Source organism: Pseudomonas sp. P4_B4 (genome assembly GCF_056402255.1).
Genome location: NZ_JBFUHS010000025.1, coordinates 1 through 57404, shown reverse-complemented (window position 1 = coordinate 57404; position 57404 = coordinate 1). Strand labels below are relative to the sequence as shown.

55 protein-coding genes (1 of these 55 running past the window's edge) are annotated in these 57404 nt (G+C 60.0%); 15 read left to right on the top strand and 40 right to left on the bottom strand.

All coding sequences use genetic code 11. The features are described 5' to 3' along the window. Together AC1DVE_RS23280 and AC1DVE_RS23275 are read right to left on the bottom strand one after the other, a co-directional pair. A protein-coding gene (locus AC1DVE_RS23280) for a TonB-dependent receptor (RefSeq protein WP_477784248.1) crosses the window boundary here: on the bottom strand, positions 1–894 show its beginning. 1230 nt of this gene lie to the left of the window's left edge; the window shows 894 of its 2124 coding nt (coding positions 1–894); its start codon is at positions 892–894; its stop codon lies beyond the left edge, outside the window. A 210-nt stretch (positions 895–1104) separates the two neighbouring features. Continuing rightward, entirely contained in the window at positions 1105–2061 is a 957-nt protein-coding gene (locus tag AC1DVE_RS23275) for an AraC family transcriptional regulator (protein WP_223533198.1), read from the bottom strand. A gap of 188 nt (positions 2062–2249) precedes the next feature. On the opposite strand from AC1DVE_RS23275, the gene AC1DVE_RS23270 reads away from it, so the two are divergent. Further along, positions 2250–3203 carry a diiron oxygenase gene (locus AC1DVE_RS23270; protein WP_477784247.1) on the top strand — a complete coding sequence of 318 codons (954 nt, stop codon included), beginning with the start codon at positions 2250–2252 and terminating at the stop codon, positions 3201–3203. A gap of 81 nt (positions 3204–3284) precedes the next feature. Further along, positions 3285–3707: an MAPEG family protein gene (locus AC1DVE_RS23265; protein WP_477784246.1), complete on the top strand. Its 423-nt coding sequence runs from the start codon at positions 3285–3287 to the stop codon at positions 3705–3707. 11 nt (positions 3708–3718) lie between these two features. Here the strand turns inward: AC1DVE_RS23265 and AC1DVE_RS23260 are convergent, their stop codons facing one another. After that, positions 3719–4111, bottom strand: a complete 393-nt coding sequence (locus tag AC1DVE_RS23260; protein ID WP_223455849.1) for a GFA family protein — start codon at positions 4109–4111, stop codon at positions 3719–3721. Positions 4112–4145: 34 nt separating this feature from the next. Next, a complete protein-coding gene (locus AC1DVE_RS23255; protein ID WP_223455850.1) occupies positions 4146–4967 on the bottom strand; it encodes a transporter in 822 nt (273 codons plus the stop codon). Between the two features lie 286 nt (positions 4968–5253). Between AC1DVE_RS23255 and AC1DVE_RS23250 the strand changes: the two genes are divergently transcribed. The 10 genes from AC1DVE_RS23250 to AC1DVE_RS23205 all read left to right on the top strand — a co-directional run bounded on the left by AC1DVE_RS23250 (position 5254) and on the right by AC1DVE_RS23205 (position 13502). Beyond that, complete coding sequence (locus AC1DVE_RS23250) at positions 5254–5934, top strand: DUF3313 domain-containing protein (RefSeq protein ID WP_046037042.1); 681 nt, start codon at positions 5254–5256, stop codon at positions 5932–5934. 115 nt (positions 5935–6049) lie between these two features. Then, on the top strand, positions 6050–6547 hold the full coding sequence (locus AC1DVE_RS23245) for a hypothetical protein (RefSeq protein WP_477784252.1): 498 nt from the start codon (positions 6050–6052) through the stop codon (positions 6545–6547). A gap of 84 nt (positions 6548–6631) precedes the next feature. Further along, positions 6632–6973, top strand: a complete 342-nt coding sequence (locus AC1DVE_RS23240) for a hypothetical protein (RefSeq protein ID WP_223455851.1) — start codon at positions 6632–6634, stop codon at positions 6971–6973. A gap of 663 nt (positions 6974–7636) precedes the next feature. After that, positions 7637–8458 carry a winged helix-turn-helix domain-containing protein gene (locus tag AC1DVE_RS23235; RefSeq protein WP_477784245.1) on the top strand — a complete coding sequence of 274 codons (822 nt, stop codon included), beginning with the start codon at positions 7637–7639 and terminating at the stop codon, positions 8456–8458. Then, complete coding sequence (locus AC1DVE_RS23230) at positions 8455–8937, top strand: hypothetical protein (protein ID WP_223455853.1); 483 nt, start codon at positions 8455–8457, stop codon at positions 8935–8937. The genes AC1DVE_RS23235 and AC1DVE_RS23230 overlap by 4 nt, the downstream gene beginning before the upstream one ends. 193 nt (positions 8938–9130) lie before the next feature. Then, positions 9131–9421, top strand: a complete 291-nt coding sequence (locus tag AC1DVE_RS23225) for a hypothetical protein (RefSeq protein WP_223455866.1) — start codon at positions 9131–9133, stop codon at positions 9419–9421. Between the two features lie 177 nt (positions 9422–9598). Beyond that, positions 9599–9931 (top strand): hypothetical protein, encoded by a 333-nt coding sequence (locus AC1DVE_RS23220; protein WP_223455854.1) that lies wholly within the window; start codon positions 9599–9601, stop codon positions 9929–9931. A 127-nt stretch (positions 9932–10058) separates the two neighbouring features. Beyond that, positions 10059–11072, top strand: a complete 1014-nt coding sequence (locus AC1DVE_RS23215; RefSeq protein ID WP_223533202.1) for a helix-turn-helix domain-containing protein — start codon at positions 10059–10061, stop codon at positions 11070–11072. Between the two features lie 263 nt (positions 11073–11335). Beyond that, a complete protein-coding gene (locus AC1DVE_RS23210; protein WP_223455856.1) occupies positions 11336–12931 on the top strand; it encodes an EAL domain-containing protein in 1596 nt (531 codons plus the stop codon). A gap of 70 nt (positions 12932–13001) precedes the next feature. After that, positions 13002–13502 (top strand): outer membrane beta-barrel protein, encoded by a 501-nt coding sequence (locus AC1DVE_RS23205; RefSeq protein ID WP_223455857.1) that lies wholly within the window; start codon positions 13002–13004, stop codon positions 13500–13502. Between the two features lie 71 nt (positions 13503–13573). On the opposite strand, the gene AC1DVE_RS23200 is transcribed toward AC1DVE_RS23205, so the two are convergent. From AC1DVE_RS23200 to AC1DVE_RS23030, 35 genes are all read right to left on the bottom strand, one after another. Further along, entirely contained in the window at positions 13574–15184 is a 1611-nt protein-coding gene (locus tag AC1DVE_RS23200; RefSeq protein WP_477784244.1) for a mechanosensitive ion channel family protein, read from the bottom strand. Positions 15185–15448: 264 nt separating this feature from the next. Further along, positions 15449–15904 carry a hypothetical protein gene (locus AC1DVE_RS23195; protein WP_477784243.1) on the bottom strand — a complete coding sequence of 152 codons (456 nt, stop codon included), beginning with the start codon at positions 15902–15904 and terminating at the stop codon, positions 15449–15451. Positions 15905–15971: 67 nt separating this feature from the next. Beyond that, positions 15972–16325 carry a Rieske (2Fe-2S) protein gene (locus tag AC1DVE_RS23190; protein ID WP_223461248.1) on the bottom strand — a complete coding sequence of 118 codons (354 nt, stop codon included), beginning with the start codon at positions 16323–16325 and terminating at the stop codon, positions 15972–15974. Beyond that, on the bottom strand, positions 16322–16639 hold the full coding sequence (locus AC1DVE_RS23185; RefSeq protein ID WP_223461247.1) for a YciI family protein: 318 nt from the start codon (positions 16637–16639) through the stop codon (positions 16322–16324). Before AC1DVE_RS23185 ends, AC1DVE_RS23190 begins: the two co-directional genes overlap by 4 nt. A gap of 3 nt (positions 16640–16642) precedes the next feature. Further along, positions 16643–17515, bottom strand: coding sequence for a dioxygenase family protein (locus tag AC1DVE_RS23180; RefSeq protein WP_223461245.1), 873 nt, complete (start codon positions 17513–17515; stop codon positions 16643–16645). Between the two features lie 37 nt (positions 17516–17552). Next, a complete protein-coding gene (locus AC1DVE_RS23175; RefSeq protein WP_477784242.1) occupies positions 17553–18620 on the bottom strand; it encodes a maleylacetate reductase in 1068 nt (355 codons plus the stop codon). Positions 18621–18628: 8 nt separating this feature from the next. Beyond that, positions 18629–20092: an aldehyde dehydrogenase family protein gene (locus AC1DVE_RS23170; RefSeq protein WP_223461242.1), complete on the bottom strand. Its 1464-nt coding sequence runs from the start codon at positions 20090–20092 to the stop codon at positions 18629–18631. 93 nt (positions 20093–20185) lie between these two features. After that, positions 20186–21205, bottom strand: a complete 1020-nt coding sequence (locus AC1DVE_RS23165) for a hydroxyquinol 1,2-dioxygenase (RefSeq protein ID WP_223461240.1) — start codon at positions 21203–21205, stop codon at positions 20186–20188. A gap of 48 nt (positions 21206–21253) precedes the next feature. Next, positions 21254–21748: a cupin domain-containing protein gene (locus AC1DVE_RS23160; protein ID WP_223461239.1), complete on the bottom strand. Its 495-nt coding sequence runs from the start codon at positions 21746–21748 to the stop codon at positions 21254–21256. Between the two features lie 198 nt (positions 21749–21946). Further along, a complete protein-coding gene (locus AC1DVE_RS23155) occupies positions 21947–22876 on the bottom strand; it encodes a LysR family transcriptional regulator (protein ID WP_223461236.1) in 930 nt (309 codons plus the stop codon). Between the two features lie 120 nt (positions 22877–22996). Next, complete coding sequence (locus AC1DVE_RS23150; RefSeq protein ID WP_223461235.1) at positions 22997–23458, bottom strand: nuclear transport factor 2 family protein; 462 nt, start codon at positions 23456–23458, stop codon at positions 22997–22999. A 44-nt stretch (positions 23459–23502) separates the two neighbouring features. Further along, entirely contained in the window at positions 23503–23892 is a 390-nt protein-coding gene (locus tag AC1DVE_RS23145) for a c-type cytochrome (RefSeq protein ID WP_223461233.1), read from the bottom strand. A 69-nt stretch (positions 23893–23961) separates the two neighbouring features. Beyond that, the gene (locus AC1DVE_RS23140; protein ID WP_223533674.1) at positions 23962–25689 is read right to left on the bottom strand and encodes an FAD-dependent oxidoreductase; all 1728 of its coding nucleotides are present in this window, start codon (positions 25687–25689) and stop codon (positions 23962–23964) included. 76 nt (positions 25690–25765) lie between these two features. After that, complete coding sequence (locus tag AC1DVE_RS23135; RefSeq protein ID WP_477784241.1) at positions 25766–26683, bottom strand: transporter; 918 nt, start codon at positions 26681–26683, stop codon at positions 25766–25768. A 219-nt stretch (positions 26684–26902) separates the two neighbouring features. Then, positions 26903–27937, bottom strand: a complete 1035-nt coding sequence (locus AC1DVE_RS23130) for a branched-chain amino acid ABC transporter permease (protein ID WP_223533673.1) — start codon at positions 27935–27937, stop codon at positions 26903–26905. Then, positions 27937–28800 (bottom strand): branched-chain amino acid ABC transporter permease, encoded by an 864-nt coding sequence (locus AC1DVE_RS23125; RefSeq protein ID WP_223533672.1) that lies wholly within the window; start codon positions 28798–28800, stop codon positions 27937–27939. Before AC1DVE_RS23125 ends, AC1DVE_RS23130 begins: the two co-directional genes overlap by 1 nt. A gap of 2 nt (positions 28801–28802) precedes the next feature. Continuing rightward, positions 28803–29495 carry an ABC transporter ATP-binding protein gene (locus AC1DVE_RS23120; protein ID WP_223533671.1) on the bottom strand — a complete coding sequence of 231 codons (693 nt, stop codon included), beginning with the start codon at positions 29493–29495 and terminating at the stop codon, positions 28803–28805. A 3-nt stretch (positions 29496–29498) separates the two neighbouring features. Next, positions 29499–30224 carry an ABC transporter ATP-binding protein gene (locus AC1DVE_RS23115; protein WP_223533670.1) on the bottom strand — a complete coding sequence of 242 codons (726 nt, stop codon included), beginning with the start codon at positions 30222–30224 and terminating at the stop codon, positions 29499–29501. Positions 30225–30249: 25 nt separating this feature from the next. Then, a complete protein-coding gene (locus AC1DVE_RS23110) occupies positions 30250–31560 on the bottom strand; it encodes an ABC transporter substrate-binding protein (RefSeq protein WP_223533669.1) in 1311 nt (436 codons plus the stop codon). An 87-nt stretch (positions 31561–31647) separates the two neighbouring features. Further along, positions 31648–32994, bottom strand: a complete 1347-nt coding sequence (locus AC1DVE_RS23105) for an outer membrane beta-barrel protein (protein WP_223543155.1) — start codon at positions 32992–32994, stop codon at positions 31648–31650. A gap of 332 nt (positions 32995–33326) precedes the next feature. Beyond that, a complete protein-coding gene (locus tag AC1DVE_RS23100; protein WP_223461217.1) occupies positions 33327–33689 on the bottom strand; it encodes a DUF6124 family protein in 363 nt (120 codons plus the stop codon). Positions 33690–34174: 485 nt separating this feature from the next. Further along, positions 34175–34885, bottom strand: a complete 711-nt coding sequence (locus AC1DVE_RS23095) for an NAD(P)H-dependent oxidoreductase (RefSeq protein WP_477784240.1) — start codon at positions 34883–34885, stop codon at positions 34175–34177. An 87-nt stretch (positions 34886–34972) separates the two neighbouring features. After that, positions 34973–36379 carry an aldehyde dehydrogenase family protein gene (locus AC1DVE_RS23090; RefSeq protein ID WP_223461214.1) on the bottom strand — a complete coding sequence of 469 codons (1407 nt, stop codon included), beginning with the start codon at positions 36377–36379 and terminating at the stop codon, positions 34973–34975. Next, positions 36372–37562 carry a pyridoxal phosphate-dependent aminotransferase gene (locus AC1DVE_RS23085; RefSeq protein WP_223461213.1) on the bottom strand — a complete coding sequence of 397 codons (1191 nt, stop codon included), beginning with the start codon at positions 37560–37562 and terminating at the stop codon, positions 36372–36374. Before AC1DVE_RS23085 ends, AC1DVE_RS23090 begins: the two co-directional genes overlap by 8 nt. Positions 37563–37586: 24 nt before the next feature. Beyond that, complete coding sequence (locus tag AC1DVE_RS23080; protein ID WP_223461262.1) at positions 37587–39194, bottom strand: 5-guanidino-2-oxopentanoate decarboxylase; 1608 nt, start codon at positions 39192–39194, stop codon at positions 37587–37589. A gap of 10 nt (positions 39195–39204) precedes the next feature. Then, on the bottom strand, positions 39205–41304 hold the full coding sequence (locus AC1DVE_RS23075) for an acetate--CoA ligase family protein (RefSeq protein ID WP_223461211.1): 2100 nt from the start codon (positions 41302–41304) through the stop codon (positions 39205–39207). Between the two features lie 18 nt (positions 41305–41322). Continuing rightward, positions 41323–42483 (bottom strand): acyl-CoA dehydrogenase family protein, encoded by a 1161-nt coding sequence (locus AC1DVE_RS23070; RefSeq protein WP_056725048.1) that lies wholly within the window; start codon positions 42481–42483, stop codon positions 41323–41325. Positions 42484–42523: 40 nt separating this feature from the next. After that, entirely contained in the window at positions 42524–43315 is a 792-nt protein-coding gene (locus AC1DVE_RS23065) for an enoyl-CoA hydratase/isomerase family protein (protein WP_223461209.1), read from the bottom strand. Between the two features lie 357 nt (positions 43316–43672). After that, on the bottom strand, positions 43673–45085 hold the full coding sequence (locus AC1DVE_RS23060; RefSeq protein WP_223461207.1) for an amino acid permease: 1413 nt from the start codon (positions 45083–45085) through the stop codon (positions 43673–43675). A 208-nt stretch (positions 45086–45293) separates the two neighbouring features. Further along, positions 45294–47549: an ATP-binding protein gene (locus AC1DVE_RS23055; protein ID WP_223461205.1), complete on the bottom strand. Its 2256-nt coding sequence runs from the start codon at positions 47547–47549 to the stop codon at positions 45294–45296. Continuing rightward, positions 47546–48319, bottom strand: coding sequence for a substrate-binding periplasmic protein (locus tag AC1DVE_RS23050; protein ID WP_223461203.1), 774 nt, complete (start codon positions 48317–48319; stop codon positions 47546–47548). The genes AC1DVE_RS23055 and AC1DVE_RS23050 overlap by 4 nt, the downstream gene beginning before the upstream one ends. A gap of 5 nt (positions 48320–48324) precedes the next feature. Continuing rightward, positions 48325–49041 (bottom strand): response regulator, encoded by a 717-nt coding sequence (locus AC1DVE_RS23045; RefSeq protein ID WP_223461201.1) that lies wholly within the window; start codon positions 49039–49041, stop codon positions 48325–48327. Positions 49042–49133: 92 nt separating this feature from the next. Beyond that, on the bottom strand, positions 49134–49781 hold the full coding sequence (locus AC1DVE_RS23040) for a TetR family transcriptional regulator C-terminal domain-containing protein (protein ID WP_110659255.1): 648 nt from the start codon (positions 49779–49781) through the stop codon (positions 49134–49136). Positions 49782–50042: 261 nt separating this feature from the next. Further along, on the bottom strand, positions 50043–50831 hold the full coding sequence (locus tag AC1DVE_RS23035; RefSeq protein WP_223543153.1) for a class II aldolase/adducin family protein: 789 nt from the start codon (positions 50829–50831) through the stop codon (positions 50043–50045). A gap of 75 nt (positions 50832–50906) precedes the next feature. Continuing rightward, positions 50907–51956: an ABC transporter substrate-binding protein gene (locus AC1DVE_RS23030; RefSeq protein ID WP_223533665.1), complete on the bottom strand. Its 1050-nt coding sequence runs from the start codon at positions 51954–51956 to the stop codon at positions 50907–50909. Between the two features lie 216 nt (positions 51957–52172). Between AC1DVE_RS23030 and AC1DVE_RS23025 the strand changes: the two genes are divergently transcribed. Together AC1DVE_RS23025 and AC1DVE_RS23020 are read left to right on the top strand one after the other, a co-directional pair. Beyond that, entirely contained in the window at positions 52173–54134 is a 1962-nt protein-coding gene (locus AC1DVE_RS23025; protein ID WP_223461195.1) for an oxidoreductase, read from the top strand. A 174-nt stretch (positions 54135–54308) separates the two neighbouring features. After that, positions 54309–54905 (top strand): helix-turn-helix domain-containing protein, encoded by a 597-nt coding sequence (locus AC1DVE_RS23020; protein ID WP_223461193.1) that lies wholly within the window; start codon positions 54309–54311, stop codon positions 54903–54905. Here the strand turns inward: AC1DVE_RS23020 and AC1DVE_RS23015 are convergent. Further along, the gene (locus AC1DVE_RS23015) at positions 54902–55834 is read right to left on the bottom strand and encodes a helix-turn-helix domain-containing protein (RefSeq protein ID WP_223533664.1); all 933 of its coding nucleotides are present in this window, start codon (positions 55832–55834) and stop codon (positions 54902–54904) included. The genes AC1DVE_RS23020 and AC1DVE_RS23015 overlap by 4 nt on opposite strands. Before the next feature lie 162 nt (positions 55835–55996). Here AC1DVE_RS23015 and AC1DVE_RS23010 point away from each other — a divergent pair, with 162 nt between their 5' ends. Continuing rightward, positions 55997–57355: a glutamine synthetase family protein gene (locus tag AC1DVE_RS23010; RefSeq protein WP_007974329.1), complete on the top strand. Its 1359-nt coding sequence runs from the start codon at positions 55997–55999 to the stop codon at positions 57353–57355. Positions 57356–57404 lie beyond the last annotated feature (49 nt).

Sequence of the window (57404 nt, the reverse complement as noted above, 5' to 3'; positions counted from 1 at the left end):
GTTGATCCGGTAGTCGACACCCGCCGTGAACGAGAACACTTCGCTGCGGGTGTAGTCATCATCCGGGTCGGCGGCACCGAAGCGCTTGTCGCGGTCCACATCGACCGGTCGGTCGCCTCGTGCCGGGATACCGAAGTCGATCAGGCGCTTGTCATACAGATAGGTCGCGCCCAGGTCCAGTTCCAGATCATCCGAGAGCTTGAAGTAGGCCGAAGGCGCGATGGCCTTGCGGTCGATGTAGCCGTCGTCCCGGAAGGTATCGCTGTTCTCCAGCGCACCGGTCACACGAAAGGCTTTATCGCCTTGCTGCTGATCGGCCCAACCGGCATCGAACTGAGTGCGTTTTTTGCCCTCGCTGTCGACACTGACGCCGACCTCCTGCCTGGGTGCGAAGTTGGGTGTCTTGCTGATGCTGTTGATCAGCCCCCCCGAAGAGCCTCGGCCATAGAGCACCGCAGCCGGCCCCTTGATCACTTCCACCCGCTCGACGTTGGACAGATCCCGGAAGTACAGCGCATCGTCGCGAATGCCGTCGATGTACATGTCGCCAATGGCACTGAAACCACGGATGGTGACCTGGTCGCGCTGGCCGTCACCATTGGACAGGCCGATACCGGGGACATTCTTCAGCACGTCTTCCATCGACTGAGCCCCCTGATCCTTGATGACGCTCTGGGGAACCACGTTGACGGTTTGTGGGATATCCCGTAGCGGGGCATCGATCTTCAGCGCGCTCCTGCTCTCGGTCGACATGTAGCTCTGCTCGCTGTAATCACTGTTCACAGCGGTTGCCGGCAGGGTTAGAGCTGGCTGCGTTTCTGCCTGTAAATCAGGTACAACCAGAACGCCCAGCAACGACAGAGAGGCTGGGTAAATGCGCGATCGAGCCACCATGGACACCTTTGTATGAATGATCGCGCGAATAATAACGATTATCTTTTGTAAGTAAATACATATCATTCCGATACAAATCATTGACGCGACTCAGAACGATCGTCTCAATTTGATTGATGGCCGACAGAAGCGCTCCGTCCGGACGTCAAGCCTCGGGCCGTGACAGTTCAATATCCGACGCTCAGGGTAGGCGGCTACAGCTCCCCCCTCTCATGCCGATTGTCTGCGCCAGGTGCCGGGGGAAGTGCCGAATTGGCGTTTGAATGCGCGACTGAACGCGGCTTCGGAGTCGTAGCCAACGGCAAAGCCGATTTGCGCCACATTGCCGCGACCTTCGCGCAGGTGTTGAGCCGCCACGTGCATACGCCACAGCGTCAGGTATTGCATCGGTGGCTGGCCGACCAATGCCGTGAAGCGCTCGGCGAATACCGAGCGCGACATGCCCACCTCAAGCGCCAGGGCTTCTGCCGTCCAGCCCTCGGTTGGACGAGCATGCAGTAGCGCCAGTGCGCGCCCGATATGCGGATCGCGCAAACCCGCCAGCCACCCGCGCCGCTCAGCGGGAAGGCTGGCGACATACTGGCCGACGGCCTCGACGAATAACAGTTCGGATAGCTTGGCGATGACCGTTGTCGAGCCGACGCGGCCCGCCGCGATCTCACTGACAGCAAAACGGAAGGAGCTTTCGATCCAGGTGCCCGAAGCCGTCGCGCGCAGGTCCAGTTTCAATAAGGAAGGCAGCGACGAAAGCAACGGACTGAAGGGTGTTTCCGAACCGAGGAACCCGCACAACAACTGCGTGGCCTCACCGCCCCCGCCGTACTTGATCCGTGAAATGCCACCGATTTCTGGCGGCTCAATGACTTCTCTGGCCGGCATGGGCGCAAGGCTCAGATCGCTGCCAAAGGAATGAGCGTCGTTGCGAGGAAGCAGAACGAGCTCGCCTGCCCCTACCTCGATGGCGGCACCACCGTCGATTTGAATTTGCATGCGCCCAGAGGCGACAAAGTGCGACGCAATGATGTGTCGAGGTGCCGCCAGGAACGGCTTGCAATCATCCGCCGAGATTCTGCCATTGATGCACCAGGGCGCAGTGAGTTCCGCCTCGAGGAAGACGCCTCCAGACAGCCGAATCACACGCAAGACATCAGAAAGCGCATCCAACACTTGACCGCCCTCCTTTCCGGAGTCCGGAGCAGGTATTCAGGCGCACCGGTCATTCACCGCCTGAACTGCGACGCCTAGATTAGCACCAACGCGGACTCAGCGATCGGGATTGTCCCCAGAGGCTCATTGGCTCCGACGTCAACCGAAATTGCCCCATTCCAACTCAACCAGGGCAGCAGGAGATCCATATGAACAGCGTCGTTACCCTACCCGGCTCAGCGTCAGGCAACACCGCCCGTTATGCGCAAATGGTCAGATCATCGAAGAAGACCGAATGGCAGATCGATCGCGATCTGCTCCAGGACCGCAGTTTCGACTTCTCGCGCAAATTCCTGCCCGACGGACTCTCGCAGGTCGACCGCCTGACTTTTCTCGCCGCGGCCGAGGCACGCCTGCTCAGTCAGATCCAGGGCCGGACCTATGCGTATATCTTTGGCCTGGTCGAGCGTTTCATCAGCGCCAAGATGCTCGATCAGGGTCGGGCCCATGTATTTGACAATCAACTGGCGCTTGAAGCGTTGGTACGTTTTTCCAACGACGAGATCAAGCACCAGGAACTGTTCCGGCGCATGGAAACCATGATGAGTTCGAAATTACCCGCGGGATATCGTCAAGTTGCCGATCCAAACGAGGTGGCGCGCGCGGTACTCGCGGCCAGCACCTGGTCGGTGCTGGCGCTGACCTGCCATATCGAGCTGTTTGTTCAGGCGCACTACGTGCAAAGCATCGCCCCGCGCGAGGAGCTGTGCCCGTTGTTCAAGGATGTTTTCAAATTTCACTGGAAGGATGAAAGCCGCCACGTGGTACTCGATGAACTGGAGTGGCGGGACGAGCACGCGAAACTCTCGCCCGCCGAGCGCGACCAGGCAGTGAATGACCTGATTGCGCTGGTGGCGGCCGTGGACGCAATCCTGCAGGCACAATCGGCAGCCGATGCCGACTACTTCATCAGTAATGCTTCACGATCGTTCAGTGTCGATGAGTCAGCGCAAATCAAGGCCTGCGTGCTGAGCGCCTACCGCTGGCAATACATTATCTCTGGCGTGCAGCATCCTCACTTCGGCCGTTTGCTGACGCAGATGACAACGCCCGCACAGATGTCGCGGATTCAAACCGCACTGGCCCCCATCATGAGCAATTGACCGACAGTGCGCGACCGACTGCTCGTCGGCCGCGCGGCTGTGGGATGACGTGCTGATAATGAACTATCGAGGATGGCGGCCATGACGATACCGATGTGGATGCTGCTTGGGTTTGCGACCTGGACCTTGCTGCTGTTGATGGCAACCGTCGGGGTTTATCGCTGGGTAGGAATCCTGTTCTCGAGAGTTCCGATAGCCTCTTTCCGAAGCGATCGGCTCGAAGGCGAGGATTGGTATCGGCGCGGGACAAGGGCTCACGCCAACTGTGTGGAAAACCTGCCTGTCTTTGCCGTCATCGTATTCGTGATTACAGCCCTTGATGTCAATGGCGCAGCAGTGAATTACTTGTCCACACTCGTCCTGATCGCTCGCGTGTGCCAGTCACTGGTTCACGTATCCCATGAGCAAACCAATGCATTCGTGGCGGTTCGGTTTACTTTCTTCAGCGTTCAGTTGGTGTGTTTTCTCGCGCTCATTGTCATAGCCGCTTTTCACGGCATTTGAATAGGTGCCCGTTAGTCCTCAAAACGCCCCGTGCTGTCTCGATCGCGCTCGTAGCGTCGGGTGAGTGGAAACACCGGCAACCAGGCCTCGCGGCGCACGACCCAGCTCTCGTAGGTTGGCGTCAGCTGGTCAGGGGCATCCAGGGATCCGAGGTTCACTTCGATTTCGTCCGCGCTGCGTGAGAACACCGACGAACCACACTGCGGGCAGAAATGCCGCCCGGCGTAGTCACGTGTTTCACCTTCGATCGTCACTGCATCCTGATGAAATATCGCGGACGTGTGGAACAGCGCCCCATGATGCTTGCGGCAGTCGAGACAGTGACAAACGCCAACCCGGAACGGGCGCCCCGACGCAACAAGGCGCACCTTGCCGCACAAACAACCGCCGGTGAATCGGTCCATGCGGTGTCTCCTCCAGGCCGTCCGAAACGGCGTATCAGCGTGGAAACAGGAGCGTCACGGCGGCGCGAAAGCCCCAACCTTGCGGGCCGTCCTCCGGGCTGTCGAGCCAGTAGCGCGGGCCGGCCTGCACCGTCAGCGGTTGACCGCCGATTCTCAGCAGTTGGGTGACCGTCAGGTTGACCGGTACCGACCATTCGCGCGATTGCCAATTGTAGGTCGACTCGGTGTTCACCCCGTAGGTCGTGAACGTATGGGTGGTGTACGAGAGGAAGGGTTGCAGGAAGGTCTGGTTGACCTTTTCCTTGTCGTCCGGCGGGCTGTCGTCCAGGCCCCAGATATGGTTGGCCAGAATGCCTCGGGTCCAGCCGTTGGACTGCTTCAACGCCACCGCCGTCGGGCCGAGGCCCCATTGCTCGCTGCCGAGCAACTCGTCACTGCCGGTCGGTATCAGCAACGCCGGGCCGCCACCGAGTATCCAGCCACTTTCCGTGGGCTTGGTCGGCGAGAAGAAAAAACTCTGGGTGATATCGCCGGTGCCGGATTTGTCCGCCGCGCCATTGGGGGCCAGACCATGCTGATCGATGACCGGCAGAATGGTCCGGGAAATGAGGTTCCAGTCTTCGTTCAAGGCAAACGGCAGCACAGGCTGGATATTGGTCACGCTGTGCATGCCCTCACCGGTCGGCCCCATCTTCTGGTCCCAGTTGTACTGCACCGGCAGGCTGTACATCGCCGCGACCGGGTTGAGGGCTTTCTTCGCCAACTCTGCCGAATCTTCGGCCTGAGCCAGCGGGATGCAGCCCAACGCAACGACGAGTGTCGACGCGGTACCCATCCATCCTTCTTTCAAATCCATCTCACTCACCTGTAGACGCCAAAACCGGCGTTGCAAAGGGTTAGCGTAGGCAACTGTGATCGATGTGCAATTTTTCCTGGCCCCGTGTTTAACAGTTTTTGAGAGTTATTGATTCGGATTATCCCGCTGCTACGGGCAGCATTCGGCCCGCATTGACCGGCGTGCAAGCACCTGCTTTGCGTAACCGACCGGCGAGTACCAGTGCCCGAATACGAGGCGCCCAGACCAATGCCTGGAGCCAGGTCGGAACCCGAATGACAACTTTCATCACTTGAGAACCAAACACATGGGCATGTCGAATAAATGGATTGCGGGTATTGCTTTGAGCTGTGTATTTCAGGTCGGCTGTGTCTCGAAAGTGGCGCAGCAAGAGCAATACTCGGGCTTCCTGGGCAATTACCAGGGCCTGGAGGAGCAAACTACGCCGAGTGAGCAGAAAGTATTGCGCTGGGTATCGCCAGGGTTCGATCCTCGCGCGTACTCCACTGTGGTGTTCAGGCAGATGGAACTGTATCCATCGCCGCAGCCGACCGCGCGCGTCAGCCTGAAAACCCTGCAAGACTTGCAATTGATGGCCAGCGACAGCGTCAAGCTCGCCTTTGCCCGCCGCTATACGATCGTCCCTTATCCACAGTTGGCGCCGACCGATTCGCGATCGCTGATCCTGCAAGCGGCGATCACTCACGTCAGCGCCAACAACGAAGGCATGCACTGGTATGAGGCCGTTCCAATCGGGGCCATTGTCGGGGCGACACAAGCAGCCACCGGGCATCGGGATCAGACCGCCGAGATGTACATCGAAGCCAACCTGATCGACGCCAAAACCGGTATGCCGGTCGCCAAGATCGTGCGCAAGGTATTCGGCGAGACCGTCAAGAATGCCGAGCAGCCGATTGTTGCCAATGACTTCAAGGTTGCACTCAAAGGCATGACAGACGATATGCAGGCCCTCCTCCTCAAGCGTTGACGCTCAGGTAAACCCCATCGCAAGCAGACCGGCATGGGGTTTCAAGGTGACGTCACGCTGCGTTTTCCCTCTGACAAACCGTTAGCCGTGCCGACGCCTGACGTGAGGCTCAATGATGAAAATACTGGCTGAAACCTTAGCGGTCCTTATGGTGTTCTTGAGCACCTGTGCCTTGGCGATTCTTGTGATGCTCTTGAGCACCAGCGCCGAGGCGGCGACGGTGGTACCCCTCAAAGGCCAGACTTCCCAGACCATCCAGCAGGACACCAGTACCTGCCAGTCCCAGGCCAACGCGCAACATCCGGTACAAAGCACCGTGCCTTCCGGCGGTCGGGCCAAGGGTGCCGCAACCGCCGCGGTAGCCGGGGCTACCGCGGCAGAAGTTCGGGGCCGCCAACATGAAAACCTCTACGACCAGATCGACGACGATACCAAGCAAGACTATCGCCAGAACCGAGCACGCAGTGCCGCAGCTGCCGGCGCTGTCGTGGGGGGCTCCAGGCAACGTCAGGAGCGCAGGCAGAACCTGAGTGCGAGCGAACAAAGCATCACCGCCAACAACTCCGTCTACAGCAGTTGTCTGCAACAACGCGGCTACGATGTTTTGCCTTGATCGACGACGATGGCCTGAAGTGTTTATCGACCTTTTGAGCACGACTCAACGAACCTGACCGAATCCAACTTAAGGGCTCCACCGATGCGAATTGTATGTGTCCCTGTCGTGATGCTCGCGTCCTGGCTTCTGGCCGGCTGTGTCTCCTCCGCGAACGACCCGACTTTAACTTTGCAAACGGACAAATCGCCCGAGCAATATGTCGACTGCCTCGTACCGAAGTTAAAGGACGAAGAGATGAGCCCTGTCGTGTCAGGGAGCGAACGCAGCTACCGGGTTGTCGTTTCGAGCAAAGTTGCCGTAGACACTGTGTTGGAAACCCGTAGGGCACAGGATGGAGGCAATGTGTACCTTTACGAGCGCCAATTGCTGGCCTCAACCTTCAAGCCATCGAGCTTCGAGCGTGCCGCACAGGAATGCTTGTAGCGCCACACAGCGACTTGCCTGCCCTTCTCCCTCCAGACTTCGCCTGCCCCCCTCCAAAACAAAAAAGCCCCGGGCCCTTCATGAAAGGACCCGGGGCAAAGCCGTAGAACGAGAGGTGAGGATCGTTTACGCCGCGACAAACAAACCATGTACGCGATGTGCGTCAACGCTCCTCGAGATCCATTTAAAGCGGTAACGACCCTGATTCAAAGCTAATAAGAATCAAAAATAATCTTTCACAAACATGGCGCACAAAAAACACAATCATTGATTTGTATCCTGATAGTTCAGGTTGCAATTGAAACCTGTCGCAACAGCGAAGTTAGTTCATCCAAGCGTGGCTCCGCGCAACCCCACCTGCCCGAGCTTGCAGTTTTCGGATAGCGCAGATAATTCATTCCAAGCATTATTCACGGTGTCCAAATCAAAAACCGTGGGTCATCCAGCAATGCTTTTCCCTTGTTTGATTCAACTGACACCTCTGACAGGCCGGGCTGTTTGCCGCACGGCACGCCTCTGAAACGAGCCAGTCCGGCATTGTAAATGCGACATACAGTGCACCTTCCGCCTGGCCCTCATCTTCGTTCACTTCCCAGACCAGAATGTACCGAGCCAAATCCGGCCCCTATACTCAGGCCAGCACCGCCTGAACGGAAGATTTCTATGAGCTACACCTTCAAGTTGAAAAATGGCGCCGTGGCGGTATTCGACCCGGACAGCGCCATGCTTTCCATTACGACACCCCATGGAGATGTACAAAATTCCACGCTAGGTAGAGCTGAGTCGCGTCTGTTGGACCTGCTGCTCATGGAGCCAGGTGTCACTAAAAGCCGCGATGAAATCATCGACTACACCTGGAATGACCGCGTGGTTGCCTCTGGCAGTTTGAACCAAACGGTTTTCTCACTACGCAATATTCTCAATGACAGTCGAGATCACGAGATCCTGATGACTGTTCCTCGACGTGGATATTGCTTCAACCGGCAATGTGTCGTCGATGCAGAAGCAGATGTACCGGAACCCCGAGGGGAAACAGCGCAGCCACCCGCGCCCATCACTGAGCAACTACCGCCACCGGGTGGTGATGAACTGCTGGCACCTTCAGGTAAAACCATTAAATCCACCCGCATTACAAAGGCCCAACTGATCGCTTATGTCGTTACGCTGGCAGTCGTTGCCTTTACTATTTTTCAATTCGACTTCGACGCGCCAAAAATTGAAATTTCCAGCGTCGACAAGAATGGACTGGTCATACACGCCGTGGGCAGCGATCTTGCCGAGGCTCAAGCGCTGATGGATCTGTCGGTCAAACAAACTGAACAGCTACCTCCAAACCTGAAGGGTCAGGTCTGGATCAACCTGTATAAAGCCAATTATTCCGTTTCGTGCATTCGCCCGGATCTAAGCACTGCAAATCTGCAATTGAACAGCAGCGAAAGAGACCTCGCCTTGATGATCCGTCAATGTTTGGAAGTCACCCTATGAAGTTTGAAATTCCGCAAGCCATTCACTGGCCAATCATAGCCTTGGTCAATGCACTGTGCATTTTCTCTCTTGCTTACTCTCCTTCGCACTACATGGAAAACATCAGTTATCAAACAAAAGCCCGACAATGGCTGGAAGATCTTGATCAACTGAACACCGAAGAGTACCTCACTATCGGGCATGGCCGACTCACTGGAACCACGCTGGAAAGCCTGAATGGAAAAATCCGCAATGCGACCATTTCAGCGAATATAATCGGTGAAAGCAAAACCCACGTCGAAATCAAAGTCAGCAACATCAAACTCAGCCAGGACAATGAACTTTTTGCCATTGAAAAGACCCCTGACCTGTTCTTCAGACGTCAATATGTCTTGCAAGAAGGCGCCATCCTAAACTACGAATTGATTCCGACGCCGGATAAAAACGCCGTGTGCTTTTACGTACATGAACTTGGCCGCTTGCGCTGCATGAACCATTAATCGGCCTCCCGAACTGACTCAACTCCCGCTTGGCACAGGTTCATCTCAAAGAGTTTTTCAAACAAAAATAACACTTATTGATTTGAATCAAACGCCTCTCCTGCGAAAAATCCCTCGCCGATAATCTTTGGAATCGAGCCTGCTTGATTCTCGTCCGGGACAATGCCCTATACAGGAGAATCAAGTGAAAGCCATGCATATCCTGCGAATCCATAAATCGACGACTTTCGGATTCCTGGCGGTTTTATTTTTCTCCGCCATGCCACTTTATTCGCTAGCGCACGACGAGCACTCCGTCGAAAGCACGACCATTGAATATTATGAAATTGAAACAAGCCCGGATGACCGCCAGAAACTATCGCATCTGAAAATCCATAGCGAGAATGAGTATCATGCGGACGAACAGGACAGTGATTTTACTCTCCCTACCCCTTCACAAAGTGATACCGGCAGGCGTTACGCCAACTCGCGCATATTTTTTTGAGGAACGTGGTGTTTGCCGGGGCAAGCAGTGATCGGCCCCTTCTGACGACCTCGTAAATATGAGTTATTGACTTTGGCAGACACCATCGAAGTGAGATTATTTGCAGCCCAAGTCGTGGCAGAGATGCAGCTGACATTCTGCTCTGCCTGAATCAACTGTTAATAAGGAATCGTCTCGATGCTACTGAAAAACTTCGTCACCGTGTCGTTTGGTTTATTGCTTTCTCTCAAGGCCATGGCCGACGACAAGGGTGTCTACAGTGCCAAATTGACGAGTGTCGAAATCAACAAGAAGGTCCCAAGCGCAGTGAAAACCAGCTATCAGGTAAAAACCGGTTATTGTATTGACGACTTTTACTCCTTTACAGCTGCAGCCATTGACCCGATGAAACCCCAATCGCAGATCTTCAGTTCGAAAATTGACCCGCGCAACGTTCAACACATGGACGATTCACCGTTGGACAACAAGTACGCATTTTCGGCGGAACTGGAACTGATCCGGGGACTCTGACAACCCGTTCAAAGCCTATGGCAATGGGGTCGACCTCACCGACCGACAGGACGCCGAATCGCGTACCTTCTCCATGACTGCCTGTCAGGCTTGACCCTAATCATTTAACAGATGAGCCTTCAATTTCATGAGTATCGCACCGCCCGACGAGATCTTTCATTTGTCTTCTGCCTTGCCGAGCCAACTGAATAGAACAATAGGCAAATGGGAAATGAGCCTTATTCCGGCCGAGCAAGAGGCGCGCATTCGGCAACATAAGCTCTTTTACAGTCCCGAACTCCAGTGCAGCCGTCTTGAGTTCGACTCATCCGTCACCCTGGTCAGTTCTGTCCCTGCCGGGTTCGTGACATTCGCCATCTCGCAGCCCCCGGTTGGACGCCCCGTCGTAAACAATCACAAACTAAGGCCTGACGAAGTCATCGTACTGCACAGCGATGAAACGGTGCATTACACCTGCGAACCGAATGAAACACTTTTCACCATCACCACCACACTGGAAAACTATGACCGGTGCCGCCAACATCACTCTGTCATAGATATACTTGCAAACAGAACACAACACAGCTTCCAGGCTGAAAACTTTCAATTCATACAATCTGCCATTCAAGCCATCAGCGCCTGCTGTGTCGACATCAACGACGCTGCTTCAGTACAACGCAGCGAAGCAGAGGGTTCAGCAATTGAAAGTGTGGTTCTTGCTTCTCTGTTGCAGTCATTGACGCCCGCTGGCGGCTTCAGCCGCAAAGTCCCGACAAGACGAAAGGTGGCGATAGAAGCCATACAATACATTCATGAAAACACTAAAAAAACGCTCTCTATAAAAACGCTCGTAAGGCAACTTGAAACCACCACTCGCACCCTGCATTTTGGCTTTATTGAAACGTTCGGGATGTCGCCAATCGCCTATATCAGAAACCTGAGACTCGCAAGTGCCCGTCGCGACCTGATCAATAAAACGTGGCCCACCGTGACAGAAACCGCGATGTTCTGGAACTTTCACCATCTGGGCCGGTTTTCCAAGGCGTATCAGATTGCTTACGGAGAGACACCGTCAGAAACGGCCAGGCGTAACTCAGCCAAGCCCAGGAACACGACCTCATCCGTTTACAATCAGGTCGTTGGAGATAAGAGTTATCGTTAACGGACGTTTATCAATGCCCTGCAAATGATGATTAATAATTTCCTTTGTTTGACCACAGTTACCCACCATTGCTTATTTGCCCACTCAAGGAGATAAGCATGCAACATCGAATAAACACACTGCCACTCAAGCAGAAAATCGCCCTGTGCATTGCTGTCTATGCAAGCGGCATCTTATTGGCCTGGGTCATTGACTGGTACTGAAGACGTTTAATCCGCGACTGCAAGGTGCACAGTGAAATATTGATACCTCGGGGTTTTTCGATGATTGCCGCATATAAAGCGTTACTTGGAAGGCAAGCAGTCACTGTATGCCTGATTGCTGCGACGGGCTGGGCCGCATGGTTCTGTGCTGGAGGACTGGCTGAGCAATTCATCGCACGGAAGTTGAATAACGTTTATGCCGATCTGCGGGCTGCTCAAGTGGAGCCTAATGCGCAGATCGACAAAGTACTGGAAACCCTCGGCGATCTTGATCGTTCGGGCCAGGAATGCTCGGTCGAGCAATACTCACAACTGGCTGACCTGGTTAAAAACCAGCGATTTGTTGATCAAGCGGCAATCCAGTTGCCCAACGGCAAGATCTGTTCCTCCTACGGACAAGAACTCCAGTCGATACCAACCGGTAACGAGAAGCGTAAGTTCTCCGTTGGAAAACGAAGCTATTGGGTCGATTCCGCTCACGCAGTTTCTGCGGACAGCGACTTTATCATTGTGTCGGAACAGTCAACCTACGTCTGGGCAAACAAGAAGATCCTGCTCGACAATTTGAAGTTTCCCGAGGACCTGCAACTGGACCTCATCGGCCCCGGCGGCGCAGTGCCCATTGCCTCCACGGGCCCTCAGCCGCTGATGATGCAGAAGCCGTTCCACCTTGAAGAACTGGTTACCTCGGCAGACAAGGTCCTGATTGCCTTTGCGGGCAACCGAAATGAACTGATCGCCGTCATCTCTCTTCCGTTGAGTTACCTGACAAGTCTCAAATTCAAATTATTCATTGGCCTTGTGTGCGTGTTCGCAGCGCTGCTCTTGCTCGCAAGGTGTGCCCAACGGTATTACACCTCTATCGCCGTACGGCTTCGTAATGCCATGAAAGCCAACACACTGGGTGTTCACTACCAGCCTATCGTTAACTTGACGACGGGCTATCTGGTTGGCGCCGAATCACTTTCTCACTGGAGCGACAACGGCACCCATGTGCCTGCGGATGTTTTCATTCCAGTGGCGCAGAAGTCTGGATTGATCCGCGAACTTACACGCTCGGTTATTCGGCAAGTGGCGCAGGATTACAGCACCTACCTTTGGGCGTGCAAGGACTTCTACATTACGGTCAATCTTTGCGCCCAGGATATTCAGGACCCAACCCTTCCAGACTATGTGGCCGACCTGCTGGCAACCTACAACATGCCCGCGTCCGCCATGACTTTTGAAATCACTGAAAAGACCTTGCTCGATCAGAAGCCTGCCGCCCTGCAATTGCGACGACTTCGTGCGTGTGGTCATCGCATTGCCGTGGACGACTTCGGTATCGGCTATTCCAACCTCTCGCTCCTGGATTCGGTGCCTTTCGACATTCTGAAAATAGATCGCTCATTCATCGCAGACGACAAGATCGCTGCCGAGGATGCCTTGTGGCGACACATTGCCCGGTTGGCCAAGTCGCTAAGACTCAAGGTCGTGGCCGAAGGTGTCGAGACTCAGGAGCAACTGCCGCATCTGGTTTCGGAGGGGGTTGTATTGGCGCAAGGCTGGTTGTTCTGCAAAGCGCTGCCTGTTCAAGCGCTGGCAAGACGCTACTTTCAATGCCCGGCAAACATCCCGCCGTACGACCCAAAAATATCAATCAATGACTTCTATTAACCCCTCATGGCCCCTCAAATGCTCGCCGAACCCTAACACCTGACAAACCTGTACAAGGACTCCACCACACATGCGACTTCGAAACCTTGGCTTCGCTTCACTGCTATCGTTGCTGTCTTTTCAAGCGCTCGCTGATGACAAAGGCTTATATCTTGGCGCTGGCGTAAGCAGCATACAGACCGACGAATCCAGACTGGACGACGACGACACCAGCTACAAGGTTTATGCCGGGTATCGCGTCAACAGCTACCTGGCCTTCGAGGGGGCCTACGTCGATCTCGGTCAATTCAAGGACAAGGATGTCGATTTCGAAGGCAAATCGGCTCAGGCTGCCGCCCATGTCGGCTTTCCGCTGGGCGATCGGATGCGGGTATTCGGCAGTGTCGGTGCTCACGCCTGGGACGCCGACGGCAATGCCACCGACGACGATACCGGGGTTGACCTGACCTACGGTGTCGGTCTGGAGGTCGATGTCTTTCGCAACATCGGCCTGCGCGCTGAATACGAAGTTCTGGAAGTCGGAGAGATCAACCTGAACCAGACGACCGCATCCGCCTACATGCTTTTCTGACACTGCTACAACTGAGCGGCCTTGCGGTCGCTCAGCACTCGATCATGGTGCGAACTCCCTTTCAGGCGTAATCAGGATTCCTTCGGTTCCTGCGCGGGGGCCGGGTACCACTTGTCCCTGGGCACCCATTTCTCCTGTTGCGGATCGCCCAGGTAGTGCGGCGACATGATCTGCACGCCGTACTCGTTGAACACATCCTGGATGTTGGCGTGCAGCATGCTCAGCAGCACCGCGCGCGGCCGAGGCTGACTGGGAATGGCCTGGGCCACCAGCCGGTATTCCGGGTAGAAGTCCGACAATGCGGTCTGGAACACTTGGGCCGGCGGCACCTCGAGTACCCCCGGCGTGCGTTTTGCGGCCTCCAGCAACATCGCCTCCACCTGCCGCCACGGCGTGTCGTAGCCGATGGTCACGACGGTGTCGACCACATAGCCGGGGCCTTGTACCACCCGCGAGTAATTCTTGGTGACGGTGCCGGTGATCATCGAGTTGGGCAGGGTCAGCACCTCGCCCAGGCCGGTGCGAATGCTAGTGGTAAACATGCCCAGTTCGGTCACCGTGCCTTCGTAGTCGCCAATGCGCACAAATTCGCCGGGGCGCAGGGTTCGGGTGTAGGTCAGGATCAACCCCGCCGCCGCCTGGCCCACCACGCTGGTGGCGCCCAGGGAAATCATCAGGCCGATCAATACCGACAAGCCTTTGAATGCATCGGTGCCAGCACCCGGCAGGTACGGATAGGCCATGGCCAGGGCAAACAGCCAGATCGCCAGGGACGTCAGGCGTTGGGTCGGTTGCAGGGTTTCATGGTTCAGCCAGCTCAGGGTTCCCGGTACAGCCATGCGCCGCAGTATCCGCCGCATGAATGCGGTTGCACCGCGGGCGATAAAGAAGATCGCCAGCGCCACGCCCAGCCCGGGTATGGCACCGACGATCCCTTGCAGCAGATAGTCGCCGAGCTCCAGCAGATAGTTGTTGAGGCTTTCGCCCCAGGGACGGGTATAGGGAAAGCGCGACAGGACAAAGCCCAGCCATTCGTAGGTCAGCAGCAACACGACGATCCAGCGCACCAGCTCCAGCAGGCGGCTGGCTAGCGGATACAGGTAATTGGCGTCGACCAGCGGAACCTTTCCGACTTTCAGGGCCTGGGTGTGCCGATGCATCAGTTCGGGCAATTTCTTCAGCACTCTGCGCCGCAGGTACGACATGCCGAATAGCAGCCCGATGTAAACGCCGGTGGCGATCAACGCGGCAACTACAGAGCGCAGGATCAATTGCAGGCTGCGGGCTTCCCGGGTTTCGGCCACGACCTGGCGCAGCTTGCCAGCCGCGGCTTCGGCGGCCTGCTGTACCGAGTCGTATTCGGTCTCGTCGAAGTCCTTGGGCGAAACGATAAAGGCGCGCCGGCTACCCAGCAGCACCATGTAGCTTTTCATGATCGGGTCGATGGTGACATTAAGGTCGTCCGTATCATCCAGCGCCTCAGCGATCACCGCTTTCGCCCGTTTGACCCGCGAGGCCGGGGCTTCACCGAGGATGGTCGCGCGAAACACCATGATGCTGCGGTTGGCCACTTTCAATTCAATGGGAGCATCAACCACTTTCAGTGCATCCTCGGCCCACAGCTGCACCGAACAAAACATCCCGAAAACAGTAAACATTACAGCGAGCAGCCTGCTCCGCATGTGTCGGATCCTTACGTCACGAAATTCAGATCGAGGGTACGTATCGCAGCGTAGTTCACCGATGAACGGTTGTCAGATTTGAGCCACAGGCAGTTTCCTTACCCGTCTGTTTCCTTGAAACAGCGAGCTCAAGCCCCAGAAGTTGTGCTCTTGACCGGATTCTCGAAACATTGAAGTTCCCTGTGGGAGCGAGCCTGCTCGCTCCCACAGGTTGAGATCTGCTCAGGTGGATCAAGCTGACCCGGTACCCGGTTCAGCGTTGATTCAAGGGTTGACCTGGTAACCCTTGCCCTGCAAACAACTGCTGTAGGCCGACGCAGTGTTCGTTTGCGTGGTTTTCGCATCCGAACGGCGTTCCTGACGCTGGCGCGAACCACCGACAACCATACCGGCCGCGGCGGTTTCCTTGGCGCGGTCCTGGCGGACGTTCTGTTTCACGTCACTGTCGACACGATCATCAAACTCATCGTGCTGATTACTGCGCACACCAGACGCCACGGCGCCGGCAGCAGCCCCCGCGGCCGCCCCTTTGACCCGCCCGCCCGATGGCGTCGAAGACGTCGATGCAGCCTGACTGTTGGCAATGCTCTGGCATTCGGACATATCTGCCTGCGTTTGTTGCGAACTTTGCCCTTTCATCGGCACCACCGATTGCGCCCATAGCGGGGCACTCAAAACCGACAAGGCGAGACACAGACTGATGGGTGACAATTTTTTCATGATGACCTCCGGATGAACGTGGTTCACCCCCAACAGGAGTTTAGATCAGCCCCCGTCAGCCACCCGGTTACTGACCGGCGGTGGGCTCGATCTCCATCACCAGTCGGTCGTCGGCCCAACGCACCGGCACGGCCTCCAGTTGCGCGCCTTTACACGGGCCGTCGATGCAGTGCCCGTCGTCATAACGAAACATCGCGCTGTGATGGGCGCACATCAGGACCTTGCCCCGATAAGTGCAGAACTGCTGCGGATTGAAGTCCAGCGGCACCGAGAAATGCGGGCAGCGGTTGACGTACACCCACACCTGTTCGCCCTGACGCACCGCCACCAGCCCGGCGGGATGCAATTGCTGGTGCTGCGGCAATCCCAACGCCCCGCCGTCGGCGATGTCATCGAGTCGGCACAAGGTAATGCCGGTCATGGAAAACCACGCAGTTCAGGGTTGCCCAGGCTCCAGTGCCATGGGCGAATCTGAATGCTGGCGAACAGGCCCGCCTGCACGTAGGGGTCGTCCTGCATGAACGCTTCCACCTCCGGCAGGCTGCCCGCCTCAATGACCAGCAACGTGCCAGTCATCGACGCGCCCGCATCGTCAAGAATCGGACCGCCGAGACGCACGACGACCCGATGGTCCCCGGTGGCACGCAAATGCGCCTGGTGACTGGGCCGCAGACGCTGGCGCAGCGCCTGACTATCCGAATGATCAGTGGCAAATACCGCAAAGAACTGGCCCATGATTCACGCGGATTCCATGACAAATTCATAACACGCGCGTTTGAACGGCACTTCCATACCTAGCCTGGCGGACACATCGTCGTGGGTGTTCAGGTCTTCATAGATCACCTGCAACGACTGTTTCACCCCAAACACGGCGTCGGACGCCAGGTACGGATCATCGTGATTGAACAGGTGCGTCACCAGTTTGCGATAGCCCGGCACATCAATCATGAAATGCAGGTGCGCTGGCCGCCATGCATGGCGGTTGGCAGCGTCGAGCATGCGCCCCACCGGGCCATCGGTCGGTATCGGGTAAGCCACCGGGACAATGGTGCGAATCGCGAAGCAGCCATCCGCGTCGGTTCGATAGCGCCCGCGCAAGTTGCCGAAAGGCTGTTCGGTGTCCTGGCCGGAATACATGCCGTTTTCAGCGGTCTGCCAGACGTCCAGCACCGCACCGGCCAGTGCATTGCCGTGAGTATCGACCACGCGCCCGCGCACCAGCGCCGTTTCGCCGGCGGTGAAGGCCATGTTTTCGCCGAATTCGCGATCCGGCATGCCATCGATGTAGAACGGCCCGAACACCGTGGTCTCGGTCGCCATCGCGCTGTGCCGATGGTTGATCGCATCGACCAGCATCGAAATGCCCAGAGTGTCCGACAGCAGAATGAATTCCTGGCGCACCAGGCCATCGCATTTGTGCCCGGTGTCGGTCAGAAAACCAATGCCTTCGAACCATTCCTGTTCGGTCAATTCGACTTCACTGACAAACGCATGCAGGTGGCGCACCAGGCTTTGCATGATCTGTCTGTAACGCGCGTTGGGCGCGTCGTTGAAGCTGTTCACTGCCTGTTGGGAGATCAGTGACTCCATGGCTTTGTCTTGATCGGTCATTGTTGTTATTCCGACGAGGATAAGAGTGGCTGGCAGATCAGGCTGGGGCCTGACCTGTCAGAGCCCGGTTCAACAACGCCTCAATCGGGCCTTGTTCAAACGGCCGCGGATTGTAGTAAGGGCTGGCGCAGGCGATTTGCGCGGCTTCGGCCGGGCCGTTTGCCGGAAAGCCGATATCTGCCAGGGCCAGTGGAATGCCCAGCTTCTGGTTCAGTGCGTACAGCAAGGCGCCGACCTCACTCGCCTCGCTCCCGCCCAATGCCCGTGCAGCCCGCTGCAATGGCCCCGCCGCCGCTTCGCGGTTGTAATGCGCGGCGTGGGGCAAGACGATGGCGTGCGCCTGGGCATGGGGCAGATTGAACGTGCCACCCAGGGTGTGGCAGAGCTTGTGGTGCAAGGCCATGCCGACCGAGCCCAGACAAATGCCCGCCAGCCACGCGCCATACAATGCCTGGCTGCGCGCCTCGGGGTCATCGGGATGGTTGACCACGCCCAGCAAGGCCTGCGCCAGCGAGCGAATCGACTCTTCGGCCATGAAGCCGATGATCGGGTTGGCGTCCTGGGCGTACAGCGCCTCGACCGCGTGGGCCATGGCGTTCATGCCAGAGCACGCGGAGATTTGCGATGGCAGGGTCAAGGTCAATTGCGGGTCGTAAATCACGGTCTTGGGCAAAACCCGGATATCACGCCCGGTTTTTTTCAGGCGGTTTTCGGTCAAGCCATAGATCGGTGTCATCTCGGAACCGGCATAGGTGGTCGGCACTGCCACGATGGGCAGACCGGAATCCATGGCAATCGCCTTGCCCAGGCCGATGGTCGAGCCACCGCCAATGGCCACGCAGCAATCGGCATCCAGCCGCGCCGCCTCGATGCGCGCCGCTTGCGCCACCTCCAGCGGAACGTGCATCACGGCCTTCGAATAAACACCGGCGGCACGATAACCGAGCAATGCGGCGACCTGTTCGCCGAGCCCATGCTGTTCCGGTGTGGTGAGGATCAGCGCACGCCGGGCGCCCAGCCGCTCGATTTCTTCCGCCAGCGCCGATAGCTTGCCCCAGCCGAACACCACACGGGTCGGCAGGCTTTGGTAAACAAAAGGATTCATGGCTGGCCTCAGCGCTTGTAATACGCAGGAATGTTGGCGTCGACGTTGACCCAGACCGAACGGGCTTCGGTGTAATCATGGATCGCTTCGAAACCCATTTCCCGGCCATAGCCGGACTGACCGACACCGCCAAACGGACTGCCCGGGTTGACCCGTTTGTAGCAGTTGATCCAGCACATGCCGGCGTGAATCGCGTCGGCCATTTTGTGCGCGCGGCTCAGGTTCTGCGTCCACAGGCCGCTGCCCAGTCCGTATTCGGAGTCGTTGGCGATGGTCAGGGCTTCTTCGTCGGTGCTGAAGCGCACCACGGTCACGAACGGGCCGAAGACTTCCTCCTGGCAAACGCGGTCACCGGGCTTGGCCTCGACCACCGTCGGCTCGATGTAAAATCCATTGGCCAACGCCCGGTCGTCCGGTGCCTTACCGCCGGCGAGAACCTTGCCGCCCTGCTCGATGGCGATGTCGATATACGTCATCACCCGGTCGCGGTGCAGCGCCGAAGTCAGCGGGCCCATTTCGGTGTCCGGGTCCAACGGGTCGCCCAATCGGATAGATTTGGCCAGGGCGATGAAGCGTTCAAGGAATTGGTCGGCGATGTCTTTGTGCAGAATCAGCCGCGAGCCGGCGATGCAGGCCTGGCCCTGGTTGTGAAAGATCGCCCAGGCCGCGCCGTTGACCGCTGCTTCCAGGTTGGCGTCCTCGAACACGATATTGGCGCCCTTGCCGCCCAGTTCCAGCTGAATGCGCTTGAGGTTGCTTTGGGAGGCTTCGACAATCCGGCGCCCGGTGGCGGTCGAACCGGTAAAGGCAATCTTGCCCACATCGAGGTGTTCGGCCAGCGCTTGCCCGGCGGTATGGCCGTAGCCCGGCACCACGTTGACCACACCTTTGGGGAAGCCGACTTCGCTCATCAGCTCGACGATGCGCAAGGTCGACAACGGAGTGATTTCCGATGGCTTGATCACGATGGTGTTGCCCGCTGCCAGCGCCGGGCCCATTTTCCAGCTGGTGAACATCAGCGGGAAGTTCCACGGCACGATCTGCCCCACCACGCCAATCGGCTTGCGTTGCACATAGTTGAGGAACCCCGCTTCGACCGGAATCACCGAGCCTTCGATCTTGTCGGCCATGCCGCCGAAATAACGGAAGCACGCCGCCGTGCGCGGCACGTCGAGGCCACGGGAGTCGCGGATCGGGTGCCCGGTATTGAGGGATTCGAGCTGCGCCAGTTCTTCGCCGCACTCTTCGATCTTGTCTGCCAGTTTAAGCAACAGGCGTCCGCGTTCGGCGGCGCCCAAGGCAGACCAGGCCGGGAACGCACGTTTGGCGGCGGCGACAGCGAGGTCGATGTCAGCGGATTCGGCGGCAGCGATGCGGGTGATCAAAGAACCGTCGTGGGGCGATACCACGTCAATGGTGCCGCCAGCGACCGCGTCCACGAAACGGCCATCGATATAGAGCTGATTTTGCATAATGGTTTCCTCGCACCGCGCGGCTAGCGCAGTGTTTGACGAAGTGATTCTTGAGCGCTTTGCCCGGCGCGAGGCCGGGCCGGACACGAAGTCCTAGAACTCGATCGGATACGGCTTGAGCTCGCCGCTTTCGTAGCGTTGCGGCAGGTTCGGCGTGGCGTTTTCCCAGACCATCAGCATCGAGCGCTTGGTCGAGTAACCCTGGTGACGGATGTCGGCGGGCATGGCGCAGATGTCGCCGGCACGCATGGTGATGCGCGCACGGGGATTGCCATCGTCCTTGTCGCCGACGTCCCAGATGATCTCGTCGGACATTTGCAAGAACCACTCGATACGGTCGTTGCCGTGGAACACCGGCAGGATGAATTCCTCGGTGGTCGGGCAGAACAGGCTGGCCTTGCACACCGAGGTCACCGACGGGTTCCAGGTCACGTCGGAGCGCGACAGGTACTTGAACAGGTTGAAGGCATGCAACTCACCTTCGAAGCCTTCGGCGGCGTGGACTTCAGGTTCGTCCTGCGGCACGTCGATGAACTGGCGGTTGACCGGCAGGTCGTCGCGCAGCGGCGAGTCATCCTTCAGGCCCGGCATGCGTTTGGTGGCGATGCGGGAGCGCTCGATGGCTTCGATGTTGTTGCCGTTCTTGCGACCGAATGCGCTGCCGGTTTCTTCCGGGGCGGCGAAGGGGTCGAAGGTGGCGTTGGTCCAGTCGCGCAGGATGGCCTTGAAGGTGGCCATGATCAGCGGCGTTTCGAAGTTTTCGGTGTAGTTGACCCCGGCCGCCTTGAGCGTGCCGTTGAAGGTGCCGGCATACAGGTCGACCTTGCCGTAGTAGTTGCGGGTGCCGATGACGTGGTCAAAGTTGACCCAGCCATAGAAAAAGCCCCAGGCCACGTCGCGCATCATGGCGCGCAGGAAGGCGTCGACCGGAATCAGGTGCGAGCGGGTCTGGCCTTTGGCCGGCCAGGTGATGCGAGCGAAATACTCGTCACGCGACAGTTCAAAGGCGCCGAGTTTGAATGAGCAGTAGCCGGTGACGGCGTGGGGCGCGCTGGCCTGGACTTCATTGTCGGCAAAATGCGCGGTGTCGGCAGCGGTTTCAAGCATGGCCATGGCGGGATTCCTCTTGTTCTTTTGGATTGGGCGGTCAGATACGGCAGATCACTTGAAGCAGATGTCTGCCCATTTCTCGACCGACAACGGGCCTTTGATGGTCTGCTGCAGAATCACGCCCGGGCGGCTGGCCTCGAAGCGATAAGCCGTGCCGAGCGGCAACAGGCACTGATGACCGCGCTTGAGCAACACGTAGCCCATCGGTTTGCCCGCCGGCATTTCACCGGCCAGGTGCGTGCCCTCGCCGGCTTTCAACGGCGCATCGAGCTTGAGGAAGTCCACGCGAACTTCACCGTCCATGACGATGGCAAACTCGTCGTGCGCGGCGGTGTACCAGGGCGACTGGCCTTCGGCGCGCAGGGTTTCGACGACGTAGCCGAGGTTGAAACCGACCACGACCTTTTCATAAGGGCTGGAATGATCGGCCACTTCGAAAATGTTGGAAAAGGCGTAGTGGCTGGCCTGGCCGCTGATGATTTCCACCGAGCCTTTGGTGTAGTTGTCCAGCGAGCCGAAGACCGTTTCGATTGCAGCGCTACTCATGGTTTTCACCGTTTTGTTGTTGTAGTAACAGTGAGCCAACAGTACGTCGCACCCGCTCTGCGAACAATTAGAGGACCGGCGACAACAGTGTTTGCGAAACGCAAACACTGTAGGAGCGAGCTTGCTCGCGAAAAAATCAGGCACACCGCGTTTAACCTGGATGCCCGCGTCATTGTTGACAGGCAGGCCATGTACCGCTCAACGAACCCAGCCACGCTCCAGCAAGGGCTTGTCCCAGCATGGCTCATCGCCGAAGTTGTCCACCAGAAAGTCGATCAACGTACGCACTTTCAAGGCCCGGCGCTGGGTGGCGGGATACACCGCCGAGAAGTTGAACGAGGACAACGCATACTCCGGCAATACCGGAATCAGCCGGCCGCTGAGCAAGTCATCGCTGGCCACCAGGGTCGGCAGGCAGACAATGCACACACCGGTCTGCGCGTAATCGCGCAGCAAATGCACCGAGTTGGAGCGCACCTGGCCCGGCAGGCTCAGTTCCACTTGCTCGTCTTCGCGGGTGAAGATCCAGCGGTTGCGCGACGGATAGCCTTCGTACAAGGCAATCTTGTGTTGCAACAACTCCTGGGGATGGCTGGGCACGCCGAACTCGTCGGCGTAATCAGGCGACATGCAGAACAATCGACGCACGCTGAACAGCTTGCGCTCGATCAGGGTTTCGGCCATCGGCGGGAACATCTGGAACGCCACATCGAAGCCTTCTTCGATGGGGTCCACCACCCGATCATTGACGATCACGTCCACTTCGATGTCCGGGTACAAGCGCGTGAACTCGGCCAGCATGCGGCCGAAGTGACCGATGGCGAACCCGGGCAACATCTGCACGCGCAATTTGCCGGTGGGCTTGGCCCGCAGCTCGCGCATGTGTTCGGTCAGCGAGTTGAAGCCCGCGACCATGTCGGCGCATTCCTTGTAGTACGTCTCGCCCACTTCGGAGAGCCGTACATGACGGGTGCTGCGATGAAACAGCGGCGCGCTGATGAACTGTTCCAGTTGCTGGATGCGGTGGGTGATCACCGAGCGAGTCACGCCCAGTTGCTGGGCCGCCTTGGCGAAGTTGCCGGTTTCGGCCACCCGCACAAAGGCTTCGACACTGAGTAAACGATCCATGGGCAGGTTCTCTGGATGCTTTTGTTCTTATAGGAACAGCGAGGTTAGCCTGTCGGCACCTCGCACTCCAGATCCCGGGCGAAAACCTGCTTGTAGGAGCGAGCTTGCTCCTACATGAGATCAACGATTGAGCCAAGGGTAACGCGCGGTATCCTGGTTGCCGTAGTCAGGGTCCAGGTAGATGAAGCAGCGCTGGATCTTGAAGTCGCGAATTTCGAACACGTCGGCCCAGTAACCGGCACCGGCGGGTGTCGGTACGCCGGCGCGCCAGTGGCCGTCGACGTGTTCACCGAAACTGGTGCCTTCACAGACCAGTGTATCGGTGCCCGTGAGGATCCAGTTGAAGTGTGCGTAGTCGTGAGTGATCGACTTCAAGCGGCCGCCCAGGTCGGTGAACATCTGACCGATCTGTTCACGACCGGTGGCCAGCCCCCACTTCGGGAACAGTACCTGCGCGTCGTCGGCGAACAGGTCGAGAATGCTGCCACCGGTGGAGGTGATGCCACCGTTGTCGAAGGCTTTGAGGTATTCAAGGGCAACGGATTTGCGTTGTTCGTCGGTCATCGTCAGGGTGCTGATCATGGCTGTCTCCGGATCGTTATGAGCGTGTTATTAACAGGGGGCTGTCAGTGCAGCGACTTGATGTACGTGATGATCTTCTGGCGTTTGGCCGGGTCGCCCTGGGAATAGACCATTGCACTGCCCGGCGCGACGGCCTGGGTGTCGGACAGCCAGGCTTCAAGCGTTTGCTCGTCCCAGACCTTGCCGGACATGGCTTTGCTATAGCCGTCGCTGTAGGTGAAGTTCGACTCGCTGGCGGCCTTGCGACCGATCAGCCCGAACAGGTTCGGCCCCTGCCCCGGCGGCCCGCCCTTGTCGAAGGTGTGGCAGACCGCGCAATGGTTGGTCGCCAGTTTTTGCGCGAGTTCAAGATCGTCGGCCTGAGCAACGCCAGCCAGGCCGAAACTGGCTGCCAGCATCAACAGGACCGGGGCTTTCCGCGGGAAATGACTCATAGTGTTGTTCTCATGCAATCACCGATTAAGGCATCGACGGGCCGCGCGTGAAGGCGGCCCGGGCTTGATTCAGATGCGGCTCGCCTCTTTGTGCGCCTGGTTCGCTGCGCGATAGGCAAAGGCGATGATCGGGCCGAGTGTCGAACCGCCAGCCCAGTAGGCACGACCGGAGGCAGACGCCACGCAGTTGCCGACACCGTACAAACCCGGGATCGGCGCATTCGCGTTATTGAGCACCTGCCCGACGGAGTTGGTCTTCGGACCACCCTTGGTGTCGAGGTTGCCGCCAGTAATCAACGCCGCGTAGTACGGACCTTTCGCGGCCAACGGGTACATCGTCAGGTTACCGGTGCGGTCGGGTTTGACCGGGCCGGTGAAGACGCCCTGGATCGCCAGCTCACCACGATGCAAGTCCAGATCCTTGCCCTTCTTCGCCAGCTCGTTGAAGCGCTTGAGCGTGGCCTTGAGGCTGAGATTGAAATCCGCACTGAGCTTCAGGCCGCCAATGTCGGAAGCATGTTTATCGAGTCGCGCCGCGATGTTCGTCGCCAGTTCTTCGAGGGTTTCACCACGGACCACATGGCGGTCATTGCCGCCCTTGGGCACGATGGGCGAACCGTATTCGTCGCTTGCGCAGTTGTCCTGGGCCTGCTGGTCCCAGATCGAGAACATCACCAGGTTCGGGTATTCGGCTTTGTCGCCATCCCACTGGAAGAAGGTCGGGACCATTTCGTTGTAGACGGTTTTTTCATTGACGATTCGCTTGCCGTACTTGTTCACCATCAACATCGAATCACCGTTCATGGTGAAGATGCCGGACATCGAACCGTCCTTGGCCAAGGCTTTTTCCAAAAGAATCGGACAGGACCATGCGTAGTTCATGTTGCGCAATTGCACGCCCAAGTCGCTTGAGATGCGGATGAAATCGCCTTCGTTGGTCAGTGCCGCGCAGCCGCCGTAGACCGGAGCGTTGAGGAAGTTGCGGCGCAATTCCGGATCGTGGGTGAAGCCGCCGGTGGCGAAAATCACGGCTTTGCGAGCCTTGACCCGTTCACGCGTGCCCTCTTCGGTTTCGACTTCGACGCCCGTGGCCTCGCCCTTGCTGTTCATGATCACTTTGACCACGCGTTCGCCGGTGCGGATCTGCACACCGTCACGCTTGGCGGCGGCGGTCAGCGTGCGGATCGCCACACGACCGCCGTCGGACATGCTCGGCCGCGCTTCCTTGGGCACCAGTACACGACCCTTCCTGGCTTTGTCTTCGGGCAGCTCGGACCAGTAGTCCGGCACGTCCGGGCAATGCCGATACGGCAGCGCGTCGCGTTCGGCCAACAGTTCGGCGGCGGGCGAGGCGCTCTCGTAGATGGCTTCGCACATCTCGTACTCCCAATCCGACAGGCCGAGTTTTGGCAAGGAAGCGTCATAGGATTGCGGGCGTGTCAGACGAGCGACATAGCGCATGTAATCGGCTTTTTCATCGACCATGCCGGCGTCGCGCATCGGCTTGTTATTCGGCACCCAGTACCAGAACGCTGCTTTGGCCGCGGTGCCTCCAGGGCTCCCGGCCTTTTCCAGGATGACCACGTCGTTGCCCAGCCAACGGGAGAACAACGCGGTCGGCAAGCCACTGCCGCCACCGCCGACCACGACAATGTCGTGCTCCCGATCAAAGGGCAGCTCATCACTGGCCATCGCCCGCCCGGCCACGCCCGACAGTGCGGCGACAGCGGTACCGGCGGCACTGGCCTTGATGAAATTGCGGCGCGACAGTTCATGTTTTTGCTTTTCTTCATTCATTTTTATTCTCCGGAAAAAGTAACGGCCTCAACACCACGGAACGGCAGGCCACAGGACGCAGGCAGGCGTCGATGACTCACCAGTAGTGCCAGAACTGCACAAACAAGCCGTCCGTGACCGTGGTGTTGCGCCCTTCCACGCCTTTGGAATAGTGGATGGACACCTGGTCCCACATTTTCTGGTTGAACACCTTCTGAACGCCGGGTTTGAGTTGAAACAGCACGCCGGCGCCCAGCGCGGTTTCGTTGGAGTCAGAGAAGTCGATATCGTTGTTGTCGCGATCCTTGGTGCTGAAGGTTTTCTGGTAGTCAGCACTGACGAAAGGCGTGATCTGGTACGTCGGGCGATCAACGATTTTGTAGCCCAGGCGCAGGTTGGCATGCCCAGTGTCGCCAGGGTCGGTGTGATGCGGGCCTTCGCCGCGGATGATGGCGCCGACCAGCAAGTCGATGTTCACCTTGCCCAGCCATTCGTTGTAGAACAACGAAGGCCACAGGGCGTAGGTGTCGCTGCTGACCGAGTCCGCACCGGTGGGCAGTTGCACATAGGCCTGCATGCCGATGGTGCGCAGCGGTGTCGGGTTGTACCAGACCAGGCCACCAACCAGAGGATCGCCGAACCCGCTGACCCGCGTGCCGTTGCCGCGAATCGCAATTTCCGGGAGGGTGATACTGGCGATGAAACCGGTATTGGGCAGCCCGTCCATCTTCCAGTAGTGGAGTAACGACGTCAGGCCAACGTAGGTGTCAGTCTTGCTGCCGGCGACCTTGTTGCCATGATCGTCGAAGCGTTTGCGGTCATCGTTGTATTCGAATTCCTGACCGACCGAGTTATAGGGCTCGGTGAAGTCCGAACTGAACTGGAAGCTTTGCGGCCTGTTGCTCGCAAAAGGAATGCCCGACGCTTGCGCCTTGTCGGTTGGAAAAAAKCAAGTGCCCAAGGCACATAGCCCGAGACCTGCCATATTCATCGCGAGACTGTGTCCAGCTCTCATGAACGTACTCCGGATATTGTTATTGTTTTTTGTGCGCAATGATCGGCATTCCATTGAGCTACGGGCGAACGATAAGGCGCGGCCTACTACGCAACAATTGCGAAGTCAGCGACTTGTGTGTTCGTGATTTGCAAACAGCAGGGACGGAGAAAAACGCGTACGGAGTCAGTCATTGAAAACCGCCGTCCCTGGCGGTACTCGCCTGTCGCTGGTCTTGCATTACTTCTTGCTGTGAACCGTCAGGCGCCGCTGCATGGGGAAAACCTGCCAGCCCAGGTGTTCGCTGATCAGTCCCCACACCCCTTGCGGGGCCTTGAGCATCATCACCACCGCGACCACGCCGAGGATGATCATGTACACCGCACCGTACTGCGCCAGGCAACCGCGCAACACGAAGTAAATCAGCGTGCCAATCAACGGTCCTTCCAGGGTGCCGATACCGCCGATGATCACGATAAAAATCACCACGGCAGTCCAGTCCTGCAGGTTGAACGCGGCGTCCGGGGAAATGCGCAGCTTTTGCAGGAAGATCAGCGCCCCGACCACACCTGTGCAACCGGCGGCCAGTACATAGACCATCAACTTGGTACAGAACGTATCCACCCCGAGGCTGCCGGACGCTGGTTCAGAATCACGAATCGATGCCAGTGCCAGGCCCTGACGCGAGCGCAGCAGAAAAAACACGACGGCAACGGCGGCAATGGCGATGGCCAGCGCGGTGAAATAGATCAGCGTTTCGCGTCCGTCCCGGTCATTGCCGATCTGCCGCACAATCGCCGCCGGCAGGCTTTGCCCGGAACCGCCACCGAGGCTGCTCATCTGCGCCAGGCCCAATCGAAAGACCTCCGCCACCACCCAGGTACCGATGGCGAAGTAGGCGCCACGCAGACGAAACACGATCAGCGCCGTGGGAATCGCCAGCAACGCCACCAACACGCCTGCAAGCAGCACCGCGATCAAGGGCGGTACACCGAATTGGCTCGCCAGCATAAACAGCAGATAGCCGCCCAAACCGACGAAGGCCTGCTGCCCTACCGAAACCATGCCGGCGTAGCCCGCCAGCAGGTTCCACATTTGCGCCAACGCCAGGTAATAGGCGAACTCCACCACCAGACGCAGGCTCGCCCGGTCGGCCCACAAGGGTGCACTGAGCAAGATCAATACACACAGGCCCAGCAACGACAGGCCGATGGTGCTGCTGGTGGTCGTGCGTTGTACACGAAACCTAAGGGCTGGGTTGTTCAAGGCATTCATCAGTCGACACTCCGGGGAAACAGGCCACGCGGGCGCACGACCAGGATCAGCAGAAACACAAGATGACCGGCGAGGATTTGCCAACCGGGATCGATTTTCGCGCCCAGGGTTTGTGCAACACCGAGAATCACCCCGCCCGCCAACGTGCCCCACAGGCTGCCCAGGCCACCGATGATCACCGCTTCGAAACCGTACAGCAGGCGCGCCGGCCCCACGGTGGGGTCGAAGCTGGTGCGAATCGCCAGGAATACCCCGGCAATCGACACCACCGCCATCGCCAGCGCCATGGCCAGGCCGAAGATGTGCGCGTTATTGACGCCCATCAGCCGCGCGGTGTGCTGGTCATCGGACGTGGCGCGAAACGCCCGGCCCAACGAGGTTTTGTAGAACAGCAGCTGCAGGCCGCCGATGATCAGCAACGCACTGCCAAACACGATCAGCGGCATCACCCCTACGCTCAAGCTGCCGAAGCCGACACTGGCAACCTCAAGATCGCCCTGGGAGAGCTTCTGGCTATCGGCGCTGAAAAACTCCAGCAATACGTTTTGCACGATGATCGACAGGCCGAACGTCACCAGCAACGGCGGCAGGATGTCTGAGCCCAGCGTGCGGTTGAGCAACAGCCGTTGCAGCAGATAGCCGAAACAGAACATCAGCGGCACCACGATCAGCAGACTCGCCAGCGGGCTGAACCCCAGATGATTGACCACCAACAGCGCCAGGTACGACGCCAGCACGATGAAGTCGCCATGGGCGATATTGACCAGGCGCATGATGCCGAACATCAGCGACAGCCCCACCGCGAACATCGCGTACAGGCCACCGAGCAACATGCCTTGAAGCAAAGTATTGAGCCATTCCATCACTAGATCCCGAAATACGCGGCTTTGATTTGTGCTTTGTCCGCATCCCCAGGCCGACCGGTCAGGGACACGCGCCCTTCCTGGAAGCAATAGAAGCGGTCGCACACGCTCAGTGCCTGATTGATGTCCTGCTCGACGAGAATCACCGTGGTGCCGTCGGCCTTGATCGAGGGCAGCGCAGCGTAGATGTCCTTGATCGTCGTCGGCGCCAGGCCCAGGCTGATTTCGTCGCACAACAGCAAATGCGGATTGGCCATCAGGCCCCGGCCAATCGCAACCATCTGCTGCTGGCCGCCGGACAGCGCCGTGCCGGGGCGCTTGCGCAGTTTTTCCAACACCGGGAACAGTTGATAGATCCGCTTCAGCGTCCACGGTCCCGGCCGTTTGCTGTAGGCACCGATCAGCAGGTTTTCTTCGACGCTTAGCGACGGGAACAGCTTTCTGCCCTCCGGCACCAACGCGATACCGCGTTCCAGTACCTGATTGGCGGGCATGTCACCAATCGCCTGACCGTGGAAGGTGATGGCGCCGGACTGGTTCATGATCAGCCCGGCCAGCGAACGCAGGAACGTCGATTTTCCCGCGCCGTTGGAACCGATGATCGCCACGGTTTCACCGGCATCAAGGCTCAGGCTGATGTCGAACAACGCTTGAAAGTCGCCGTAACCGGCACAGAGTTTTTCAATGGTCAGCATGCGTCAGCTCCCGATGCCCATGTAGATGTCCTGGACCCGAGGATCCGCCATGACGCTGCGCGGCTCGCCTTCGGCCAGTTTGGCGCCGAAGTTGATCACCGTCAGACGGCTGACCACCGCCAGCAAGGCATGCACGATGTGCTCGATCCAGATGATGGCGACGCCAGACTTGTGGATGCCCTGAATGGTTTCCACCAGTGCCAGGCATTCCGGCTCAGTCAGGCCACCGGCGATTTCGTCGAGCAACAACAGGCGCGGCTGGGTCGACAAGGCCCGAGCCATTTCCAGGCGTTTGCGATCGAGCAAGGTCAGCGAACCGGCCAGCACGTTGGCCTTGCGCATCAGGCCGGTCAGTTCCAGCGTCTGCGCGCACCATTGGCTGGCCTCCTTGTCCGGCAGCCGCGCACCAAAGGTCGCGCCCACCAGCAGGTTCTCGAACACAGTCATTTTCACGAACGGATGCGGGATCTGGTGGGAACGGCCAATGCCTTGCTGGCAGCGCTTGAACACCGGTTCACGGGTGACGTTTCGGCCTTCGAAATGAATCGTGCCTTTGTCCGCCGCCACGCCACCGGCGATCAGGTTGAACAGCGTGCTTTTACCCGCGCCATTGGGACCGATGATGCCCAGCGCTTCACCCGGTTGCAGGGTCAGGTTGATTGCATCCGTGACCTTCACCGAGCCATAGCTTTTGTGTACATCGGTCATTTGCAGAAGTGGTTGTTGCATGGTGCACCCATGTCCTGTTGCGCGATCAATACGTAATGGCCTGCATCTCGCCGCCCAACGGAATCGCCGGTGCGGTGGCATTGCTGGTCACGATCAGGTCGTATTTATTGTCCTTGCCCAGGCGCCACTGGCCACTGACCAGAGGTGTCTTGGCGACGTTCTTCACCGGTCCACCGTTCCAGTTGATCGGGCCGACCACGGTGTTGAGGTTGGTCTTGAGCAAGGCATCGCGAACCGCATGAGCATCACCGACTTCTTCGGTGCGCTTGAGGATGTCCACCGCCAGTTCGAACAGCGCATGCACGAAGCCCAACGGTTGCGTCCATTGTTTGCCGGTGGCCTGGGTGAAACCCTGGGCCAGTTGCCCGGCACTGGCGCCAGTCAACGATGAGTTGAACGGGTGTGTCGGGCTCCACCAGATTTCGGTCGACAGGTTATTGCCGGCCTTGCCCAGCGCTTCGACGGCCGTTGGAAACAGCAGCGCCTTGCCCACCGACACCGCTTTGGGCTTGAAGCCCTGCTGGCGAGCCTGGGTCCAGAAGGTGCTCAAATCCGGTGGAATCACCACGCCGGTGACGATCTCGACGTCGGCCTTTTTGAACGCGGCGATTTGTGCTGAGAAATCGTCGGTCAGGCTTTGAAAGCGACCGGGGTCGACCAGTTGGAACCCTTTCTGCGCCAGCACCGGCGGGAAACCGAGCTTCTGATCGCCCCAGGCGTTGCCGTCGCCATCATTGGGAAAGAGCCCACCGACCACTTTGTTCGACGGCATTGCGCCCCACATCGAGCTGTAAGTGCCGATCACATCTTCCAGGCCCCAGAAGAAGTGGTAAGTCCACTCGAAACCTTGATCCGGCTTGCCGCCACGGGTGAAAAACCACGGCTGCCACGGGGCCACCGTAGAGATGCAGGGAATTTCGTTGATTTCGCATTGGTCGGACACCGGGTTGGTGGTTTCCGGGGTCGACGACACCAGCATCAGGTCGACTTGATCCGACAGAATCAGCTCGCTCGCCACCTCCGCCGCGCGGTTCGGGTTGGACTGGCTGTCCTTGACGATGACTTCCAGGCGATAAGCCTTGCCGGCCACGGTGATCGAGTTCTTCAGCACTTGCTTGAGCGATTCGATGATGTAGTTGTCGGCCGCCGCAAACGGCGCCAACGGCCCGGTCTGCGGGCTGACATAACCGAGTTTGATCACCCGCTCGCTGCCGATGGCAAAGTTGAACGGCAGGCTCGCCAGTGCCACGCCACCGGCGGCAACGCCGGTACTGCGCAGGAAATCACGGCGGGAGAAGTCGCGGCCAAACAGGTTTTTATCGTTGTTGTCTGTCATGTAAGTACTCCAAAAGCCTGGACGAACAGGGTCGCCACGTGTGGCCGGGCCATCACGCAGGGTCAGGGGTAAACCAGAGAAATCCGTTTAGAAGAAGAAACTGACGTCGAATGACGCGACCACTTGCGAATCCTTTTCGCCGTCGGCATAGGCATCGCGGCCGGGGCCCGAATGGATGTCGTAGCGCAGTTCCGGACGCAGGCGCACGTTGGGTGTCGGCGTCCAGGCCAGGTTGGTGGTCACGCCGTAGAAACTGCCCCAGGTCGGATCGGGAATGCCGGTGTGCGGGTCGATATTGGCCATCATCACGTGGACCGGGGCGTCGGTGTAGAACCACTCGGCGCGACTGTTCCACATCAGGTTTTCGCTGATTCGGTGATACAAGCTCACGTCCGTGCCATACCAGGTGGCGTCGTTTTTGTTGGCAAACCCGGCGAAAGCGCCCTGCTCCTGCTTGCCGTAGTTAAGCTCCAGCGCCACGCGATTGTTCGGATCGATGACCTGAGAAAGCGTCAGGTAAGACGCCAGGCGCTTGTAGTCGTCATCCTTGGTGCCCGCCGGCAGCGGCGAGCCACAACTGCATTCGGCGAAACTGTCGCCAGCGCCATTGCCGTAGATGTTTTCCCAGTCGATCCAGGTGCCGAAGTCTGCCGAGCGCCAACGCACGTTGGCGATCACGTCCGGCGAGTGATTGGGATCTTGCAGGTTGTTCCAGCCCTGGACCACGCCCAGCTCGAAGCCGAGCATGCTTTCGCCAGGTTTCGAAGGCAGTTTGAACGAGTACAGCGCACCGGCATGTTTGGCCGGGCCGTGCATGAATGAGTAAGTGTGCGAGTAAAAGTCAGTCGGTGCCGGGGATGGCAAGGCGAAACCGATTTCGTTTTCCAGCGGCGTGTGGAAAATCCCGATCATCAGATCCGATCCGCCGAGTACCGGGAAGTAAAAATCAGCGTACGCCTGGGCAATGGTCAACGCCGGATCTTCGGCCTTGTTGTTGCGGTTGGCGCTCAGGTCTTCGTCCCAGCCGTAGGTCTTGAAGAAGCGCGCGTCCTTGCCGTACAGCGCCGTGACGTTGAAACCCCAGTCAGCTTCTTGCGGCATCGCGCCGGGAAACGGTCCCACGCGGCCGATAACATTGCTCTTGGGTTTTTTCTCCACGGCCAGGGCGAACTGGTTGAGGTTCACACCTTCGTCCGTATTGAAGAAGCTTTGCTTGCTGACGTCATCCGTGCCGTTGTTGTTATAGATCACACCGGCCTGAGCCCAGCCGTAGACCTTGATCCCATGTTCGCGCTCAAGGCTGTCGCCGAACACACTGCGCACCAGCGACCCCATGGGATCGTCTGCGGCGCAAGCCATTGAGGGGAACAAAACGTTGGCACCCAGAACGGGTGCGAACAGGGCTGCTGCACAGCCCCATGCACGAATACTCATACCTGCCTTCCTTATTTTTATTAGGCGCCAATCCCCCGAAGGGGCATGTGGCCGAAAGCAAGGTATGACGTCTTGATGAGCCCTGGCCCGGGCTCCACTCGATCGTTGGCGGATCGTGGTGTTCGGCGTAATGGAGGCTACAAGTCCACCACTGCACCAACAATTCCATTCTCGGCGACATCAGTGTTCGCGTATTCAGAACAATGCAGGTCTTTGTGGGAGCGAGCCTGCTCGCGATGAGGGTATTAGTTTCAACATCATTGTTGACTGATCCACCGCTTTCGCGAGCAGGCTCGCTCCCACAGGTCTATTGGTGAACTGCAGATGTGCGGTTATTCAGGCGGATCGAGCTGATCCAGCGCCCGGTTCACCGCCAGTTCACCGAGCATGATCACCTGCGCAATGCCGAGCAGCGCATTGCGGCTGGTTCCTTGCAGATGATCCACCAGATCGGTGGCCATGACATTGGCCGACGCCAGCGATTCACAGGCATGCACCAGTAAGGTCTCGACATTGAGTTCGGGATTGACGATGAACATGGAACTGAGTTTACGCGGCGTGGCCATGATGCCGGGACCGGGGTTGAGGTAATGATCGAGGGCGCGCTCGGCGGCTTCGTGGAGTTTTTGGGAGTCGAGGCTTTCGTACGGGGATGTCGGATCGGTGTCCGGCGGGTTGGGTGTGACTTTGAACATAGTGAAACTCCATATGTGATAAATGGAGCCATCACTCTCGCTACCAAACGATGGGTGGTGGCCATACGAAGGTTGGTAGACCGGCCCACATGGAAAAACCGGCGCGCCCGAGAGCGCCCTACGCATGGCCACCATTAAAACAATTGCCAAAAAGGCGCCTGTCCATAGGTGATGCTACGCGTATGTGGAAAACGGGCTACCAAACCCGATCGCTGCTGTTTTGCAGCGACCGGACAACGATAAAACCCGCCCCCAAGACGCACAAGCCGGCGGATTCTGGCGTAGCTGTAGGCAATGACGCAAGCCGTTGTAGCTTGCGGGAAGTAACGCTGACAGCCGTTAAACACACCTCAATCGTAAGCTGCAAATACAAAAAAACTGTGGGAGCGAGCCTGCTCGCGAAGGCGGTGGGTCAGCCGACATCAATGTTGACTGCGCCACCGTATTCGCGAGCAGGCTCGCTCCCACAGGAGTTGGGGTGTTAATCAGGCATTGGTGGTCAGTGGATAGAGCTTGTCATCAAACTCCGCCAACTTCGGAAACACCAGCGGCTGGTCATCACTCAGATGCTGCAAACGCTGGCTGTAATCAACCAGAAATTGCTGGCGCGCCTCTTCACTGATGTACGGCACATGCCAGGCCACGAACGGTTCCAGCACATCGAACCCTACGTACGCCAACGTGCCACGCAAGATCGGTCGCAGCATGTCCTCCAGCGGTCCATGAATCGCGCCTTCGCCAAACATGTGCTCACGACCACCCAGGGTCACTGTCACCAGCGCCTTCTTGCCGGCCAGACCGCCCTGATCGTAGAAGCGCTTGCCGCCATAGCAGATGCCCGACACCAGCACCCGGTCGATCCAGCCCTTGAGCATCGCCGGGGCAGAGAACCAGAAGATCGGAAAGTTGAGGATCAGCAGATCGGCCCACAGCAGCTTGTCCAGCTCCGCCTGGATGTCCGGCGCCAGTGACTGGCTCTTCACGCCCAAGCGTTGCTCCAGGGCATAGACCAGGTACTCGGGGTTTTCCCGACTCGAGAAGTCCGCGTCGCTGGCCACCGGGTTCCAGTTCATTTTGTACAGGTCGCTGACCTGCAATTCATGGCCCTGGGCTTCGAGGGTGGTGACGGCCTGGTCACGCAGGGCGGCGGTGAAGGATTGCGGCTCCGGGTGAGCGTGGACGATCAGTACTTTCATGGTGGTTCCTTAGATTTGTTCCAGCGTATCGATTGAAGGTGTGGAGTAGCAACATCGTGGGTGATGAACAGTTTGAGTCGCCAACCGTCACACCTGGATCGCCTTCACTTCGACGAACTCGTTCAGCCCCTCCTCACCCCATTCGCGACCGTTACCCGATTGTTTGTAGCCACCGAACGGCGCCTGATAATTGAACGCCGCGCCATTGAGGAAGCACTGACCGGCGCGCATCTGCCGCCCCAGGTGCAAGGCGCGCTCGGCACTGCCGGCCCAGACGCCGCTGGACAGGCCGAACGGCGAGTCGTTGGCGATCTGGATCGCTTGCGCCTCATCGGTGTAGGGAATCAGGCACAGCACCGGGCCGAAGATTTCTTCCTGGGCGATGCGCATGCGGTTATCGACGTCCGCGAACAGCGTCGGGCTGACATAGAAGCCGCGCCCCGGCATGTCACCGCCGCACAGCAGCCGTGCGCCTTCCTGCTGGCCGACCTTGATGTAGTCGAGCACGGTGCGTTTTTGCCCGGCCGAACACATCGGGCCGAGGAAGCTTTGCGGATCAAGGGGATCACCCATGCGCAGGCTCAAGGTTTCCGCCAACGCCAGTTCCACGGCTTCGGCGTAGCGGCTGGCCGGCAGCAGCATGCGGGTCAGTGCGGTGCAGGTCTGGCCGGAGTTGATCATCACGTCCTGCACGCCGTAGCGCACGGCCGCTGCCAGGTCGGCATCCTCGGCGATCAGCAACGGCGACTTGCCGCCCAGTTCCAGGCACACGCGCTTGACCGATGGCGCCGCCGCCTGGGCGACGCGAACGCCGGCACCGGTGGAGCCGGTAAACGACACCATGTCCACGTCCGGGTGCTTGGCCAGCGCCTCGCCGACTTTCGAGCCCGGCCCGCTGACCAGGTTGAACACACCGGCCGGCAGACCGATGTCTTCGATCATCTGCGCCAGCAAGAAGGCATGCAGCGGGGTTTCCTGACTCGGCTTGACCACCACCGTGCAACCGGCGGCCAGTGCCGGGGCCAGTTTGCCGATCAACTGGTGCAGCGGGTAATTCCACGGATTGATGAACGCGCAGACGCCCACGGCCTCGCGGATCACCAGCGAGTTGCCGATTTCGCGCACTTCGTCCATGAGATGAGCCAGTTCGACGTACTGCTCAAGGCCGATGATCGGTCCGTCGACCTGCACCGAGCGGCACCATTGCACCGGCATGCCCAATTCAGTGGTGATGACCGCGGCCATCTCATCGGCACGATTGCGCAGTTGATCGGCCAGTGCACGGATATAACCGGCACGCACGCTGGACGGTGTACGCGACCATGTATCGAACGCCCGGCGTGCAGCCGCCACGGCGTTTTCGACATCAAGTTCATCACCCAGCGGAACACTGCCGCACACTTGCTCGGTGGCCGGGTTGATCACCTCGGCGATACCCTGCCCCGACGGGTTTCGCCAGCGGCCATCAATAAACAGTGTCTTGTGATTAAGCATGAACCTGGGCCTCCATCAATTCTTGAGCACAACGGGCGATGCGCTGGCAGGCATCGCGCAGCGGTTCGGCGCCGACCACCAGACCGAGGCGAATATGCCCCGCCGCGCTAGGACCAAAGGCCTCGCCCGCCAAGACCGACACGCCGTGGCGATCCAGCAGACGATCGGCAAACGCCTGGGCGCTGAGCCCGGTCTGGCGGATATCGAGCATCACGAACATCCCGCCATCGGGTTTCAACGGCCGCACACCGGGGCAATCGGCCAGGCTGTCGCACACCAGGTCGCGACGCTGGCGATAGGCTTCGCGCATGGCTTCGAGTTCCGGCAGGTTGCTTTCCAGGGCCACCACGGCAGCGTCCTGAATGAAATCCGGCGAGCCGTAGAGCATGCACAACGCGAGGTTTTCCAGGTGCGCGGCCAGGGATGGCGGCGCCACCACCCAGCCGACGCGCCAGCCGGTCATGGCGTGGGATTTCGACAGGCTGTTGAGGGTCGCGGTGCGCTCGGCCATGCCCGGCAGGCTCGCCGGGCTGACGTGCTCACCTTCGAACAGCAATTCGCTGTAGACCTCATCGGAAATCAGCCACAGGTCGTGGCCGATGCACAACTCAGCCAAAGCAGCCCAGGTGCTGCGCGGCAGGCTCGCGCCGGACGGGTTGTGCGGGCTGTTCAGTGCCAGTGCCCGGGTGCGCGGGGTGATGCGCGCGGCGACATCTTCGGGCAGCACACGGAAACCGTTTTCCGAGCGCACTGGCACCGGCACCACCACGGCGCCGCAAGCACCGAATACCGCTTCGTAGGTGACGTACATCGGTTCGGCAACGATCACCTCGTCACCCGGATTGAGCACGCATTGGGCCACGCTGAACAGCGCACATTGCGCCCCGGCCAGCACGGTGACCTGATCCGCCGAAACGGATTGGCCGCTGCGCTGTTGATGACGCTTGGCGATGGCTTCACGCAGGGCACGCTTGCCGCGCACCTCGGCATAGTGAGTGTTGCCGCTCAGCAGGCTGTCGATGGCGCCCTGCACGATGGGCTGTGGCGTGTCGAAATCCGGATCGCCCACGGACAACAGCAGAATGTCTTCACCCTGCTCGCGCTTTGCCAGGGCGCGGTAGTGGATGTCCCACGCGGCGGCGCCGTCGCCGGCGATACGTTGAGTCAGATCGGAAAAGCGCATGGCTTCATCCCCTTAAAATGCAGATCAATGCGCACAGGCATGCTTGAGTTCGATCAGGGTCACGCCGTTACGCTTGAAGCCTTGGCGCAAGTCGGCCTGCAACTCGGCCAGGCTTTGCGGCTGGGTCACGGTGCAGCCGAACGCACGAGCGAGGGCGGCGAAATCCGGGTTGCGTGGCAACACGCCGATAGGCTCGATGTCGAGGCCGAGCATGTCATCGCGAATCTGCCCCAGGGCGTCGTTGTTCCACAGCAGCACCACCAGCGGGCTGTCCAGCTCTTCAACAGCCGTAGCCAGTTCCTGGGCTGTGTAGAGGAAACCACCGTCGCCCACCAGCACCAGACCCGGCCGCTGCGGCGCGCCGAACTTGGCGCCGATCCCGGCCGGCAGGCCATAACCCAAGGTGCCGTAGCCGGTCGGGTGCAACCAGCTGCGAATGGCCAGGCTGTCGAAGGCGTAGTTGCCGGTGTAGGCCAGTTGGGTCATGTCAGTGCTGATGAACGCGTTGTCCGGCAGCTCGGCGGCGATACGGTCGAGAATCGATTGATGGATCGACTGCAACGGGCCATGGCTGGCCTTGACCGCTTCACGCAGGGCGGCGACCGAGGCAATCGCAGCACTGGCATCGCGCACATCAGACGGCAGACGCTCAAGCAAACCACTGAGGGTTTGTTGTGCGTCGCCATGCAACGCCACGGCGCATGGGTAGAAGTCGTTGAACTTGCGTGGGTCGATGTCCACCCGCAGCAGTTCGCCATTGAGCGGCAGGCGTTCGCGCCAGAAGTCGGTGTCGGCCATTTCGGTGCCGACCGCCAGCACCACGTCGGCCTCGGCGATCAGGTTCCAGCCCGGTTCCACACACAGGGATGAACCAGCGCTCAACGGTGCATCCGGCGGCAGCAGGCCCTTGCCGGCAACGCTGGTGAACAGTGGCGCGGCCAGCCGGGTGCTGATTTCTTGCAGTTCAGAGGTGGCATTGAGCGCACCACCACCGGCGATGATCATCGGTCGCTTGGCAGCCTTGAGTCTGGCCACGGCTTGATCGATGGCGGTGGCGGATGCCGGACCGCGACCCGGACGACGCACCACTTCATTGCTCCAGTCACGGGCAATCGGTGCCGACAGCACGTCCAGCGGCACCGAAATGTGCACCGGGCGCGGGCGCTCGCTGTCGAACACCGCGTAGGCACGGGCGATCAGTTCCGGCAGGTCTTCGGCGGTCAGCGCCACGGCGGAGAACGCAGTGATCGGCGCGGTCATCGCCCGTTGATCCTGGCACTCGTGCAGGCTGCCCCAGCCCTTGCCCAGGCTGGCGCTGTGGTTGACGCTGGAAATCACCAGCATCGGAATCGAGTCGGCGTAGGCCTGGCCGATGCCGGTGGCGGCGTTGGTCACGCCGGGGCCGGTGATGACGAAGCACACGCCGGGTTTGCCGCTGACCCGGGCATAACCGTCGGCCATGAAACTGGCGCCCTGCTCATGGCGGGTCAGCACGTGGCGAATGCCACTGCCGGGCAAGCCGCGATACAGCTCCAGGGTGTGTACGCCGGGGATGCCGAACACAGTATCGACGCCGTAGTTGGCCAACAGACGCACCAGGGCCTGGCCACCGGTCAATGTTTTGCTTTGCATATTCATGTCCTCACTCGTGGCCGAGGCGAATCAACGCATCGACCGCGGTCGTGCCATGGGCACCGACCAACAATGGGTTCACATCGAGTTCCAGCAATTGCGCGGCGTTTTCGCAGGCGTAATCGGCGACGGCGCGAATCGCGGCCACCAAGGCGTCCAGGTCAGCAGACTCGCGACCACGGAAACCTTGCAGCAACGGTGCGCTGCGCAGGCTGAGCAAGGCATTGCGGATGGCACCGTCGGTGGTCGGCAGCAACAGGCTGCGACTGTCCTTGAGCAGCTCCACCAGAATGCCGCCGGCACCGATCACCAGCGCGAGGCCGAAATCGTTTTCGCGCTTGATGCCGACAATCAGCTCAGCCAGTGGCGGTTTGGCCATCGGTTCCAGCAACAGTTGATCGAATGGAACGCCCGGTGCATAAGCGGCAATGCTGGCGCGCATCTTCTCCAGTGCAGCGCTTACCGCTGCGCCATCCTTGAGATTGAGCGCCACGGCGCCGGCCTCGGTCTTGTGCGGTAGCTGTGCGCTTACCGCTTTCAATACCAGCGGATAGCCCAGTGATTCGGCGTCCTTCAGGGCTTGGCTCGGGGTGCTCAATACGCCGTTTGGCGTCGGCAGACAGAAAGCTCTCAAGGCCTGCTTGGAGTCCCATTCATTGAGCAAACGTCCCTCACCTTCCAGCGCTTGCGGGCACAATGGCACCAACGCCGATTCGCCCAGCGCCAGCAAGGCCTGGCGATTGCACTGATAACCGGCGATGCGGCCCCACGCGGCCAACCCGTCTTCAACGCCCTGCAACGCCGCAACACCTTGCGCGTGCAGACGCTCACGGGCATGGGCCGGCAGCAACTCCGGGAAGGCCGAGGTGACGAAGCCGGTCTTGCCGTGGCGTTGCAGTGCCGCGCAGTACAACTCCAGCAGCAGGTCGCATTCCTTGCGCTCGCCGGTGAACTCCGACGGGTAGTCGAGCACCAGCATCGCCGCGTCGGCTTCGGTGCGCAGCGCGCTGTCGAGCATGCGGTTCAAGGCTTCGCCGTCGCCCCAGATCGCCGTGGTGAAATCCAGCGGATTGACCAGGTTGGCGTAGCTCGGCAGCACTTGCGCGAGTTCGCCGACCTGTCCTTGATCGAGTTTCGGCAGGCCCAGGTCGTTGCGTTCGGCGTAGTCGGCAATCAGCCCGGCATCGCCACCGGAACAGGCCAGCGCGATCAGGCTGTTGCCCGCCGGCAGGTTGCCGCAGGCGGCGGCCTTGAGGGTTTCGACAAAACTCACCGGGCCGCTGACGCGAATCACCCCGAGACGGTCGAACAGCGCGTCGTACAGCGCATCGGAGCCGGAAAGCGAACTGGTGTGACTCAGGGCCAGTTCGGCGCCGATCTGCGACACGCCGGTTTTCAGGGCAATGATCGGGATGCCCTTCTCCAGCGCCTTGTGCGCGGCGCGGGCAAAACCCGGCACGTTCTTCAGGCCTTCGAGGTGCAGGCCGATGGCGGTGACGCGCGGCTCGTCGAGCAACACGTCCATCAGCTCAGCCACGCACAGTTGCGCCTGATTGCCCACCGAAGCCATGTAGGCCACCGGCAGCGAGCGGTCGCTCATGGACAGGTTGTAGGCGAAGTTGCCGCTCTGGGTCAGCACCGCCACGCCCTTCTCCACCGCTTTGCCGCCATGGGCCACCGGCCACAGCGCGGAGCTGTGCAGGTAGTCGAGCAGGCCGTAGCAGTTGGGGCCGAGCAAGGCCATGTCGCCTGCGGCTTCCAGCAGTTTTTGTTGCAGTGCCTGCCCCTCGGCGCCGGTCTCGGCGAAACCTGATGCGTAGCAGATCGCGCCGCCCGCGCCGATGGCGGCCAGTTCGGCGACGCAGGTCAGGGTCAGTTCGCGGTTGGTGGCGATGAATACCGCGTCCGGGCCGCAAGGCAGCTCGGCAACGCTGCGCACGCACGGCACACCTTCAAGGCTGTCGTGCTGCGGATTGACCAGCCACATTTGCCCTTGGTAGCCGCCCTCGGCACAGCGCTTGAGGGCGCGGGCCATGCTGCGGCCGCCGACGAACGCCACGTGTTGCGGCGCGAGCATGCGTTTGAGGTTGTCACGAATGGTTTTGGACATGGGAATTCTCCGGGCCGATCAGCGCAACAGTGGCCGCAGCAGCTCGCGGGAAATGATGTGGCGCTGGATTTCCGAAGTGCCTTCCCAGATCCGTTCGATCCGCGCATTACGCCAGATGCGCTCCACCGGACCTTCGTCCATCAGGCCCATGCCGCCGAAAATCTGCACTGCTTCATCGGCGGTACGGCCGAGCACTTCACTGGCGAACAGCTTGGCCATGCCAGCCTCGCCATCGGTCATGGTGCCCTGGTCCATTTTCCAGGCGGTGTGCAGGGTCAGCAGTTCGGCAGCGCGGATTTGCGTGGCCATGTCGGCCAATTTGAACGACACGCCCTGGTAAGTGCCGATCGGCTGGCCGAATTGCTTGCGGTCCGCCGCCCATTGCAGCGACACGTCCAGTGCGCGCTGGGCCTGACCGACGCAGTTGGCCGCGACCATCACCCGGCCGGCGGTCAGCCAGGCGTTGGCCACCTCCCAACCCTTGCCGACTTCGCCCAGCACTTTGCTGGCCGGCACGCGGCAGTCGTCGAAGAACATTTCAAAGGTGTGATAACCACGGTTGCTCACGCACTTGGGCCCACGGCGAATGGTCATGCCCGGGGTGTTGCGGTCGACCAGGAACGAGGTCACGGCGTTACGCTTTTTGCCGTTGTGTTCGTAGGTGTCGGTCACGGCGAAGACGATGGCGAAATCGGCATGGCCGGCGTGGCTGATGAAATGCTTGCTGCCGTTCAGGATGAAGTCGTCGCCTTCACGCACGGCGCGGGTCTTGATCGCATTGGCATCGGAGCCGGCGCCCGGTTCGGTCAGGGCAAAGCAGTCGATCTTTTCACCCTGGATGCACGGCAACAGGTAGTCGTTGATCTGGTCGCCGGTGCAGGCCATGAGGATTTTCGACGGCCGCGCGACGAACACGTGCAGCGCCCAGGACACCTTGGACAGCTCACGTTCGATCAGCGCCTGGGACAGGTAGTCCAGACCGCCACCGCCCACCTCTTCGGGCATGTTGAAGGCGTAGAACCCGGCGGCAATCGCCTTGCCGCGAATCTGTGCCGCCAGTTCCGGGGAAACCTCGTCGGCGCGGTCGACTTGCTCTTCATAGGGCAGCAGTTCCTTCTCGACGAAGCTGCGTACCGAGTCCACCAACATTTCTTGTTCTTGGGTCAGTTGGAAATTCATGCTGCTACCTGTTGTTCGTGTTCTGGGAGATGGAGAGGAATCAACGACCGATGAAGCGTGCCGGGCGTTTTTCCATGGCGGCGCGCAGGGCTTCGTTGCCGTCTTCGCTGCGACCGCAGAGCAGGCCGGCGGCGAGTTCGGCTTGCAGCTGTTCCGGCAGGCTGCGTTCTGCGCCTTCACGCATGAGTTTTTTGGTCTGGGCGAAGGCAAAGGTCGGGCCGGCGGCCAGGCGTGCGGCCAATTCGCTGGTGACCGTCAGCAGTTGATCGTCGGCACAGACATCGCCGACCAGACCGGCGTCGAGTGCACGGTCAGCACTCCACAGTTCATCGAGGAACAGCAGGCGCTTGGCCTGTTCGCTGCCGATCAAACGCGGCAGGTGCCAACTGGCGCCGGCATCCGGCGAATACGCCATGCTGGTGTAGCCGGCCTTGAAGCGCGCCGATTGCCCGGCRATGCGCAGGTCGCAGCACAGGGTCAGGTCCATCCCGGCGCCGACGGCGGTGCCATTGATGGCGGCGATGGTGGGTTTTTCCAGGCTGTGCAGGCGGGTCATCAGGGCGTGGGCTGTTTCGGTCCAGCCATAGGTTTCCAAGGCGCCCCGGGCTTCGGCATCGGCCCATTCATCGAGGTCGGCGCCGGCGCAGAAACTGCGGCCGCTGCCGGTGAGCACCACCACACGCACCGCTGGATCGGCGTTGAAACCGTCGAGCAAGGCATGCAGGTTTTTCAGCGTCGGAATGTCCAGCGCATTGCGCTGGGCAGTGCGATTGAGGGTGATCCAGGCAACGCCTGCTTCGACCTGGCTGAGCAGCGACGATTGAGTGGTCATGGGAATCCTCGAATTATTGTGATTGGTCTGAGGTGATGCGACTTGAGGCCATACTAAACGAGTGTTCAGTAAGGCGGCAATCGGCGGAGAAATGGGCTGTAACAAGCTCAAAAATCATGTAACACATTGGTTTTATTGAATTATTTATAAATGGGCGAGCGTAAGCCATTGGCGCTGTTACAACTTCGAACAACTGGCGACACGTGGTATGTCGCAGCTTTCACATCCACCACAAAACAACTGTGGGAGCGGGCTTGCTCGCGAAGAGGCCCTGTCAGTCAACATTGATGGTGACTGACACTCCGCTTTCGCGAGCAAGCCCGCTCCCACAAGGGGGATGGTGTTTAGTTCAAGGGATCAGGCAGTCGGCAAGCTCGGCGCCAACACGCCCTGACGCTTGCGATGGATCAGGAAGTACGCGCCATAGCACAGGGCAATGAAGCCAAAGCCCCAATACAGCGACGGACGCTGGGTTTCATCCAGGGCCAGGAACACGAACAGCGAGCAGCACAGCGTGATGCACATCAGCGGCAATACCGGGAACCACGGCGCGCGGTATTTCAGATCGCTGAGTTTGCCGCCGTCACGCAAGTACGCCTTGCGGAACTTGTACTGCGCCAGCGCGATGACAATCCAGGTCACGGTGCCGGACATGCCGCTCACCGCCATCAGCACCATGAACAAGGTGTCGGCGGCGACGAAGCTGGTCATCAGCGACACCAGCGCGAAGCACAGGGTGATGCTCAAGGCGCGCAGCGGCACGCCGCGCTTGCTCAAAGGAGACAGGCTTTTCGGCGCCATGCCGGTTTTCGACATCGCCCACAGGATGCGCGTCGAGGCGTACAGGCCGGAGTTGCCCACCGACAGGATCGCGGTGAGGATCACGAAATTCATCAGGTCGGCGGCGTAGGGAATGCCGACCATGTCGAACACCTGCACGAACGGGCTTTCCATCAGGCCCGCCTGCTGCCACGGCACGATGGCCGACAGCACGATAATCGCAAGCACATAGAAGATCAGCACGCGGAACACCACGTTGCGTACGGCGCGGGGAATGCTCTTTTCCGGCTGATCGGTTTCACCGGCGGCCACGCCCATGATCTCGCAACCCTGGAACGCGTAGACCACGGTCATCATCACCGCGAACACCGCCGACAGACCGTTGGGGAACAACGAATCGCCGATCAGGTTGGTCGCCATCGGTGCCGGTGCGCCACTGCTCAGGGGCATCACGCCGAAGATCACCAGCACGCCGACCACGATGAAACCGAGAATCGCCGCGACCTTGATCCCCGAGAACCAGTATTCGGCTTCACCAAAGGCACGGGTCGCCATGGCATTGATAGCGAACAGCACCACCACGAACAGCGCCGACCAGTACCAGATCGGCACGGTCGGGAACCAGCGGGTCATCAGCATACCGGCGGCGGTGAACTCCAGGCCCACGGTGGTGGCCCAGCTCATCCAGTACACCCAGCCGATCATGAACCCGGTGGCCGGACCGATGAATTTGGTGGCGTGGGTCTGGAACGAACCGGACACCGGCATTTGCACCGACAGTTCGCCCAGGCAGACCATCACCAGGTACATCAGGAAACCCGCGACCAGGTAAGCCAGGATCGCCCCCACCGGGCCGCCCTGATTGATGGTCACGCCGGAGCCCATGAACAACCCGGTGCCGATGACGCCGCCCAGGGACAGCATGAAGATGTGCCGGCTCTTCAGGGCGCGGGTCAGCTGTATGCCTTTACGATCAGTATTTTCGTTCATGTCGGCACCTCAGCAGTCAGTGAGGTGTACAGCGCGCGACAGGACGTCACGGCGCAGGGAGGGATCAGCTTTACGGCAATTCATTATTATTATCTCCAATAAGCTTCGAAGACCGCGCTGCGGCGGTTGCGTCGATTATTGGAAAGCCATGTAAGTTCGCGTTGACCGTAAAGATCGAAGTTGTACAAAGTCGTAACAAACTTGTACGTCAGCTCTGCAACAGGCCTTCGAGGGTGTCGAGTGAGTGCTGCAATTGCTCATCGAGCGCGGGGCTCATGCGCTGGATCGCCGACTCATCGTTTGCCAGCGCCAAGGTCTCCAGCGCCCTCAAGGTGCTGGCCAAGGCCCGAAAACCCAGGGAATCGCAGCTACCGGCCAGGCGGTGAGCCAGTTGCGCGACCTCTGTGCAGTCGTCGGCGTCCATGGCTTCATGCAGCGCGTCACGGTGTTGCAGGATCGAGTCACGTAGCACCGCCAGCAGGCCCTGGACCTTTTGCGCGCCGAGCAGGCTGCGATGGGTCTGCAACAGCGGCCAGTCCATTGCCTCATCGCTCGGCAGCGACTCGGCCACAGGCGCATGCCCTTCCAGCACCTGGCGCAGGTTTTCCAGCTTCAAGGGCTTGGCCAGGACACCGTCCATCCCGGCCTCCAGATAACCGCGCAACAGTGCCGGTTGCACGCTGGCGGTCAGGGCGAAAATGCGCGTATGGCGGTTCGGCCCGTCGCTGTGGCGGATCTGCCGGCACAGCTCGACACCGCTGATGCCCGGCAGATGCACGTCCAGCAGCATCAGGTCGAACACCTGCGCCGCGCAGTGTTGCAGCGCCTGATCCGCTTCTTCGGCCAGCCACACCCGGTGGCCGTCCCGTTGCAGCAATCCTTTGGCCACTTCGCGATTGAGTTCAACGTCTTCGACCACCAGGATGTTCAGTGCCGGCCCCGCCGCGCGAACCGGCGCGACTTCAACCACAGCACTGGCCGGCTGCAAGGACAGCTCGAACCAGAAGCAACTTCCGCGCCCCTCTTCACTGTCCACGCCGATGCAGCCGCCCATCTGCTCCACCAGATGTTTGCAGATCGCCAACCCCAACCCCGTGCCACCAAAACGTTGCGCGACTTCTTCGCTGGCCTGGGTGAACCGCTCGAAAATCTTCGCCTGCATCGCCGGGGCAATGCCGATGCCGTCGTCCGTGACACTGACCCGCAGGCGCTGCCCGGTCTGTTCTCCGGTTTCGCTGAGCAGCGCCACCTCGACGCTGACTTCGCCGCCTTCGGTGAACTTGATCGCGTTGGCCAGCAGGTTGCTCAGCACCTGACGCAGGAACTGCTCGGCGCCGTGGTGATGCTCGGCAACCCGCTGATCGATGCGGCAACTGAGGATCGTGTCGTTGTTCAGCGCTCGCGGTTCCAACAGTGTCAGCACCTCGTCGAGCAACTGGCGCAACGAGAAATCTACCGGTTCGGGATGGCTGACGCCCTCCTCCAGCTTGGCGAAATACAGCACTTCGTTGAGGATCGTCAGCAAGCCTTCGCCGGCCTTGTGCAAGGCATCCAGGCGTTTGCCGTCCTGGGCATCCAGGCGCGCGCCGCGCAACAATTCGGCCATGCCGAGAATGCCATTGAGGGGCGTGCGCAGTTCGTGGCTCATGGTCGCCAGAAACCGCGACTTGGCAAGGTTGGCCGCTTCCGCCTCATCTTTGGCGCGCATCAGGCTGGCGGTGCGGCGCTCGACCATTTTCAGCAATTCGTCACGGTTGTCCTGCAGGGCCAGGCGATCGGTTTCCCGGCGTTCGATGTCCCGCAGGATCGCCCGACGCATATCGTCCAGCGCATGGGCCACGGTGTCGATTTCGTCACTGCCGCGACGCTTGTCCAGGTGCAGGGGCTCATGCCATTCACCGGCCGCGATGCGCCGGGCAAACTCGGCCATGACTTTCAGGTGCCGGGTCACCAGCCGATAAAACAGCCCCGACAAGGCAACGGCCAGACCGCAGAGGAACACCGCCATCCACAGCAGGCTGGTCAAACCGGTGGCATAGAGACGCTGGTACACCGCCCCCAGATCCGTGCTCACTTCCAGCTCGCCAAGGTGGCGCAACAGGCCGGACGGTGGCTGATAGTCCAGGGCAAAGCGCTCGATGCGCAGCGGTCCCGTGGGGTGCGGATTACCCTGTACCAGGTCGAAATCGGCGCTGCTCAAGTGCACCCGCGCGACGTCGGAGAAGTCCACCAGCCCGCGCAACTGCACGTTCAACTGTTCCTGGTTCAAGTCCCAGAGGCTGCGTTCCAGGCTGGCCAGGTAGCCAGCGCGGATCAGCTCCATGCGCGAATCGATGTCGCGCATTTCCCGTCGATACTCGATGTACAGTTGCACGCTGCTGGCCAGCACGGTGAAGCACAGGCTGAACAACAGGATGAACAGCAACAGGCGCCGCAACAGTCCACCGGGACGGGCGCGAATCATTGCGCATCCGCCGGCAGGTTGATCATGTCGCGGTAGGTCACTTCGCTTTCGTTGAGCCAGCGCTCGATGTCTCCGGCATCGACCATGCGCTGCAACTGCGCATTGATCTCGGGCATGCGAGCGGCCAAGGGCGAGCGCCGCGACACCGCAACCCGCAGATAATCCACGCTCAAGGCTTTGGGCAAGGCAACGATGTCCTGGCCGCCGGGCAGGTTTTCCACATACAACTGGCCGGTGCGCCGCTCCTGGGTGATGAAATCGATGCGCCCGCGAATCAGCTTGCCGAAGTTCTGGTGGCTGTCGGAAACCCATTCGATATTGTTGTTGCGCGCGACCATGCGATCGAACTCCACGCCGTAACTCTCGCCAAACAACAGGCCGCCACGGTAATGGGCCAAGTCGTCCAGTTGATCGAATTTCACCGGATGCTGGCGGTTGATGAACAATGCCACTTCTTCACGCAAGACCGGCACCGTCGAGAACAGCATGCTCTGCTCCCGTTGCGCGGTGCTGTAGGCCAGCACCACATCGACCCGGCCTTCAGCGGCGTCCAGCAGGCAGCGTTTCCAGTTGCCCAGCACAACCATCTCGACCTCGTAACCCAACTGGCCGAACAGGTTTTTAACCACGTTCGGTGCCAGGCCGCGCACTTGTTTGCCATCGCTCCAGGAGATCGGCGGATACACCGGGTAATCGCAATAGCGAACCTTGTCCGCCGCGACGGCATGGCCGGCCACCAGCACCGCCAGCAGGCAAAGCCATCGCGCCATCAGCTTCAGGCCGCCACGCTGGCGGTGAACAGGTAACCGGCGCCGTGAATGGTGATGATCAATTGGGGTTCGGCCGGATCGTCGTGCAACTTGCGGCGCAGGCGCCCGACCAGCACGTCGATGGAGCGGTCGTTGGGCACCCATTCGCGGTTGCGGATCTGGTCCATCAACTGATCGCGGCTGAGGGTGTGGCCGCTGTTGCGCAGGAACACGCTGAGCAATTGGTATTCGCCGTGGGTCAGCAGGGTTTCGCTGCCGGACGGGTCGATCAGACGACGGCGATCGGTGTCCAGCGCCCAGTCGGCGAACTGCTTGACCGGCTTGGCCGCCGCGACGGCCGGCGCTGGCGTTTGCGCATGTCGTACCCGGCGAATCAGGTTTTTCGCCCGGGACACCAGTTCCCTTGGATTGAGGGGTTTGATCACGTAGTCATCGGCGCCGCATTCGAGGCCGACAATACGGTCGATCTCATCAAAGCGCCCGGTGATCAGGATGATCCCGACTTCCGAACGCACCCGCAGTTCGCGGGTCAGGGTCAGGCCGTCCTTGCCCGGCAGGCGGATGTCGAGCATCACCAGGTCGACGCTCTGGCTGGCGAGGAAGGTTTCCGCCAGTTCCGCCGTGGCGGCGCAATGGACGTCGTAGCCTTCCTGGGACAGGTAGGCGTGCAGCAGATCGCGAATCAGCGGATCGTCATCGACGATCAATACCCGAGGAGTCATCGCTTGGTGTCCGGCATAGGCCCTGAGGCCAGTTTCTTATTAGAGTGTTTTCCTGCATCGGCGCCAGAGAGTATCGATTGCTGAACGACTGATCAACAGTCGCTCGTCTGCACGCAGAAGCGCTGGCGTCCGCCGGCCTGCAAACCATCGACCCAGGCCTCGCAAATCTGGATGCCCTGCTCCGGGGTGAAGGTGCCGGGGTTCAGCCCGGACTCCAGCCACAAGCCGTCGAGCAAGGCGCTGAGGCTGATGGCGGCAAGGTCGGCGTCGAAGTTTTCCCAGCCTTCCTCCCGGGCCAGTTCCGCCAGCACCTTGCGCAGGATGCCGCGATACTCGCCATAGGAATGATCGTGGGCCTGGTTGATGGCCTCGGCGGTTTTCACCGCGCCCCAGAACGCCAGCCACGCATCGATCAGTTGCGGATCGAGCAGCTCGGCGGAAAACGAGCCGCGGAAAAACGCCGACAAGCGCTCCCGGGCATTCGGCGCGGCTTGCTCCATCGCGTCGCGCAGCAGGGTCATGACCCGCCCAGTGATCGCCATGTAGGCCTCGGCCACCAGTTCATCCTTGCCGGAATAGTGATGGCTGATCAGCCCCACCGAGACTCCGGCCTCGGCGGATATCTTGCGGATCGACGCGCCCTGGAAGCCGTGACGCTTGAGGCACACCAGCGTCGCCTCGATCAGGTTGGCTTTGCGCAACTCCGGTTCCATGCGGGAAAAACGGGCTTCCTGGTTCATGGGCGACACGCTCCTTGGTTTAATCGTTTAAGCCCGCGCGGGTTAGCGGCGGGCTGAACGACTGTACAGCAAGAGCGGGCCATTTCTCCAGTCAGTTGCCAGTCTGGTAGACCGTGGTGCCTGCTTCGCGGGCAAGTCGAATCGTCGCACCGCCACTCCCACAGGTTTTTTTGTTGGTCACAGATTTTGCGTACACCTACCTCCCCCTGTGGGAGCGGGCTTGCTCGCGAAGGGGCCAGCTCAAACAACACAGAACCCGGATCAGTCCCGATACCCCGGCGCCACTCGATCCAGCATTCTCAACAACGCCGCCCAGGCCAGTTGCATGGCATCGGGATCACTCAGCTCCCCATCCTCCAACGGTCGCCCCGGATCATTGAACTGCCGCTCGGTATGCGCGCAGACCTCGTGCGACGGCAGCACAACTTCACCGGCGGCTTGGGCGGCCAACTGGATTTCACAGGCTTTTTCCAGGTAGTACATGCGCAGGAATGCCTGGCTCACGGTCTCGCCAACGGTGAGCAAACCATGGTTGCGCAGCATCAGTACCGATTTGTCGCCCAGGTCCGCCACCAAGCGTTGTTGCTCGCTCAGGTCCAGCGCCACGCCCTCGTAGTCGTGGTAGGCAACACGGCCATAAAACTCCATGGAAATCTGGTTCACCGGCAACAGCCCGCACTTCAACGCCGCCACCGCACAGCCGGATTTGGTATGGGTGTGCAGCACGCATTGCGCATCTTCACGGGCGCCATGAATGGCGCTGTGGATCACGAAACCGGCCGGATTCACCGGGTACGGCGACGGCTCCACGGCGTGGCCATCGAGGTCGATCTTGACCAGGTTGGACGCAGTGATTTCATCGAACATCAACCCGTAAGGGTTGATCAGAAAGTGATGCTCCAGCCCCGGAATGCGTACCGAGATGTGGGTGAAGATCAGATCGGTCATGCGAAAGTGCGCAATCAAGCGGTAACAGGCCGCCAGTTCCTCACGCAGGCGCTGCTCGGTGGCGCTGCGTTCAGGGGCCAGGTGGCTGGCGATGTTGTTCATGGTTGTGGTTCTCCAGGCTGATCGGCTGGGGCAGACAGTAAGGCTGGACGCTTGGACACGTCCAGCCGTCCGCGTTTATTTGCTGGCCCAGGCGTTGAAGCGCTCTTCGAGCTCTTCGCCATGATCGACCCAGAAACCGACGTTCATCGACAGCGCGTCCTTGAGGTTCTGCGGCGCCGTGGGCACCCATTGCGCCAGTTTGTCGTCCAGCCGTGCGGCGGCCTGGGTGTTGGTCGGGCCGTAGGGAATCTGCTGCACGTAGTTGATCTGGGCGTCCGGCTGGTTGGCGAAGGCGATAAAGCGCGTGGCCTGATCCACGTGCCGGGAGCCTTTGATGATCGCCCAGTAATCCATGCCGTACAGGCTGCCGGGCCAGACCAGGCCGAGGTGGCTGCCTTTCTGCGCGGCGTCGGCGATGCGTCCGCTGTAGGTCGAGGTCATCACCACATCGCCGGCGGTCAGCCATTGCGGCGGTTGTGCGCCCGCCTCCCACCACTGGATGTAAGGCTTGAGTTCAGTGAGTTTGGCGAATGCCCGGTCCACACCCTGCGGGGTGCCGAGTACCTTGTAGACGTCTTCGGTTTTCACCCCGTCCGCCAGCAAGGCGAACTCCAGGTTGTACACCGCGCGTTTACGCAGCCCACGCTTGCCGGGGGTTTTCTTCACGTCCCAAAAGTCTGCCCAAGAGGTCGGCGCTTGGGCCAGTTTGTCGGTGTCATAGGCAATCGCCACGCTCCACACCAACGCCGCAGACCCGCATTCCTGCGCCGCTTCGGGGATCAACTGGTCGGCGTGCCCCAGGCGGGCCCAGTCCAGGCGCTCGTACATGCCTTCTTCGCAGCCGCGCATCAGGTCCGGTCCTTCGATCTGCACCACGTCCCAGTCGACGTTGCCGGTGTCGACCATCACTTTGATCCTGGCCATTTCGCCGTTGTATTCGCTCTGGATCACCTTGCTTTGATCCACGGCGGCGAAGGGTTGAAAGAACGCCACGTCCTGGGCTTTTTGTCCGGCTCCGCCGTATCCGACCACCACCATGTCCGATGCTGCCTGGGCGCTGCCCAGGCCCATGGCCACGGACAACACCAAGGGATAAAAACCGTGCTTGAGCATGTGCGATTTCATCAGTGGTTCCTCTTGCAGGTGCCACCCGGACAGATGCCGATGCGGCCCTTTTTTATTGTTGTGAGGTTTGGCCCAGGAGCGGGCTCGAGACGAAACTACTGTAAGACACAGTAAAAAAACAAGTTGATTTTTTACTGATGGTAAATTTCTATAGGCAAATAATAACAACGCCGAAACCCGGCCTTTCGGCTTCAGCCTGTCAGGAGTACCCGCCCCATGCCGACCTCGACACCCGCCTTCGCGCACCTGTTCGAACCCCTGGAGATCCGTGGCAAGCGCCTGAAGAACCGCATCATGTCCAGCGGGCACGACACCTCGATGCCCACCGACAACCTGGTCAATGAACAATTGATCGCCTATCACCGGGCGCGTGCCGAAGGCGGTGCCGGGCTGATCGTGCTGCAAGTGGCCGGCGTGCATGACAGTGCGCGCTACACCTCCCACGTGCTGATGGCCACCGACGATGCGTGCATCGAGGGCTACCGCAAACTGGCGCAAACCTGCCACGCCCACGGCACCGTGGTGTTGTCCCAGGTGTTCCATCCGGGGCGGGAGATCATGGAGTCCAGCGATGGCCTGCTGGCGGTGGCCTACTCCGCCTCGTCGGTGCCCAACGAACGCTTCCGGGTGATGCCCCGTGCGCTGGACCAGGCCATGATCGACGAGATCGTCGCCGGTTATGCCGCTGCCGCCCGCCGTCTGCATCAGGCAGGCATCGACGGCGTCGAGGTCGTGGCCAGCCACGGTTACCTGCCAGCGCAGTTCATCAACCCGCGGGTCAACCGGCGTACCGATGGCTACAACGGTGAGCTGGAACAGCGTTTGCGTTTTCTACGCGAAGTCATCAAAGCCGTGCGTGCGGCGACCGACGAGCAGTTCATCATCGGCCTGCGCATCTCTGCCGACGAGCGCGACCCTGAAGGCCTGACCGAGGACGAATCCCTGGCCGCCGTGCAGTCACTGCAAGCGCAGCTTGATTACGTGCACATCGTCGCCGGCACTTCGGCATCCCTGGGTGGCGCGGTGCATATCGTGCCGCCCATGGCGATCGAAGCGGCGTACCTGGCCAGGGAAGCCGGGACGTTCAAGGCCAGTCTGAACATTCCGTTGTTTGTCACCGGGCGCATCAACCAGCCCCAGGAAGCCGAGCTGATTCTGGCTCGCGGCCAGGCCGATGTGTGCGGCATGACCCGCGCGCTGATCTGCGATCCGCAAATGCCCAACAAGACCGACACCGGCCGCGTCGAAGACGTGCGGGCGTGCATTGCCTGCAACCAGGCCTGCATCGGCCACTTCCACAAAGGCTTGCCGATTTCCTGCATCCAGCACCCGGAAACCGGGCGCGAACTGATCTTCGGCGAACGCCGACAAGCGCCACAGCGCAAACGCATCATGATCGCCGGCGGTGGTCCGGCCGGGATGAAAGCCGCCACCGTCGCGGCCCAACGTGGCCATGAGGTGACGCTGTACGAAGCCAGTTCGCAACTGGGCGGTCAGGTGTTGCTCGCGCAACTGCTGCCTCGGCGCAGCGAGTTCGGCGGTGCCAGCACCAACCTGCAGCGGGAAATGGAGTTGGCCGGCGTGCGCGTGGTGCGCAATACCCGAGTCGACCGGGCACTGGTGGAGCAGGAAAAACCGGACATGGTGATCGTCGCTACCGGTGCCGAACCCTACTGGCCACCCTTCGAGCGCGGCGGTGAATTGCAGGTGGTGGACGCCTGGCAAGTGCTGCGCGATGAAGTACGGATCGGCCGTTCGGTGGTGGTGGTCGACTGGCGCTGCGACTGGATCGGCCCCGGCATCGCCGAACGTCTGGTCCGTGCCGGGCACCAGGTGCAATTGGCGGTCAACGGCACCCATTGCGGAGAAAACCTGCCGCTGTACGTGCGCGATCAACTGGCCGGCGAGCTGCACAAGCTGGGCGTGCCGATCACACCGTACGCGCGGCTGTATGGCTGCGATGACAACACGGTGTACTTGCAGCACACCGCCAGTGGCGAACCGATACTGATGGAGAACATCGACACCTTGGTGCTGTGTCAGGGCCATCAACCGGTGGATACCCTGGGCGCCGAACTGCAAGGGCTGGTGGAGTTTCGCCGCATCGGCGACTGCCTGGCGCCGCGTACCGCCGAAGAAGCGATTTATGAAGGCCTGAAAGTCGCGTGGGAGCTTTAAGGCTGTTTATACTCCGGGGCTTTTACGGTCCGCGTAACCTCCTGTGGGAGCGGGCTTGCTCGCGAACGCGGTGGATCAATCGCCATTGATGTTGAATGATTAACCGCTTTCGCGAGCAAGCCCGCTCCCACAGGGATTGTGGTCTTTGGCTCAGCCCCCGGTTCGGAATTTTCCATGAGCAACAACAGCAAGACCCCGCCCGCATCAGGCAGCGCCGAACCGCATTTTCTCGGCACGCGCATTCGCGGCCTGCGCAAGCGCCGGGGCATGACCCTGGCGGAACTGGCGCAACAGAGCGAACTCACCGCCGGCTACATCAGCCAGCTGGAACGCAACCTCGCCTACCCGTCGATTCCGGCGCTGTTCAACATTGCCCGCAGCCTCGGCGTCACCATCCAGTGGTTCTTCGCCAGTGAAGCGGTCACCGCGCCCGAAGACGATGGCGTCGTGGTGCGCAAGAACAGCCGCCTGAACGTGCATTACGAAGACGGCATCGTCGACCAGTTGCTGACGCCGCAAGCCAACCACCAACTGGAAATGCTCCACTCGCGTTTCCCGCCCGGCACCTACAGCCAGCAAAGCTACAGCCACGACGGTGAAGAAGCCGGCTACTTGCTCTCGGGGAGTTTCGAGTTGTGGGTCGGCGAGCGCCATTTCCAGCTCAATGAAGGCGACAGCTTCAGCTTTTCCAGCCAGGAACCGCACCGCTACGGCAACCCCGGCGATGTCGATGCGGTGGTGATCTGGGTGATTACGCCGCCGACGTTCTAACGTCGGCTGCGACCTGGGGACGGCGTGACACTCGCACGCTTGAGGGTGTCACTCGGCAGCTCGTTGAACAGCGCGCGGTAGCTGCTGGAAAACCGCCCCAGATGCCAGAACGACCAATGCATGGCGACTTCAGCCACGGTGGTTTGCGTGGGCGTGCGGCTCAGCAGTTCGCGGCGGGCGCTATTGAGTCGGCGCAGGCGCAGCCATTGGGTCGGCGACATGCCCGTGTAGGTCTTGAACGCATGCTGCAACTGGCGCAGTGAAACCCCGGCAACCTGGGACAACTCCAGCAGGTTGAGGTGTTCTTCCGGCGTGTCCGCCGCCCATTCCCCTACCCGCTTCATGATCGCCCGCTCCCCGGCCCGGCGCTGCAACGCACTCTGGTCGAGGCCGACACAGGCGTTGTCGAGGATGAACAGGCAATCTTCCAGCAACTGTTGGGTCAGCGCTTCGCGGCTCGGTGGATCGAAGGTCTGCGACAGCCGCGTCAAGGTCCCGCTGAGCCAACGGCAGAACAGCGCGTTCTGCTGGGAGTTCAGCGGCGCCATGAACAACCCTTCGAGCCTGGCGATGTCGAGGCTGTGGCGCTTTACAAACTCCGGCCCGAACACCACGGCGATTTCCTGGTAGTTCTCCGGGGTGATCCAGATGTTGCGGCTCTCGCCATTCAACACGTACAGCGCGTTGTCGCCACGATCGAAACAGAACGACAACGAGCCCTGGGGCGCGCTGAAATTCTGCTCGACCCGGGTGTTCATCGACTCTTCGTAAATCTCCACGCCCTGCAGATCCAGATAACGCACCAGCCCTGCGAAATGCCCCGGCGACATCTGCTGGTATTGCTGGACCCAGCCCGGCGTGGCGCGGATTTGCTCGGCGACATCGGCGGTGTTGAACGCTTGGACCTGGAGGGAATTGGAACCTGTCATGGGGCGACCTTACGCACTCTTTTGGTGCGCTTCGTGCTGCTTAAAGTGGATAGATGGAACCGCAAGGCTCGCACAAGATAGTCGTCAACGCGCTACAGGGGAAGTGTCCGGCGGATGAAACCGGTCTCTCCTGGCGTTAATAAAACCAATAACGAGGTCTTTATGAATGTCCCTTTCGATCAGCTGTTCACTTGGCTGAAAGATCACAAGATTACCGAAGTCGAGTGCGTCGTCAGCGATCTGACCGGCATTGCACGCGGCAAAATTGCACCGACCAACAAGTTCCTGCATGAGCGAGGCATGCGCCTGCCGGAAAGTGTCCTTCTGCAAACGGTAACCGGGGACTTTGTCGACGACGACATCTACTACGACCTGCTCGACCCGGCCGATATCGACATGGTCTGCAAGCCGGACGCCGACGCCGTCTACGTGGTGCCATGGGCCATCGAGCCGACCGCCATCGTGATCCACGACACGTTCGACAAGTTCGGCAACCCGATCGAACTGTCGCCGCGCAACGTGCTGAAGAAAGTCCTGCAGTTGTACACCGACAAGGGCTGGCGGCCGATTGTCGCGCCGGAAATGGAGTTCTACCTGACCCAGCGCTGCGAAGACCCGGACTTGCCGCTCAAGGCGCCGATGGGCCGTTCGGGCCGTGCCGAAAGCGGTCGTCAGTCGTTCTCCATCGACGCGGCCAACGAATTCGATCCGCTGTTCGAAGACGTCTACGACTGGTGCGAACTGCAAGGTCTGGACCTCGACACGCTGATCCACGAAGACGGCCCGGCGCAGATGGAAATCAACTTCCGTCATGGCAACGCCCTGGACCTGGCCGACCAGATCACTGTGTTCAAGCGCACCATGCGTGAAGCGGCGCTCAAGCACAATGTGGCGGCAACCTTCATGGCCAAACCGGTCGGCGACGAGCCTGGCAGCGCCATGCACATTCACCAGAGCGTGGTGGACATCGCCACCGGCCAGCCGATCTTTGCCGATGCCGATGGCAACATGAGCGAGCTGTTCCTGCACCACATTGGGGGCCTGCAGAAGTACATCCCGAAAGTGCTGCCGATGTTCGCCCCGAACGTCAACTCGTTCCGCCGCTTCCTGCCGGACACCTCGGCACCGGTGAACGTCGAATGGGGCGAAGAAAACCGCACCGTCGGCCTGCGCGTGCCGACCTCAAGCCCCGACGCCATGCGCGTCGAGAACCGTCTGCCGGGCGCCGACGCCAACCCGTACCTGGCCATCGCTGCCAGCCTGTTGTGCGGTTACCTGGGCATGGTCGAGCGCATCGAGCCGAGCGCTGCGGTACAGGGCCGCGCCTATGAGCGTCGCAATCTGCGCCTGCCGATCACCATCGAGGACGCCCTGACCCAGATGGAAGAGTGCGACACCATCAGCCGCTACCTGGGCAGCAAGTTCGTGCGGGGCTATGTCGCGGTCAAACGCGCCGAGCACGAGAACTTCAAACGGGTGATCAGTTCGTGGGAGCGTGAGTTCCTGATGCTGAGCGTCTAAAAACCTCGCTCCCCAAGGGATCACATATCCCCTGTGGGAGCGGGCTTGC

Bases quoted from the DNA above. Each gene is read 5' to 3' on its own strand.
- AC1DVE_RS23270 (WP_477784247.1), top strand. From the start codon at position 2,250: ATGAACAGCGTCGTTACCCTACCCGGCTCAGCGTCAGGCAACACCGCC.
- AC1DVE_RS23265 (WP_477784246.1), top strand. From the start codon at position 3,285: ATGACGATACCGATGTGGATGCTGCTTGGGTTTGCGACCTGGACCTTG.
- AC1DVE_RS23260 (WP_223455849.1), bottom strand. From the start codon at position 4,111: ATGGACCGATTCACCGGCGGTTGTTTGTGCGGCAAGGTGCGCCTTGTT.
- AC1DVE_RS23255 (WP_223455850.1), bottom strand. From the start codon at position 4,967: ATGGATTTGAAAGAAGGATGGATGGGTACCGCGTCGACACTCGTCGTT.
- AC1DVE_RS23250 (WP_046037042.1), top strand. From the start codon at position 5,254: ATGGGCATGTCGAATAAATGGATTGCGGGTATTGCTTTGAGCTGTGTA.
- AC1DVE_RS23245 (WP_477784252.1), top strand. From the start codon at position 6,050: ATGAAAATACTGGCTGAAACCTTAGCGGTCCTTATGGTGTTCTTGAGC.
- AC1DVE_RS23240 (WP_223455851.1), top strand. From the start codon at position 6,632: ATGCGAATTGTATGTGTCCCTGTCGTGATGCTCGCGTCCTGGCTTCTG.
- AC1DVE_RS23235 (WP_477784245.1), top strand. From the start codon at position 7,637: ATGAGCTACACCTTCAAGTTGAAAAATGGCGCCGTGGCGGTATTCGAC.
- AC1DVE_RS23230 (WP_223455853.1), top strand. From the start codon at position 8,455: ATGAAGTTTGAAATTCCGCAAGCCATTCACTGGCCAATCATAGCCTTG.
- AC1DVE_RS23225 (WP_223455866.1), top strand. From the start codon at position 9,131: ATGCATATCCTGCGAATCCATAAATCGACGACTTTCGGATTCCTGGCG.
- AC1DVE_RS23220 (WP_223455854.1), top strand. From the start codon at position 9,599: ATGCTACTGAAAAACTTCGTCACCGTGTCGTTTGGTTTATTGCTTTCT.
- AC1DVE_RS23215 (WP_223533202.1), top strand. From the start codon at position 10,059: ATGAGTATCGCACCGCCCGACGAGATCTTTCATTTGTCTTCTGCCTTG.
- AC1DVE_RS23210 (WP_223455856.1), top strand. From the start codon at position 11,336: ATGATTGCCGCATATAAAGCGTTACTTGGAAGGCAAGCAGTCACTGTA.
- AC1DVE_RS23205 (WP_223455857.1), top strand. From the start codon at position 13,002: ATGCGACTTCGAAACCTTGGCTTCGCTTCACTGCTATCGTTGCTGTCT.
- AC1DVE_RS23200 (WP_477784244.1), bottom strand. From the start codon at position 15,184: ATGCGGAGCAGGCTGCTCGCTGTAATGTTTACTGTTTTCGGGATGTTT.
- AC1DVE_RS23195 (WP_477784243.1), bottom strand. From the start codon at position 15,904: ATGAAAAAATTGTCACCCATCAGTCTGTGTCTCGCCTTGTCGGTTTTG.
- AC1DVE_RS23190 (WP_223461248.1), bottom strand. From the start codon at position 16,325: ATGACCGGCATTACCTTGTGCCGACTCGATGACATCGCCGACGGCGGG.
- AC1DVE_RS23185 (WP_223461247.1), bottom strand. From the start codon at position 16,639: ATGGGCCAGTTCTTTGCGGTATTTGCCACTGATCATTCGGATAGTCAG.
- AC1DVE_RS23180 (WP_223461245.1), bottom strand. From the start codon at position 17,515: ATGACCGATCAAGACAAAGCCATGGAGTCACTGATCTCCCAACAGGCA.
- AC1DVE_RS23175 (WP_477784242.1), bottom strand. From the start codon at position 18,620: ATGAATCCTTTTGTTTACCAAAGCCTGCCGACCCGTGTGGTGTTCGGC.
- AC1DVE_RS23170 (WP_223461242.1), bottom strand. From the start codon at position 20,092: ATGCAAAATCAGCTCTATATCGATGGCCGTTTCGTGGACGCGGTCGCT.
- AC1DVE_RS23165 (WP_223461240.1), bottom strand. From the start codon at position 21,205: ATGGCCATGCTTGAAACCGCTGCCGACACCGCGCATTTTGCCGACAAT.
- AC1DVE_RS23160 (WP_223461239.1), bottom strand. From the start codon at position 21,748: ATGAGTAGCGCTGCAATCGAAACGGTCTTCGGCTCGCTGGACAACTAC.
- AC1DVE_RS23155 (WP_223461236.1), bottom strand. From the start codon at position 22,876: ATGGATCGTTTACTCAGTGTCGAAGCCTTTGTGCGGGTGGCCGAAACC.
- AC1DVE_RS23150 (WP_223461235.1), bottom strand. From the start codon at position 23,458: ATGATCAGCACCCTGACGATGACCGACGAACAACGCAAATCCGTTGCC.
- AC1DVE_RS23145 (WP_223461233.1), bottom strand. From the start codon at position 23,892: ATGAGTCATTTCCCGCGGAAAGCCCCGGTCCTGTTGATGCTGGCAGCC.
- AC1DVE_RS23140 (WP_223533674.1), bottom strand. From the start codon at position 25,689: ATGAATGAAGAAAAGCAAAAACATGAACTGTCGCGCCGCAATTTCATC.
- AC1DVE_RS23130 (WP_223533673.1), bottom strand. From the start codon at position 27,937: ATGAATGCCTTGAACAACCCAGCCCTTAGGTTTCGTGTACAACGCACG.
- AC1DVE_RS23125 (WP_223533672.1), bottom strand. From the start codon at position 28,800: ATGGAATGGCTCAATACTTTGCTTCAAGGCATGTTGCTCGGTGGCCTG.
- AC1DVE_RS23120 (WP_223533671.1), bottom strand. From the start codon at position 29,495: ATGCTGACCATTGAAAAACTCTGTGCCGGTTACGGCGACTTTCAAGCG.
- AC1DVE_RS23115 (WP_223533670.1), bottom strand. From the start codon at position 30,224: ATGCAACAACCACTTCTGCAAATGACCGATGTACACAAAAGCTATGGC.
- AC1DVE_RS23110 (WP_223533669.1), bottom strand. From the start codon at position 31,560: ATGACAGACAACAACGATAAAAACCTGTTTGGCCGCGACTTCTCCCGC.
- AC1DVE_RS23105 (WP_223543155.1), bottom strand. From the start codon at position 32,994: ATGAGTATTCGTGCATGGGGCTGTGCAGCAGCCCTGTTCGCACCCGTT.
- AC1DVE_RS23100 (WP_223461217.1), bottom strand. From the start codon at position 33,689: ATGTTCAAAGTCACACCCAACCCGCCGGACACCGATCCGACATCCCCG.
- AC1DVE_RS23095 (WP_477784240.1), bottom strand. From the start codon at position 34,885: ATGAAAGTACTGATCGTCCACGCTCACCCGGAGCCGCAATCCTTCACC.
- AC1DVE_RS23090 (WP_223461214.1), bottom strand. From the start codon at position 36,379: ATGCTTAATCACAAGACACTGTTTATTGATGGCCGCTGGCGAAACCCG.
- AC1DVE_RS23085 (WP_223461213.1), bottom strand. From the start codon at position 37,562: ATGCGCTTTTCCGATCTGACTCAACGTATCGCCGGCGACGGCGCCGCC.
- AC1DVE_RS23080 (WP_223461262.1), bottom strand. From the start codon at position 39,194: ATGCAAAGCAAAACATTGACCGGTGGCCAGGCCCTGGTGCGTCTGTTG.
- AC1DVE_RS23075 (WP_223461211.1), bottom strand. From the start codon at position 41,304: ATGTCCAAAACCATTCGTGACAACCTCAAACGCATGCTCGCGCCGCAA.
- AC1DVE_RS23070 (WP_056725048.1), bottom strand. From the start codon at position 42,483: ATGAATTTCCAACTGACCCAAGAACAAGAAATGTTGGTGGACTCGGTA.
- AC1DVE_RS23060 (WP_223461207.1), bottom strand. From the start codon at position 45,085: ATGAACGAAAATACTGATCGTAAAGGCATACAGCTGACCCGCGCCCTG.
- AC1DVE_RS23055 (WP_223461205.1), bottom strand. From the start codon at position 47,549: ATGATTCGCGCCCGTCCCGGTGGACTGTTGCGGCGCCTGTTGCTGTTC.
- AC1DVE_RS23050 (WP_223461203.1), bottom strand. From the start codon at position 48,319: ATGGCGCGATGGCTTTGCCTGCTGGCGGTGCTGGTGGCCGGCCATGCC.
- AC1DVE_RS23045 (WP_223461201.1), bottom strand. From the start codon at position 49,041: ATGACTCCTCGGGTATTGATCGTCGATGACGATCCGCTGATTCGCGAT.
- AC1DVE_RS23040 (WP_110659255.1), bottom strand. From the start codon at position 49,781: ATGAACCAGGAAGCCCGTTTTTCCCGCATGGAACCGGAGTTGCGCAAA.
- AC1DVE_RS23035 (WP_223543153.1), bottom strand. From the start codon at position 50,831: ATGAACAACATCGCCAGCCACCTGGCCCCTGAACGCAGCGCCACCGAG.
- AC1DVE_RS23030 (WP_223533665.1), bottom strand. From the start codon at position 51,956: ATGAAATCGCACATGCTCAAGCACGGTTTTTATCCCTTGGTGTTGTCC.
- AC1DVE_RS23025 (WP_223461195.1), top strand. From the start codon at position 52,173: ATGCCGACCTCGACACCCGCCTTCGCGCACCTGTTCGAACCCCTGGAG.
- AC1DVE_RS23020 (WP_223461193.1), top strand. From the start codon at position 54,309: ATGAGCAACAACAGCAAGACCCCGCCCGCATCAGGCAGCGCCGAACCG.
- AC1DVE_RS23015 (WP_223533664.1), bottom strand. From the start codon at position 55,834: ATGACAGGTTCCAATTCCCTCCAGGTCCAAGCGTTCAACACCGCCGAT.
- AC1DVE_RS23010 (WP_007974329.1), top strand. From the start codon at position 55,997: ATGAATGTCCCTTTCGATCAGCTGTTCACTTGGCTGAAAGATCACAAG.